This window comes from Leeuwenhoekiella palythoae (genome assembly GCF_900130045.1).
Classification (GTDB): Bacteria; Bacteroidota; Bacteroidia; order Flavobacteriales; family Flavobacteriaceae; genus Leeuwenhoekiella; species Leeuwenhoekiella palythoae.
In genome coordinates, this window is record NZ_FQXT01000004.1 from 115,343 (window position 1) to 173,013 (window position 57,671).

The window sequence follows — 57,671 nt, forward strand, 5'->3', positions numbered from 1 at the left end:
TCAGCAAAAAAGCATAGCTGTCGATTCGTTAATGCAACGTGCCATTTTAGCGGCAGAACAAAATAATCCTCAAGAGGCGCTGCCGCATTACAGCTATACCACTTACGAGAAAACCATCATCACAGACTCCTTAGAACGTGAAACGAACGCCCATTCTTTTTTTACCGAAAAGGTTTCAAAAAATGAGTTTGATGCATATTCGGGTTTTAAAGAAGAAGTGCTGGGCCTCAATATGGCCGGTTTTAAAGAACCGCGTTATGAAGTGCTTGGGATCACCTTGCAGTCGCGCTCCTTTTATGATGAAGATTTTGTGATCTTTAATTACCGTTACGCCGGACCACTTTCTTCTCGCGGACTCAAGAATTATGATTATCAATTTGTTGCTGATACCACCATTTTAGAACGTACCAGTTATGCGGTGGCTTTTCAGCCAAAAAGGCCACAAACTATTCCCGGGCTAGAAGGGATTTTATATCTAGATCAAGAATCTTTAGCCATTCAGCGGGTGCATATCGCGATTAATGATGAGCTTGTGGCTCGTATTGAGCAGCATTACACGTATCTTGAGGATAAGGCTGTTTACCTCCCCAAGTCAAGTAAACTTTATATTGAAAAGGGCGAAACCTCAAAGCGATTGTCGCTTTTTAGAGGAAAAGTTTCCGTAGGAACCATCGAGCGCAACCCGGTTAAAGAGGCGATAGAAGGCAGGTACTTGCTTTCTACTTCGTACAATGCCAATTTTAACCTTTCTGAAGACGAGGAGATCGAACATCCCAATCTTGCGGTTGAAGTGATGGAAGGCGCAGAAAGTAAACCCGAATCCTTCTGGAAAAAATACCGCTCACAAGCGTTGACGCAGCGAGACCTTAATAGTTTTGACTACCTCAATAACATCGTAGAAACTCAAAATATTGAGCGTCGTTTAGCAGTCATCAACAACTTTGGGATTGGCTATTACACGGTTGATTTTTTTGATTTTGATTTGACCTATCCCGTAAAGTATAACAATTACGAAGGTTTGCGACTGGGCTTGGGCGGAGTGACCAATGCTTCGTTTTCGCAAAAGTTCAGGTTAGAAGGCTACACAGCTTATGGATTCAAAGATAAGGCCTTAAAATACGGCATTGGGGGTGGGATAATGCTCAATGAATCTCACGGTGCCTGGTTAAGTTTAACTTATAACGATGACTTGCAGGAAGTAGGTAGCTTTAACTATTTAACAGATCGCCGGGTATACTCTTTATTTGAGCCGCGTTTGGTGAATATCACGCAGTTTTTTGATTATAAAACACTCCGACTGAACCAAGAGTATCAAATCACGCCAAAGATTTTATCAGAATTACAATTTGCCAAAACCAATATCATTCAAACCCAAGACTACACCTTTGTATTGGGCGATCAGTCGTATAGGGAATATGATATCACCGAAGCCACTTTTGGAGTTCGATGGAGTCCGTCGAGTAAGTTTATGCGTTCTGAGAAAGGAACGGTAGAGATCTACGATGGCTATCCTAAAGTTACAGCGCAAGTTTCTAAAGGAATTTCAGGCTTGTTTGATGGAGATTTTGATTTTACCAGAGTAGGAGCAAAATTTTACTATCAAGTAGAACGCCTCAATAAATCAACCACCGAATTTTTGATTGAAGGAAAGATGGCATTTGGCGAAGTGCCGTTGACGCATTTATTTCACGCGTATCCCAATGCACCTACTAAAGAAACCATTATGCAGCGTTTTTCGGTGGCGGGTGTAAATAGTTTTGAAACCATGTATTTTGGGGAATTCTTTTCAGATCGTATTGCGACGCTGCAAGTAAAACATCATTTGCGGCCGTTTAATTTAGGCGAAAAATTCAAGCCCGAAATGGTATTCATCACCCGTTATGCCATCGGCGATATCTCAAACATAGAGCGCCATCAGGATGTGAGTTTTGGAACTCTTGATAAAGGCTATACGGAAACCGGCTTTGAAATCAACAAGATTCTTTTTGGCTTCGGTACGAGTTTAACCTACCGTTACGGGGCGTATAGTCTGCCTAGTTTTGCAGATAACATTGCGTTCAAGTTTACGTTTAACCTTCAGTTATAAATAGATTTTCAAATTAGGATTCCGTAGGGATCTTCAGTTCAAAGCCTGCGCTTTTCTGCGGATTTTGTTTTTGATTTATGGCAAAGGCTATTCGTTCTTAAATGAGTATCTTTGCGCCTCTTAAATTAGGACGATGACCAAGCTATTGGGTTACGGATTTTGGAACGGTGTCGCACGCCTTATCTTACGCAACAGACTCTTTATTCTTTTTCTGGTTGCTGCATTTACTGTGTTTTTAGGCACACAGTGGAAGTACATGCGATTTACCTACACCGAGGCCAACTTACTGCCGGATGATCACGAAGTCAATCTGGAATACAACAAATTTCTTGATCAATTTGGAGAAGAAGGAAATCTTATCGTATTCGGAATAAAAGATTCTACGCTTTTTACTCCTGAAACGCTTAACAAATGGAACGCGCTTTCTGATACCATTAATGATTTTAATGAAGTCGCGCTTTCGGTATCTCTTAAAGATTTAAAACTGCTTCAGAAGCAAGAGGAGCCCAAGCGTTTTGAAATGATTCCTTTTGTAGACGGTTCTGTAAATACTAAAGTGCAAGCAGAGGCGCTAAAGAAAAAGCTTTTTAAAGACTTGCCTTTTTATGAAGGACTGATCTATAATAAAGAGACCGGTACGGTACGCAGTGCGGTGTATCTTAAAAAGGATATCGTAAATACCGCAGCGCGGAAAGACTTTATCGTAGATGACCTCATTCCGTTGATTGATCAGTTTGAAGAAGAGACCGGGATCACAGTGCATACTAGCGGGATGCCGTACATACGCACGCTAAACAGTGCAACGATCATCAGTGAAATCGGTTGGTTTGTAGGTGGAGCACTATTAGTAACCTCGCTTATCTTTTTCTTCTTTTTCAGATCCTACCGAGCTACTTTTATTTCGATGATCACTGTGGTGATCGGGGTGATGTGGGCATTTGGATTCCTAGGTTTGTTAGGTTATGAAATTACCGTTCTTACCGCGTTAATTCCGCCGTTGATTATTGTGATCGGGATTCCTAACTGTATCTTTTTGATCAATAAATACCAGCAGGAATATAAAAACCACGGAAATAAAATCAAGGCGCTTCAGCGTGTGATCACAAAAGTTGGTAACGCAACCTTGATGACCAACATCACGACCGCTTCGGGTTTTGCAACATTTATTTTGACGCAGAGTTCGCTGTTGAAGGAATTTGGTATTGTGGCTTCAATCAATATTCTGGCGATATTTTTATTGAGCTTGCTCATCATTCCTATCATTTATAGCTATATGTCGCCGCCAAAAGAGCGTCATTTAAAACATTTGGGAAAAACCTGGATCGAAGGTTTTGTAAACTGGATTGAACGTATGGTGCGCGATCGCCGCATCACGATCTACATCAGTACCGTGATCTTACTTATTGTAAGTATGATAGGTATTTATCAAATAAAGGTTTCGGGCAGTTTGATTGAAGATATGCCCAAGAACACGACGTTTTACAAAGACATCAAGTTCTTTGAAAGCGAGTTTGACGGGATAATGCCGCTTGAAGTGTTGATCGATACCAAGCGTCCTAAAGGCGTGATGAAGTTGCCAACGCTAAAACGTATGGACGAGCTGGCAACGACCATCTCAGAAACTCCAGAGCTTTCTAAGCCTATTTCTATTGTGAATTTAGTAAAGTATGGAAAGCAGGCTTTTTACAATGGGGATCCGCAGTATTATCAATTGCCTACTTCAAACGAGCGCAACTTTATTTTGCCTTATGCGCAAAGCTTTTCTAGTGAAGCTGGACTGCTGGACAGTTATGTAGACTCTACCGGTCAATATGCACGTATGACGACCTTTATGCAAGATATTGGTACTGATCGTATGGAGATTGTAGAAGACAATCTGTACAACAAAATAAGTATTCTTTTTCCTGAAGATAAGTTTGATGTGACGCTAACCGGTAAGGCTTTGGTGTTTCAAAAAGGAACCAATTATTTAATCAATAACCTGATCATCAGTTTGTCGCTGGCCATTTTATTGATCTCCATATTTATGGCGTTTATGTTCCGGTCGTTTAAAATGATCTTGGTTTCTTTGATCCCAAATTTACTACCCTTATTGATCACCGCCGGATTGATGGGCTTTCTGGGCGTGCCTATAAAACCTTCAACCATTTTAGTGTTCAGTATTGCGTTTGGAATATCGGTAGATGACACCATTCACTTTTTGGCCAAATACCGTCAGGAATTAAAAAGCAGCGGTTGGAAGATCAAGCGTTCGGTGTATGCTTCGGTAAAAGAAGCTGGCGTAAGTATGTTTTATACTTCTATCGTCTTGTTCTTTGGATTTTCGGTATTTATGATCAGTAGCTTCGGTGGTACAGTTGCGCTAGGAGGTTTGGTTTCGGTAACCTTGATCTTTGCGATGTTATCTAACCTATTATTGCTTCCGTCGTTGTTGCTTTCGCTAGAGCGAAATATCGCCAACAAAGAAGATTTTAAAAAACCTGCGATCCACATTCTGGACGAAGTAGAAGATGAAGAAGTGCTTGAAGAATTAGAAAAAGAATAATTCCGTTTAAATTTTCAGCCAGTTTTGCGGCAATCTGATGTAAAATTTATCTTTGTCGCGTATCAAACTTGAATTACAGAACTAAGCCAATCACGTCTTAAGACGTTTTGATTCTATAACTATGAGAAAAACCATTGTACACATTTTAAAAGAAGAGCCCAAAGGGCACGAACTTACCGTAAAAGGATGGGTGAGATCGTTTAGAGCCAATCGCTTTATTGCGCTAAATGACGGTTCTACGCTTAATAATTTACAGTGTGTCGTTGATTTTGAAAATACAGATCCAGAGCTTTTAAAACGTATTACCGTAGGAGCTGCAATCGCCGTTACCGGTAATCTTATCGAAAGTCAGGGCGGTGGTCAGGCTGTTGAAGTTGAAGCTAAAGAAATTAAAATTCTTGGCGATGCAGATCCTGAAGAGGTAAAGAAAACCATCTTGTCGCCTAAGCGTCATACGCTAGAGAAATTGCGCGAGCAAGCCCATTTACGTGTGCGTACCAATACTTTTGGTGCAGTGATGCGTTTGCGTTCGCAATTGAGCTTTGCGGTGCATCAATACTTTCAGAAAGAAGGTTTTTACTATGTAAATACGCCTATTGTAACGGGTAGTGATGCAGAAGGCGCGGGCGAAATGTTTAAAGTGACTGCTTTAGATATGAAAAATCCGCCGAAGGATGAGAATGGAAACATTGATTATAAAAAGGATTTCTTCGGAAAGGAAACTAATTTGACGGTTTCTGGTCAGTTAGAAGGAGAAACTTATGCGTTGGGTCTGGGACAGATTTACACCTTTGGGCCAACCTTTAGAGCTGAAAATTCAAATACGAGCCGTCACTTGGCAGAATTCTGGATGATCGAGCCGGAAGTTGCTTTTTGCGACTTGGATATGAATATGGATCTGGCGGAAGACTTTATCAAATATGTGATTCAGTTTGTTATGGATAACTGCCAGGATGATCTGGAGTTTTTAGAAAACCGATTGATCCAGGAAGATAAAAGCAAACCCGAAGCAGAGCGTGCGCCAATGCCGTTGCGTGAGAAATTAAAGTTTGTATTGGAGAACAACTTTAAGCGCGTAAGCTATACCGAAGCGATCGAGATCCTCAAAAACTCGAAGCCAAACAAAAAGAAAAAGTTCAAGTATCCTATTGAAACTTGGGGAGCCGACTTGCAAAGTGAGCACGAGCGTTTTCTTGTAGAGAAGCACTTCAAGTGCCCGGTGATCTTATTTGATTATCCCGCAAATATCAAAGCGTTTTATATGCGCTTAAATGAAGACGGCAAAACCGTACGCGCGATGGATATTCTCTTCCCGGGAATTGGTGAGATCGTAGGAGGTTCGCAGCGAGAAGAGCGTTTAGAAGTGTTGCAAGAAAAAATGGCAGCGCTAGACATCCCCGAAGAAGAACTGTGGTGGTATCTAGATACCCGCCGTTTTGGTAGCTGTGTGCATAGTGGTTTTGGTCTTGGTTTTGAGCGTTTAGTACTATTCGCAACCGGAATGACCAATATTAGAGACGTGATTCCTTATCCACGTTTTCCGCAAAACGCTGAGTTTTAAACAGAGCAATAAATTAAAAAAAAGCCCGATTTAAATTTTTAAATCGGGCTTTTTTTTGGGATTAAAAATGCTACGGGGAAAAACCCCCTTTTTAAAAGTGTTTTTTCCTAGTGAAAAAAAAGATGTCTATTTTACACCTGACTATTTTAAAATCCAACAGATGAAAAAAACTACCCTAATTGCAGCGGTGCTTACTGCTGCATTTTTGATTACTTCTTGCGAAAAACCTTGCGAGTGCGAGGAGGCGGAAACGCCAATTCTAGGTGCTCCGGCTAATATTATTCCCTTAGCCCAGGCAGATTCGCTGTATAAAAATTACGGTAACAGTCGTGTTGAGCTTATCGAGCTCGCTGAAAACATCACCGAAGAAGGCGATACCATTCCTAAAGAGGACGCTAATTATAAACAGGCCACCCGTCTAGTTAGTTTCTCATTTGCTGAAATGAAAAAATATATGGCATACATCGAGGAGCAGGCAGATTCTGCCGGTGTAGAGGTTTTGGAACTACGGGTGTATTTTGGTAAATATGGTAAAAAACCTATTAAAAAAACTAAAGCAAATAAGGGGACAGTGTTTTTTAATCCCGCAGCTGAATTTGTTTTTGCAGATGGAACAAAAGATACTGTAAGTTTTGCTATTCTTAATAATGCTGATGGTTCTAAGAGTGCAGTGACTGTTGGATCTGTGTTGAATGGATCTGCTTTGACTTCAGGTTTGGGAGCAGAGGACGTTAACTCTCTTGCCGAGAATTTTGGCCAAGAAATGCCACCACCACCAATAAGTGATGAAGATTTTTAATCAACATCTAAGCTAGATTAAGGGTGACGATTGAATCACTAATAATTTCAGATTGGCAAGAGCGCATTGCGTATTTCGTTACAAATCCAGGAATAATGATTTCTGATTTTGCCGAATTGCTGAGTTTCGTTTTCGGATTGATTTATTGGAATAATTTTAAACAAACGCCTATAAGGTGGTTTATTCTATTTCTAGGATATAATTTCTTTAACGAAATGGCTGCTTTAGCCTATTACGTTAGTGGCTTGAGTAATAACAATACTATTTTTTATAATGTGCATCAAGTCATTTACTTTAGTGTTCATTTTTACATTTTTTATAAATACCTATTACGAAAAAGGCTGAAACTTGCCGTTGTTCTCTTTTATAGTGTTTGGTTGATAAGCTTTACGTATCAGCTTTTTACCAAAAATCTAGTTTTAGAATATGCATTGTTCTCAACGGTTCTCGGTGATTTTCTTAAGATGATCAGTGTTTTATTTGTTTTTATAGAAGTCATTAATGCTTCAACTATTTCAAAGCTGCAAGACAACATGATTATTTATCTAGGCTTAGGGCTTTTGGTTTATTTGGTAATTAGTATTCCAACTTCAGTCACTTCATTTGTGAGGTGGGAGAAAATTGGAAAGGATACGGGGCCAAGAATGGAGTTTTATCAGATTTTAAGAAATGTGGGCACTTTTGCTGGGGCTTTAATGTATTTCATTTTTGCTTATGGTTTTTATAGAGCAAAAGCACCAAGTATGAGTTTAACGCGGTAGGCCAAATAATTAATTTAGGATTTAAAAATTAGAGAAGATTGGATTTAGAAATATCACAGGAACGTTTAGAGTTCATTTTGAGCAATCCATCCACGATGACCATGACTGCGCTCGAGCTGCTTTCGTTTATAGTTGGCTTATGCTATTGGAAAAAGTTCTCTAAAACACCAATCGTCATTTTTATTCTTTTTTTAGGATATAACTTCTTGAATGAGGTAGCAGCTGCTTTTGTTGTGGTTGCTAATCTTGCCGATAGAAATACCGCATTTTACAATCTAAGATACTTGATTTATTTTTCAGCACTCTTTTGGATGTATTTCAAATACTTAAATAAACGTTCATTCAAAAATACAGTGGTCGCTTTTTATGCTCTATGGCTTTTGACGTATATCTATTTTGTAGCAACAAGTTATTTTCTTTATCAAAAACCGCTATTTTCAGCAGTAACCGGTGATATGCTTCTGCTTGTGGTTGTTCTTTTATATTTGGTTGAAACAATAAATAGTGCAGATTTGAGCAAAATACAAGACCTTGTTTTGATTTATATAAGTATTGGTCTTGTGATAAGTACAGTCATTCAACTTCCTGTTTCTGTAGCCATATATGTAGGGTGGTATAAAATAACAGATGCTTCAGACAGTCTTAATGCATTTTATAATATCATTAGAGATGCTAGCTTTTGGGCTTATTGTGTTTCATATTTAATTTTTGTTTATGGTTTTTATAGAGCTAAAGCACCAAGAACTAGTAATCTAAACTAAATAAGCCATTGCAAACCTCAATAATCACGTTTGAGTTTTCTTATGAACGTCTGGGATATTTGACTGGGAATCCCTCTTTGGTAATAATGTACTTTTTTGAGTTGGCTGCGTTTGTTACTGGTCTATATTATTGGAAAAAGTTTGAAAGTACCTCTATAATATGGTTCATTCTTTTTTTAGGGTATAATTTTTTAAATGAGGTCACAGCATCTACAATTTATATTTTTGGTTGGGCAGATCACACGAGCATATTCTATAATGTGCGTTACCCTATATATTTTGGAGTGTACTTTTATTTATTTTATCAATATGCCGTAAGCGATCGTTTCAGACAGATTATTTTGATGATGTTTGGTCTCTGGTGTTTGAGCTATTTATACTTTGTATTTACTCATGGTATTGTAGAGGGGGTCGCTTTGTTTTCAAGAGTTTTTGGTGGTTTTTTATTGCTCATAGTGATTCTCTTTTTTCTGATCGAAGTGATAAATAATAATTTAACCACCACCTTAAAAGATGTTTTTTTAGTTTATATAAGTATAGCACTGATTCTAAATCTTGTGGTACAGTTACCTGTACTTACAATGACTTATGTAGGTTGGCCAAGAGTTATGGAGCTGAATGATGAGAGACGACAGTTTTTTAATATAATTCGTAACGCAAGCTTTTGGGTGGCGAGTGCTATGTATCTAATTTTTATTTATGGTTTTTATAGAGCTAAATCTTCAAACTATTTAATGCAATAACTATGGATCAGGATACGCAGCTTTTAGTCATATTGGTTGTTTTGCTGGTATTATTCCTGCTGGCGGTGATCATTTTTGTCCTGTTTTCAGTATTTATGAAACGTAAAAACAGTTTGCTGCGCGAGCAAATAGAAGCCGAAAAACGCTACGAACGCGCTATTGCAGAAACCCAAATAGAGATACGCGAAGAAACTTTACGTAACATCAGTTGGGAATTGCACGATAATATTGGCCAGTTGCTCACCTTAGCCAAGATTAAAGCGCAAAATATAGAAGATGGTGAAGATATGCTCGAAGTCGCAGAAACGATAGGAACGGGCTTAAATGAGCTCAGGGCGTTGTCAAAATCGATCAACCCAGAAGCGATTAACGGTCAGTCGCTTCTAAAGTCCTTAGAAAACGAAGTGGCCCGCTTTAACCGCTTAAAATTTCTTTCGGCAACCTATGATTTGATCGGTGATCCTGTGCAACTTAATCCTAAAGCGGAAATAATTTTGTTTCGGATAGTACAAGAGTTTATGAGTAACACGATGAAGCATTCTAAGGCGTCCAAACTGCAGATACGTGTTCAGTTTAAAGCTGATGCATTAGAGATCACTGCACTAGATGATGGGGTAGGTTTTGACGCAGAGAAACTATTAGAGCGCGGTATAGGTTTAAGTAACATAGATAAACGTGCCCAATTGATAGGAGCGCAGGCACGTATAAGTTCTATTCCCGGGGCTGGGACTCAATTAAAATTATATTATCCTTTAGATTAGAAATTAGAATATGTATAAAGTTGCTTTAGTAGATGATCACACCTTGCTGTCAGAGGCCATTGCGGGATTAGTAAGACGTTTTGAGAATTTTGAAGTTGTCAACGTTTCGGTTAACGGAAGAGAGTTGGTAGACTTTATCGAGGCCAATCCTCACATGCAACCAGATGTTGTGCTTATGGATGTAAAAATGCCCGTGATGGGCGGGGTCGAAACTACGCAGTATTTAACAAAGTACTATCCTGAGATCAAGGTGCTGGCGCTTTCGGTAGAGGAAGAAGAGGGCGTGGTTATGCAAATGATTCGCGCTGGAGCTAAGGGGTATTTATTAAAAGACACACGCAAATCTATTTTAGAGCAAGCCTTAAATGAAGTGCTTGAGCACGGATATTATTATACCAATACGGTTGAGCGTATCGTCAAGAAAACGGAGCGTTTAAAAGATCAAGAAATCGTCTTAAAAGAACGAGAAATTGAATTTATCAAACACGCCTGCACCGAAATGACCTATAAAGAGATCGCTGAAAAAATGTTTTTAAGTCCTAAAACTATTGAAGGTTATCGAGAATCGGTTTTTCAAAAACTAGGTTTAAAAAACCGCACGGGATTGGTGATCTATGCTATTAAGAATAATATTTTCGTCCCCTAGTTTTTCAATTATGTTGTCTTTTGAGAACTCGATCAAAAGCTAGCATTTTAGTTGGTTCTTGTCGCCAAAGGGGTTGCCCAATTAAGGTTTACGCTATAGCTGAAATTTTTAATCCGGTGTTCTCTTAAGGGCGCAAGCAGCGTAAAATTAATTTTTGGCGTATTTTTTGTTAACAAAACATTCTGATGCATCGGTTGATGCATTTTTTTATTTTTGTAAGAACAGATTCTTAAAAGTATATGCTCAAACAACAACTCAAATTTAAACTTTCGCAAAAGCTTTCACCGCAACAAATTCAGTTGATGAAGCTTATTCAGTTGCCTACGCAGGCTTTTGAGCAGCGCGTAAAGCAAGAGCTTGAAGAAAATCCGGCGCTTGATAGTGGCAAGGAAGATGCGAGAGATGAGTATGAAGAATTTGATAACAGCGCAGATGAGGAATACGATTCTGAAAAGATCGAAACCGAAATCGATGTTGATGATTACCTTTCTGATGACGAGATCCCCAGTTATCGCTTAAATAGTAATAACTACAGTGCTGATGATGAAGAACGCCAGGTGCCTTACGCATCAGGAACTTCATTTACGCAGCATTTAATGGGGCAATTGCACACGTATAGACTCAGCGATGAGCAAATGGAAATTGCAGAATTTCTCATAGGTAGCGTGGATGAAAGCGGTTATTTGCGTAGAGAGTTGGTTGATCTGATGGATGATCTGGCCTTCACGCAAAACATTTATACTTCGGAAGACGAACTCGAGAAAATTTTAAGAATTGTCCAAAACTTGGATCCGGCAGGAGTAGGGGCGCGTAGTCTTGAAGAATGTTTGTTGATTCAGCTGAAACGTAAAGAAGAAACCGAAGCGGTTGCCTTAGCTATAGCCATTTTAACCGATGCTTTTGATCACTTTAGTAAAAAGCATTATTCGCGTTTGCTTTCAAAATTTGATATTACTGAAGATCAGTTGAGAGATGCTATTGACGAGATTGAGCATCTGAACCCAAAGCCGGGTGGATCCTATTCCGGCAATACCAAAGTCGTAGAACATGTGATTCCAGATTTTACTATCAATATTAGAGATGGAGAATTGGAGTTGACTTTAAACGGCCGTAACGCTCCGGAAATGCACGTTTCTCGGGAGTATACAAATATGCTTAAGGGTTATAAAGCGGCTAAAGAAAAGAGCAAGTCGCAAAAAGATGCGGTACTGTTTATCAAGCAGAAGTTAGATGCTGCAAAATGGTTTATTGAAGCGATAAAGCAACGTCAGCAAACATTATTTGTAACCATGAGCGCCATTATGGAATATCAAAAGGAATATTTTTTGACCGGTGATGAGCGTAACTTGCGCCCAATGATCCTTAAGGATATTGCAGATGAGATCGAGATGGATGTTTCCACAGTGTCTCGAGTGGCCAATAGTAAATATGTGGATACCCCATACGGAACTAAGCTTATCAAAGAGTTTTTCAGTGAAAGTATGACCAATGATCAAGGGGAAGAAGTTTCTACACGGGAGATCAAAAAAATATTAGAGATCACAATTCAGGAGGAAGATAAGCGTAAACCGCTAACCGATGATAAATTGGCCAAGATCCTGAAAGAAAAAGGTTATCCTATTGCAAGAAGAACAGTTGCTAAGTATCGCGAGCAGTTAGATGTACCCGTAGCCAGACTTCGAAAAGAAATTTAATGAAGTATTTTTTACGTTTTTTTTCGGTGCTGATGCACCCGCTATTTATGCCGCTTCTTGGTGTAGGTATTTACTTTTCGGTTACGCCTAAATTTGTTCCGCAGAGTTTTATGTATGCTAAATTGTTTGCGGTGAGCATACTTACCATTGTCGTACCGGTGTTGTTTTACTTTTTATTAGAAAGTGTAAAACTGGTTTCCTCAGTACACTTACGAGAAGTTAAAGAGCGTAGAATACCACTTTTAGTTCAAGTAGGTCTCATTCTTCTGATTATTCGAATTATTATTAATGGTTACGAATTTCCTGAGCTTTATATTTTCTTCTTGGGAATTTTAATCACAGCAGCAACTTCATTTATCCTTAGTCTGCTGAACTTTAAGACCAGCCTGCATATGGTAGGTGTAAGCGGCGTTTTGTGCTTTGTGATCGCCTTGAGTATGATCTATAATGCCAATTATCTTGTAATCATTGGGTTACTTATTCTAGGTTTAGGATTTACTGCTGCAAGCAGACTAGAATTAAAAGCACACACCATGACCGAATTACTTGTGGGGCTTTTTGTAGGCGGTATCCCGCAATTTTTGATGTTCTACTTTTATAAAATGTAAAACATTAAGCCGAGTTTAAGACTGTTGAGCTCGATAGGACTTCCATCAATTTGCGCCGAATCTTTAAATATAGGATTCAGGTTGTAATAAAAGTAAAAGTTAAAAGTATCATACCCGAAAGTGAACGTCAGCCCCATACGGTAGCGATCAAACTCGGGAACATCGGTTTGCGTTACCGCGTTGCCCTGTTGTTCAAAATAGAATTTATAAGCGTAGACGTAGCCTAACTGCAATCCGGTATAGATACGCCAGAATTTGTAATCGGTCGCTGTAGAGGTTCTCCAACGTAGTTGTATGGGTGCTTCAACCAGATAGGTAGTAAACCAATTCTTGTTGTAGTCAGTTTGATCATCGATAATCTGAAAAATACTCTCTTCTGAAGTGGTTTCCCCAACAAAAAGATTTTGATTATAGGTATTCATGGAAATACCGGCTCCAACGCCAATAGCCCAATTACGCTGTTTGTTTATGGGCATATCCCGTATAAAACCAAACTGCAAGCCACCGCTAAAGCCATTTTGCTCCATTGCTTCTGGCTTATTGGTAAGCAGGTTAAAAGTAAGGCCTAGATAAAATTGATCTTCTCTATATTTCTGGTAAACGCTGGCGGTATCAATAGTGGTTACAAGAGAATCTTGTGCAAAGTTTATTGCAGTAAAACTTAAAAATATTAGTAGAGAAAGACGTTTCATTCAGTCAATTAAATACGGTTTAAAGAAACAAAAAAACGCCCTGAAATGATCAGGACGTTTTCTTAAATTTTAAGAGATATGCAATTAACTCTAAGAGTATATTAATCGTTGGCTTCAACGGCGTCACCAGATTTGGTAACATAATTAATTTTTAGAGCGTTTGCTTTACGCAGTTCTTGCTTGATATCTGAGATAAGACCCATATTACTGTCTCCATCTACTTTAAGGGCAGTAGTTAAGAAAGGAACAAGTTCCTCACGTTTACTTGCGCGCTCTTCATAAATGAAATCTTGAATTTGTGAAACATCTGAAATTTTATCATTCAATTGAATTTTTGCAGATGAACCATAAACACCTTTAAAGCGATCAACAGGCTCCCCGGCATAGATATACATTACAAGATCTTTCTTGTCAAGTTTCTCAATTTGGTTTGCTGTAGGTAAATCATTTTTTACCATTAGCGTATTTTCTCGCATTACGGTAGCAACCATAAAAAAGAAAAGTAACATGAAAACTATATCCGGCAGCGATGCCGTAGAAATAGCTGGTAAATCACCACTTTTTTTCTTATTAAATTTAGACATAGATTTTAATGTTAAATGTTTTTAACTCTTTTTAGGTTCTGCTTCAGAGAGTTTTTCTGGATAAAGCTCACGAATCAATTCAAGTTTCGGCTTTAATTTATCCTTATTCGCATCTGAAGTACGAGGGTCGTTGTAACGAGCTTCCATAGCTATGAAAGACTCACCGTAGCGTTCTTGAGCAACGCGATCACGTAACTGGTTGTATGCAGCCACAAGTTCGTTCTGAACTGCGATATAGCGTTTGTAAGAAGTTCCTCTGTTGTTTACTAGCGAAATAATCGCTTTTGTAGGGTTTACAGAAGAGTTAGGATCTTTAGCACCTTGACAATAAGAACAGTCCTCTGCACCATTGTCTAAAAACTCAACAGCAGCTGCTCTTAGGTCCTTAAGCTCCATAACTTTATCTTCAACAAGTAGCTCGTCATTACTGTTAACGATTACTGTAAATAAGTTACGTTCTTTAATTACCGGTGGAGGTGGCATATTTTCATCCAACTCGGGTGGTAATTTACGGCTAATACCGCTATCAGTCTCAATTGTTGTAGTTACCAGGAAGAAAATGAGGAGTAAGAAGGCAATATCTGCCATCGAACCTGCATTAACTTCTGGAGCTGATCTTTTTGCCATAATACTTTTTTATTTAGCTAATTTCTTTACACCTGAAAATACCATTGCGCCAATTGCAACAATCGCTAAGATATAGAAGGCATAGATACCTGCTTCTACCCAACGCGATGCACTAGCTGATAGTACTTCTCCATCACGAAGCTGAACTTCTTCTCCTGAAGCCAAAACGTATGATATCACAACTACTGCAAGAAACGCGCCAAGACCAATTAAGGTACTCTTTAAAGAAGATCCGCTGCTGAACAAGTTCTTAAGAACGAAGACCAAAACGAATACAATGGCAATTGCAATGGTTGCATATGCGATCAAGATAAATGGGGTAACCAAGCTATCTTGTAAGTCTGCTGAATCTGTTATTGCAGTGTCACCCGCAAGAATGATTCTTACCAGCCAGATGGCTCCAAGAACAGACAAGATGAGTGCAATAATTTTTAATATTTTATGTAACATAATCTGTTTATGTATTTAAGAGGGATTATTACTTCTTGTAACGTACAAGCATATCTATCAAAGTGATAGAAGCATCTTCCATATCATTAACGATACTATCGATTTTAGCGATGATATAGTTATAGAAGATTTGAAGAATAATCGCAACAATAAGACCGAATACAGTTGTTAAAAGTGCTACTTTAATACCACCTGCAACAAGAGAAGGTTGCATATCACCTGCAGCTTCAATCTTATCAAACGCCTGGATCATACCAATTACCGTACCCATGAAACCAAGCATCGGTGCTAGTGCGATAAATAATGATACCCAAGAAACGTTTTTCTCTAATAGTCCCATTTGAACACCACCGTAAGCTACAACAGCTTTTTCAGCAGCATCAACTCCTTCGTCTACACGGTCAAGACCTTGGTAGTAAATAGAAGCAACAGGACCTCTGGTGTTACGGCAAACTTCTTTAGCAGCCTCAATACCACCACTGTTTAGAGCATCTTCTACATCTTGTGCTAATTTAGAAGTGTTTGTAGTCGCAAGGTTTAGGTAAATGATACGCTCAATTGCAATTGCAAGACCTAAAATAAGACATAAAAGAACGATCCCCATAAAGCCAGGGCCACCTTCTATAAAACGCTTTTTTAACTCTTGTGTAAAGGATAAAGACTCAGTCTCATCGGCTGCTGCCTCGTCTGCGGCTTCATCTTGAACTGCTGCCACGATAGCTGTTGTATTAACAGTCATAAGAGGTGCAGTATTTGCTTGAGCTGTAAGATTGCCTAACGCGATTACAGCTGTGATAACTAGAATAGAAAATACTCTTTTCATTGCTTTTGATCTTAAAAATTTAGTTAGTAAAGGGATAAAGATATAAAATTAATTATTCAATTATTAAAAATTAGCAGAGAGGAAGGGATTCGAACCCTCGATACGCTTTTGACGTATACACACTTTCCAGGCGTGCGCCTTCGACCACTCGGCCACCTCTCTATTCAGGCCGAAGCCTTTTCTCAAAAGGTTGCCAATTAACAAAAAAAATATCGATTTCCAAAAGGTTTGTTTGGTATAAGAAATTGTTCTCATTAACTCATTTCTCCTCTTAGAGATGTTTCAAATATAGTCTTAAAGACCTTTGGAGACAAATTTTGACTATTGAGATACATCATTTTTGTAATGGCAGCTTCTATTGTTAGATCTTTGCCAGAAATAACGCCTATGTTTTTAAGGCCTGTACTGGTCTCATAACTACCCATTTGAACACTACCCCAAGTGCACTGGGTTATATTCACAATAGGAATGTTTTTGTGAATAATTTTTTTAAGCAATTGGGTAAACCAAAGGGATGTTGTGCTATTTCCTGAGCCAAATGTTAACAGAATAACCCCGCTAAACGTTGCATTTTCAAAAATTGAAGTCAGCAATTTTTGGTCAATTCCGGGGTAGAGGTGTACTACTAAAATGTCTCGCGCTAGACTGCGATGTACTAAAAGCTTCTTTCTGGAATAAGGTAAAAGCTTCTCATCTTCTATATTTAAATGAACTCCTGAGGTCGCCAAAGGTGGATAATTAGGCGATTTGAAGGCTTCAAAATGCTCAGCACTGATCTTTGAACTCCGGTTTCCGCGGTATAATTTATACTCAAAATACAGTCCGACTTCTGTAATATAAGGCCGATTTCTCTTGCGTAAAGCTGCAATTTGAATCGCGGTTATCAAATTTTCTTTAGCATCGGTGCGTAAATCACCAATGGGTAATTGTGATCCTGTAAAAATGACCGGCTTCGCCAGATTTTCAAGCATAAAACTCAACGCCGAAGCAGTATAGCTCATCGTGTCGCTTCCGTGGAGAATCACAAAGCCATCACAAGTGTCGTAATGCGTTTCAATAATGTCACACAGCTCAATCCATAAATCAGGATTCATATTAGAACTGTCAATAGGTGTGGCGAACCCCGTGGTTTCTATCTCACAATCTAATAAGCGTAATTCTGGGATTTTTTCTAAAAGGTCTTTAAAGTCAAAAGCTTTAAGTGCTCCTGTTTCAAAATCCTTGATCATACCTATAGTACCACCGGTGTAGATGAGTAGTATTTTAGGTTGTTTGCTCAATGCTTTTAAGTTTATTAATTACAGGATTTGCATACATAAGTAAGAAACTCTCGCGCGCAATTTCGCTTGAAGGATCAACGCGGCGTTCAAAACGGCGTTCAAAACTGCGCTTATCACGCTCAGTGTAAGTATGCGCAAAACGATCTGTTTGATAGTATAAATCATAAGCCACATAATTAGAAGGCCATAATTTATAGATGCGATAGATCTCTCTGTCTATGCGTTTAGCAAGTTCCTGTAATTTATCGTTTTCAGATAAATCTAGCGCTTCGATCTCATCAAAGGTGGTTGCCGAAAGTTTTCCTGCGGCAATATGAATGCGCTTTTTTGAACCTAAAGCTCCTCTGAGAATACTATTAAAATCCTCATTATTGCTTTTTACATAAGTCGTGTCTTCACTTTTAGCAATCAGCTCAGGGACCTTTAGAATATCTGTTGGATCAAATTCATACGAAATAGCCACCGGGCGAATATTCAGACTCTTTAAATAGTTGAGTGCGGTTTGCTCACCGCGAGCCATCGCTGCCATCTTGAGCACGCCTTGTTGAGTTTTGTCGCTTCCGTCTTTAGTGCGTCCTTCTCGTTGTGCCATCCAGATCGATTGATTCTCACTAAGTAAAAACTGAAGGTATTCTGAAAGTTTTTTTGAACTTAACAGCATTTCACGCGGAGTCAAGCTACGTTCTACCAGAAAACTTCGGTTGAGTTTGGCCAATGCCATTAAAAAAGATTTCTTAACAAGATTATCACCAATAGCCGAAGCGGTCATGATCAACTCATGATCGTAAAGCGCGACATTAATAAACGAGGTGTCTAATATAATGTCACGGTGGTTAGAAAGGTAGAAGTAGGGTTGATTGCGCTCCAGATCATCAAAACCAGAAGTCGAAAAGCCGTCTGTGCTTTTCTCCATGATTTTGTGAACCGATTTATAAATTACTTTGCTTTGGAAATCAAAGATAGAATGACACTCGTCTATTGTTGCTTTAATTTCCTCTGATGATTTTTCAGGAAAAGTAAACTGCAATAACGCTTGAATCATGGGGTGCCGGTGAAACGATTGCAATACCTCGTGTACTTCAGAATCGTGATACGGTCTTATAGAGTCAAATTTTGACACACTTTCAAATTTTGTTGAAGCGTAAAGAACGAAATATTTTAAAGATCAATCAAGTTTAAATAGCTTTTTAGCATTTTCTGTAGTGATTTCTTCAATTTTTGATAACGGCACTTGATAGATATCTGCTAGTTTTTCGGCGATATGAATCAAGTAACTGCTTTCGTTGCGTTTTCCTCTAAAAGGTTTCGGTGCCAAGTAAGGTGCGTCGGTTTCTAAAACGATATGCTCCAGATCAATTTCCTTTAAAAACTGATCGATTTTTCCATTTTTAAATGTTGCAACCCCGCCAATACCTAATTTTAAATTGAAAGCAATCGCCTGCTTGGCGTGGTCAAGGTTTCCTGTAAAACAATGAAAAACGCCTCTTAATTTGTCATTGTTCTCTTGCTCTAGAACTTCAAAAACTTCATCAAAGGCATCGCGGCAATGTATCGCGATAGGTAAATCGTATTCTTTTGCCCAGCGAATTTGTTGAGCAAAAGCTTTTTGTTGCAAATCTTTTGTTGAAGAATCCCAGTACAAGTCTACCCCGATCTCACCAATGGCGCATACATTTTCTTGCTCTAGCTGCTGCTTTACGTGATCAAGCTCTTCAGAAACACTCAGCGGGTCTACGTGAGTAGGGTGCAACCCGGCCATAATATGCATTAGATTTGGGTGCTGCTCTTTTAAATCCCACATAGCTTTAGTGTATGTAGAATCTATGGCTGGTAATACAAATTGATTAATTGACTGGTCGAGAGCGCGTTTGATAACTTCGTCACGATCTTCTTTAAAAGACTCACTATATAAGTGGGTGTGTGTATCTATAAACATGGCTCACAAAGTTAAAATAGGCGTTTGGCTATGCCAAACTTTAGAGAATATTTAAAGTCCTCCAATTTTAATTACAGTAAGTTTGAACACATAAAATGGACTATGGCTTCACTACGGCAACATCTCACAAGAAAAGGCTACAAACGCATCAAACTAACACCGGTGGGTACCGGGCATTTAAAGTTTGCGGCTACCATCAACGGGGTTCTAGGTGAATTCATTTTAGATACCGGAGCTTCCAATACGTGTATTGGTTTTGAAGATCTGGAGCGTTTTAAGCTGTTTGCTGAAGATAGTGAGGTTAAAGCAGCCGGCGCAGGAGCGATAGATATGCTTACCCAAATATCTCAGGATAATTTGATCGAAATCGAAACGTGGTCTACTAGAAGTGTTTCAATCGTGCTTTTTGATCTTTCTCATGTTAACCAAGCTTTGATTAATCACGAAGCTAGTCCCGTAAGCGGAATCATAGGTGCCGATATTTTAAAGAAAGGAAAGGCCGTTATAGATTATCAGTACGACTGTCTTTATCTTAAGTAAGTAATAGGATAGTTATTAAAGCTAAAACGCTTTACTTCGGGTTTGTTTGTGAATAGTAAAGAATGAATATACGTTAACCCTTGTTCATTACCCCTTAGCTTTTGGAAGCAGTTGGAAATAAAAAAGAAAGCCAATAAAGTTGATTTATTGAAACGCTTCACTTCGGGTTTGTAAGTGATTGGTGAAGAACGAATACACGTTTACCCTCGTTCACCACCCCTTAGCTTTTGGTAGTAGTTAGGAGCAAAAAAAGAAAGCTAATAAAGTTGATAAATTGAAACGCTTCACTTCGGGTTTGTATGTGATTGGTAAAGAATGAATATACGTCGACCCTTGTTCAGCACCCCTTAGCTTTTAGAAGCATTTTATTAAATAAAGAAAGGCAGTACAGTTATAAAAATTAAAACGCTTCACTTCGGGTTTGTATGTGATTGGTAAAGAATAAATACACGTTTACCCTCGTTCACCACCCCCTTAAGTTTTTGGAAGCAGTTAGGGGCAAAAAAAGAAAGCCAGCTACAAGAGCTGGCTTTCACCCCAAATCATAATTGATTATTACAAGTCAATTACAACAGTCTTCAATATTTTTCGCTTTTCAGCACAAAACAAAGCTAAAGCATTTTTTCGGTTTAGAAAACCTGAGAAGTTAAAATACTTCTAAAAACTTTAAGCGTATTTAACTTATTTTAAGTGACTTCCGGATACTACAGGCATATTTTTTCCGTTGGCGTACTTCATCATTTTAAAACCGGGATGAATACAATAACATCCTGTTTCTCCTTGTTTATTGATGGCGATATAAGCAACCTGAAAATTGGTGTGGTTGGGATTAGTAGTAACAATTCGTCTAACGGCTTCTTCGCAAGCTTCTTGCGGCGACATACCATTTCTCATAAGTTCAACAATGAGAAAACTTCCTACGGTTTTGATCACTTCTTCTCCCATGCCGGTGGCTGCTGCACCGCCAATAGCATTGTCTATAAATAAACCACTACCTATCACAGGACTGTCGCCCACGCGACCTTTCATCTTATAGGCCAAGCCAGATGTTGTGCACGCTCCAGATATGTTACCGTTTTTATCTAAACCGAGCATCCCAATAGTATCGTGATTTTCGATGTTGATGATGGGTTTATATTTTGAGGTTTTTAACCATTCTTTATAGGCTTTTTCACTTTCCTCGGTAAGTAAATTTTCTGCAGTAAATCCATTTTTAACAGCAAATTCTTCGGCGCCTTTTCCGGCGAGGATAACGTGAGGCGTGTCCTCCATTACTTTCTTTGCAAGGGCTGCAACATTGGTGATATTCTCAACACACATAACAGAACCACAGTTACCTGTGTGATCCATAACACAAGCGTCAAGTGTTACGTTACCTTCGCGGTCGGGTGAGCCGCCTTTACCAACAGTGGTATTTTTAATATTTTCTTCTTCAACTGCTACGCCCTTAATTACTGCGTCAAGTGCAGGAATTCCTTGGTCAAGAAGCGCGCCAGCAGTGGCATTGGCTTCGGTAAATTGCCAAGTACAGATGGCAACAGGAGTAGTTGCGGTTGTATTCTTTTTTTTCAACTTTTCAGCAGAATTCTTAGCCGTGCCGGCTTGGGCAAGACTGTGAATTCCTAAACCAAAAGCAAGCGTATTGATGCTCGTTTTGGTGATAAAATTTCGACGTTTCATTTGTGTTTGTGTTAAGATGGAAAGTTACTAAAGCCCCTATGATTATTGAGACGATATTATTCAAAAAAATAGGAATATATTAAAGAAATCCGCAAGGAGCTTTAGTAATATTGCTTTTCTTAAAATTTAGCGATGCGTTGGTTTCTTTTTATCCTGTTCTATATTCTTATTGATATTTACGCTTTTCAAGCGTTCAGAACCTTTTCAAAATCTGTTTGGTTAAATAGCAGTTACATTCTTGTATCTCTTGGGGTCCTTGCTTTTTTAGTTTATACGCTGAGTACACTTGATCGCTCAAAAGGAATTACCACTGATGAAATGTATGTTTTTGGTTGGTTCTTGGTCTTTTTTGTGCCGAAACTTCTACTTGTGCTTTTTATGTTTGGAGAAGATCTAATTCGCTTGATTGTCGGGGCGTTTACAGCTTTATCCGGTAAAGAATCTTTTCATATGCCTTCCAGAAGAAAATTTGTAAGTGCAATTGCTCTAGGGGTAGCGGCGATTCCGTTTGCATCTTTGATCTACGGAATGTATAAGGGTAAATACAGGTACAGAGTGTTGTCGTACCAACTCGAATTTGATGATCTTCCTGAGGCATTTGATGGGTATACGATTACTCAAATCAGCGATGTGCACAGCGGTAGTTTTGATAATGCTGACAAGATCGCATACGGCATTGACCTGATCAATAAGCAAGAAAGTGATGTGATCTTATTCACGGGAGATCTGGTCAATAATTTTGCCAGCGAGATGAAAAACTGGACCCAACATTTCTCTAAGCTCAAGGCTAAAGACGGGGTGTATTCCGTGCTTGGAAATCATGATTATGGAGATTACGCTGATTGGGAAACACAGCAGGCAAAAGCTCAAAATCTTGAAGATTTAAAAACTTTACAAGCACAAATGGGCTGGAAGTTGTTGCTTAACGAACACCGCTGGTTAGAAAAAGATGGTGAACGTATTGCGCTTGTAGGTGTTGAGAACTGGGGCGCCGGATTTAAACAAGCGGGTGATATTGATAAAGCTGCAGCCGGGTTGAGCGCCAATGATTTTAAAGTGCTTATGAGTCACGACCCTTCTTATTGGTCAGAGCGTTTAAAAACTGATCCTAAGCATTTTCAGTTAACCTTAAGCGGGCATACGCACGGAATGCAGTTTGGAATCGAAATTCCCGGTTTTATACGCTGGAGTCCGGTGCAGTATCGATATGAGAATTGGGCAGGAATTTACAAGGAAGGAAACCGTGTGCTAAACGTGAATAGAGGTTTTGGGTATTTAGGTTACCCGGGGCGCGTAGGTATCTGGCCTGAAGTCACTGTTATTGAGTTGAAACGGAAGAAGTTAGGCTAAATCGATTAACGTAAGTTATTACTTACTTGTTAAAAATATTCAATACGTTAAACATCGTTTAAAAGTATATTTTCATAGATTAAATAGTTTAAATTCAGAATTCGGTTAAATAATTCTGTCTTTATGCTCGTTAAAAAATTACTTTACTTTGTGGTACTTTTTGCAAGCTTGACATTAAGTGCTCAGGTTGGGATTGGTACCACAAATCCAGACACTTCCTCTCTTTTTGAAGTACAATCTACCACAAAAGGATTGCTTACTCCTAGAATGACTACTGCACAACGCACAGCGATAAGTAGTCCTGCTAATGGTTTACTGGTTTACGATACAGATGAATCTGCTTTTTATTATTATGAGTCGGCTGCTTGGTCCAGACTTAAAGGTGCGGAAAAACGAGATAATTATGTTTTGGTTAAAAGTCAGGCTGACTTACCTGCACCTTCAGGAAGTGTGATTACTTTGGATGAAAACACTTTTTATGAGATTAATGGGACTATTGCACTTACAGCTTCGATAAATCTGAATGGGGCATATGTTTCAGGATTAGATGCTACTGAAGATGTTTTGAGTTATACAGGAGGAACAGTATTTAGTGGTTCTACAGGTGGTAGTATTCGTAATATTACTATTACAGGGGCTCGGGCATTTAACATTAGCGCAAGCGTTTCAGAATCATTGCTGGTGCAGAATACAATAGTTGCTAACACTACTACAAGCGTAGGTACTATCGCTAATTTAGGACTGTTCTTTGGAAATATTGTTCAGTTTTTAAATAATGCTGATGGAGTCACATACACTAATATTGGTAATCTTTTATTGAATAATCAAGCTTGGCTGAGCTCAAATAGTGGTACCTATGAGAGGCTTTCCGGGACTTTTGGCCTAGTCCAAAAAGTAAGTGGCTTTAGTACAGTTAGTGGTTCTGCTAGAGCCTTTGATGTTAGTTCAAATCCAACCGTTGGTAATGGAGTGCTTTTAAGTACCGTTTTTTCGGGTACTTCTTCTAATCCTTATATTAATAGATATACTGCTGGATCGTACACCGGTTATAATTTCACAAATAATTGGACTGTAAACTGCCCTGGAATTCCTGTAGAGTCTGATAATGTTGCAACCGGAAATATTTATTTCAATGGTACCATAACAACAGGATTTCTACAAACGGTACCAAATCAAAATGCTCTAAACCTGCAAGGAAATTCAAATTCAAATAATACATCTGCGGTTAATCTTTTTAGGATGTCCTCTCCTCAGAACAATAGGCTAACTTATTTAGGAAATAAAACGCGGACATTTCAAGTAAACGCGGCTTTATCAGTTCGAGGTAATGATAATACAGGAAGCTTTTATGCATTCTTCATAAGGAAAAATGGAACTATTACTTTAACCGAAACAAACACTATTATGCGCGTGAATAATACTTCTGATGTGGTGAGTAATTCTATAATGGGGACTGTTGAATTAGCGCCAAACGATTATATTGAAATATGGGTTCAACGGTTAGTCACAGGAACTGGAAATGCATCTACAAACACTAACATTGTAGTTTTTTCATTAAATGTAAATATCAAATAGACTCAAAATTCTCATCGCTTTTCACATTATATGCTTTTAAACCTTATATTTAGAGATGTAAAGTGCATTTCTTATGTCAAAATTTGGAGCTCTTATCGATTTAGAAATCCCGGTGTTGATCGATTTTTTTTCTGAAAAAGATCAAGCCTCTGTAGCGATGAATCCTGTGTTGCGTGAAGTGGCGGCTGCCCTTGGCGACCAAATTAAAGTCATTAAAATAGACATAGAGAAAAATCAAGATCTCGCCGAAGCGCTACGCATAAAAGGTTTACCTACCTTAGTGATCTACAAATCAGGCGAGATGAAATGGCGCCAAAGTGGTGCGCAAACTACAAACGCACTTACGTCTGTACTTCAAAAATTCATTTAAAGCGGTTTAAACGTATAGCCGGCTTCGGTGAAATGTTGTAATACCATTGGTAAGGCAATTTTCATATTCTTCTCGGCTTTTAAGCTGTCGTGAAATACTACAATACTTCCGGGTTGAGCATTGTTAATAATGTAATCTGCACATGTTTTTCCATCGAGTTTTTGATCCCAATCATAGGCGATGGCGTCATACATTATAATATGGTAACCGCGCTTTTTTAACGCTTTTGCTTGGCTACGTTTGATCTTTCCGTAAGGTGGTCTGAAGAGGTTTTGAGGTGTTGTGAACCTTGAGATGATCTCTTCGGTTTTAAAAGCGTTTGCTAGGTAAGTTTCGGTTGTTGTTTTCCAGCCCTTAAGGTGGTTGTAGGTGTGGTTGCCTATACTGTGCGAACTGCTAACCAACTGCTGAAAGATTTCCGGATTTTTTGAAATGTTGTTTCCGATGCAGAAAAATGTTGCCTCGGCATTATAAGCTTTTAAAAGCTCTAAAACCCACGGGGTAACATCAGGAATTGGTCCGTCATCAAAGGTGAGATAAAGTGTTTTTTCGGTTGCTGAAGTTGCATATTTATCCCAAACATACCCAGAGTAAAGACGCTTAAGTAACTTAGGCGTCTTTACGGGTAGGTCAAATTTTAACTTCATCTATTCTAAAGTGTCTGCCGGAATTGCAATTGAGCTATCCTGCGTCGGCTCGGTAGGTAACACAGTTTCTGGTTCGGTTTCATCTTCGCCATAAAACTGATTGAATTTACGCAGGTACGAATTGAATTCGCGAGCTTTCTCAGGAATAATTTCTTGGTCTTGATTGATGATCAATAGGTCAACCAGACTTCGGTAACGCTCTATATCTGTAATGATGTCTTGAGCATAATTGTATTGCTGCTCAAGATTAAGGCTGCTCCAGTAATCAAGCTTTTCTTGATATTTTTTAGCTACTTGTTCCCAGAGTTCGCGCGCCTTTTCTTGCTCGCCTACTTGGTAATAACCGCTGATGTAGGGCTCTAAAAGCGTGTAATATTCAAAAATATCAACAGGCATTTTTTCCATGGCTAGATCTAGGATATTTTTAGCCTTATCAAATTTCTCTTCTTGGATCAATTTTTCGGTTAAACGGGCCAAATTACCACGATAAGTGATCCCGTTACGACGCGTTTCGGTATCGTGATAAATATCTGGATCACCACTATTGCCCCAATACCAATTGGTAGCAATGTCGTAGAATTTATCAGAATCAATACGTCCCATGTCATAAGGAGCCTGAGGATCTATTGGTGTTTTAATAGGTACAAGCTTATAGCAAACACCATCAAGCTGCAGATAATCTTTCATCCACAAATAATCATCATCACCAAAACTTCCGCCGGTAAAATAAATAGGACGTTCCCAATTGTTATTTGCAATAACATCCAGCATCAGAAGTCGGTTTTTATAAATTACAGACTCTTTAATGTTTACCACAATTTCAGAAACTACTTCATCTGCGTCTTTTTGAGCCACAGTGCCATTCGCAAGCACGGTTTGCTTATCTACCGGAATGCTCACGTGTTGGGTAGGGAAGGAGTGCACCATTGTGCCACTTTGTAATTCTTCCATCGTACGTGGATCATCGCTTGCGATCCAGTTCATCCAGGTTTTAATATCTAAAGTGTCATCAGGACGTAATTCATTATAAAAAATAGCATCGCGATTTCCGGCAACGTATTTGTCATGCGAAAGCTGAGAAGGTATAGGATCGCTCTCATAAGCCTTACGTTTCATATCGTCAATATACCATGCGGTTTGAAACAAACTGGTATTTACGATGCGCACATCTCTACGGTAGCCTTCGATCTCTTGTGCGTACCATAATGCAAACGTATCGTTATCACCAATGGTGAATAGAATAGCGTTTTCATCACAACTGTCAAGATACATTTTAGCCATCGCTAAGGCAGTCTTTCTGCCAGAACGGTCGTGATCATCCCAGTTTTGTGCTGCTAAAATTACCGGAGCGGCAAGTAGACAGACAACTGTAACTACGGGTAGCACGACTTTAGCGCTAATCTTTTCTTTAAGTAAGTCATAAAGGGCGTAGACGCCAAAACCGATCCACATTGCAAAAACGTAGAAGGATCCAACTAATGCATAATCACGCTCACGGGGTTCAAAAGCACGCTCATTCAAATAAATCTTTAAAGCGATACCTGTAAATAGGAAAAGTACTAAAAGCACCCAGAAGCTTTTTTTGTCTCGACTTGCTTGAAAGACCAGCCCAAGTAATCCTAGAATTAAGGGTAAGAAGAAATAGGTATTACGCGCTTTATTTTTTAAAGCATCACTAGGTAGATTGTCTTGAGGGCCTAATCTTGCTTCATCAATAAATGAAATCCCACTGAGCCAATTGCCGTGGATATTGTCGTATTTACCTTGAATGTCGTCTTGACGCCCGGTGAAATTCCACATAAAATAACGCCAATACATATAGCCAAATTGAAAATCAAACATGTAGGCAAGATTGTCTGCAAATGACGGCGGATTGACATCAATATATTGTCTCAGACGCATTAGGGTAGACTGAAAGCCTTCGTTATCCATACGCCCTTGAGCATAGTCAGATTTGAACTGTGCTACGGCTTGTTGCAACTCTTGATTGTCTGCATACTCCGGCTTTACCTGAAATTCTAAAGGACCGGTAAATTGCATATAGTTTGCAATATGGTCTGTGCTCCACATACGCGGAAGAAACACCTTATGACGGTCTTCTGAGTTTTGAACGGAATTCTTCCATTCGTTAACGATCACATACTTGCCGCTTTCTTCGTCTTTCTCGTAATTGGGTTTTCCGTCCACGTATGGATTTTGAGCGTCGAGTCCGCCAAAAATTTCAGTAAACTGCGGTCCGTAAAATAAATGCGTTTCAGGATACTGTTCTCTGTTGTAATACGCAAGAAGTTCTCGTGCGTTGTTAGGGTTGTTCTCGTTAATGGTTGTCCCGGCGTTAGCGCGAATAGGAAGCATCAACCAACTTGAAAATCCAATAAAAATAAATAAGATCGAAAGCGCAAGTGTGTTGAGTTGGTAATATGATTTTTTTCGGGTGTAGCTTAAAATGTAATAGAAGATTGCGATAAACACTAAGCCTGCGATAATTGTTCCGCTATTAAACGGTAAGCCAAAGGTGTTTACGAAAAATACTTCGGCGTAGCCAAAGAAACTCAACGTGTATGGTAGTAAAAATTTAAAAATGAACATCAATACCGCAACTACAATGATGTTTGCGACGATGAAGTTTTTGACCGTTATGGTCTTGTAGTTTTTAAAGAAATATAAAAACCCAATTGCCGGAATGGTGAGCAGCGCCATGAAATGCACCCCAAAAGACAATCCGATAATGAAGCAAATGAGCATGAGCCATCTGTTTCCTCGAGGTTTAAACATGTCACGTTCCCAAAGCAGTGCTACATAAAATAAAGACGAAAGCATAAACATGGCCATCGCATACACTTCGGCTTCCACGGCGTTAAACCAAAAACTATCAGTAAAAGCAAAAGCGGTTGAGCCAATAAACGAAGCAGCCAGAACTGCTATTTGGTCTGAAGATGTCAATTCAGTTTTGTTGCGTTTAAGCAATTTGCGCAACAGCAAAGACAGTGACCAGCACATAAAAAGAATAGTAAATGCTGATGCCAGGCAGGACATAAAATTTACACAGAGTGCCACATAGCTACTGTCTGGAGCAAAAATTGAGAAAAAGGCGCCTAGCATTTGATACAATGGTGCTCCCGGCGGGTGACCAATTTCTAACTTAGAAGAGGTTGAGATATATTCTCCCGCGTCCCAGAAACTCGCGGTAGGTTCTACCGTAAGGCTGTAGGTTATTAATGCAATGGCAAAAGCGAGCCATCCTACTATTTTGTTATACTTCGGGAAGTTGAAGTTTGTCATGGTCATAAGGCAAAATTAGCAAGCAGCGAATTTAAGAATTAATACGGTAATCCATTCGGTTTTGATCGCAATGGAATAAAAGAAACTCGCATAGCTAAATTCTTAAATAAATTACGATAGTTGCTTAGGAGTAACGTAGTTGAACCTAAAAATATTCTTTGGTTTAAATTTTTCCTCAAAAAATATTTGGTGAACAAAAAGTTTGTTTTAAATTTGCAGCCGCATTCGCAAGTCAGGTGAATGTTTTCTTTTTAAGAAAGGTACTGGCCTATGGTGTAACTGGCAACACGTCTGGTTTTGGTCCAGAAGAGTCTAGGTTCGAGCCCTAGTAGGCCAACTGCAATAAAAAACCCGCAAATTTTTGCGGGTTTTTTTTGTTTTTCAGTGGTGCTGCTGTATGAGTGTCTCTAAAAGTTGCGACTTTTTCTATTTAGGCAATAGTATTGGTAATAAAATAACGCATCATATTGGTATAAAATACTTTGCTTCCTGAATCATTTTTGATGCAATTCTGAAGAAATGTCGAAAAACGTGCCTTGGGAATCTCAAGATTTATTTCCGCGGAACGCGCATCAGAAAGAAGCGGGCTCATAGTAATGTGAACCTCGCGCTCGGTTTGTCTAATTACAACATCTGAAGCTTTAAAGAATTTCTTCAAGATCGCTTTTTGTAATTGTTCTGCGCGCGCTGAATGTTGCGCGAGCTGGCATTCTTCATCTATAAGGCGATAAAGTGCGTGAATTGATGTTTGACTTTCGGTTTGCATAGCATTTGAATTTTAGTCCCAAGCTACCTTTTTGAGCGCGATAAAATTTCTAAAAAAGTGTTATTTAGAGATTTATTAACCTTTAGATCTTAAAAGTCAAGACCGGTCTTTTGGCGTGATTAACCAAACCTTCGCTCAAGGAGCCGTTAAAGAAATGTGCGAGTCCTTTTCGGCCGTGTGTGCCAATGGCGATAAGGTCTGCTTTTTGACTTTTGGCGTAATTCATAATGCCACGTTCAACCTTGAGATCATTAAAAATTTCAAAGTGCGGAGTTTCGATCTGTAGTTTTTGAACAAACTCCTTAAACAAAGCCTGAATTTTTTCTGTGGTCTCAAATCGGTCAGGAGTATTCACATAAACCATTTTAAATTCAGCTTTTTGTGTTTGTGCAAATTCTAATGCCTGTATTACAGGTTTTAGATTGTCATTCTCAAGATCTGTCGCAAAAATCAGACTGTTGATTTTGAAGTTGACGTGTCTTTTTTTGATGACAAAAACTGGTATTTTAGAGTGTCTAACAATTTTCTCAGTGTTAGAGCCGATGAAAAGTTCCTCAAATCCGCTGGAGCCATGAGATCCCATGATTATGATATCGATTTCGTGTTCTTCAGCATAGTCTAGAATCCCACTTTGAATACTGTTGAATTTTACGTGTTCAAAGAGCTCAATGTCACTTGCATATTTTTCAGCACGCAGCTTTTCAAAATTCTGTTGTGCTAGCTTCATAAAGAAAAGCGCTTCGGGCAGCTGTGCGTTGTGATTGCCGTCAATAACATCAATTAACGAGTAAGGTAATTCAACCATATGAATTAGGTGTAGCTGCGCGTCATACTGTTTTGCGAGTTGGCAAGCGACTTCAAATGCGTAGGTTGCCTGTTCAGAAAAATCTGTAGGCAGTAGTAATTTTTTGATCATAATGTACTGACTTTAAAAGTTATATAGATTTTAATGGGCTGTATTAAAGTTAAGCATTTAATAGTGAGCTTGTTCTATTTTATATCTTGATAAATATTATTATATTTGCAGTGTTGAATTAAGAAAATTAATCGAGGGGACACATTGAGTCCCCTCTTTTTATAGGAACATGTTGAAGGAAAAAGTTACAGCCCTTTTACAAGAGGCGTTTGAGGAGTATGAGAATCTCTTTCTTATAGATTTAAAAATTAAAGGCAACAACGAGATTGTAGTTGTGATAGATGGTGATCAAGGAGTAACGGTGCAAGACTGTATCAATGTAAGCCGTAAAGTAGAACATAATTTAGACAGGGAAGAAGAGGATTTTTCTTTAGAAGTTATGTCTGCGGGAGCTACCGAGCCTTTGATTAATATAAGGCAGTATAAAAAGAATGAAGGCCGTGATCTTGAAGTAGTACTTCAAGATGGTTCAAAAATAACAGGTAATCTTATTCAAGTGCATGATGAGGGTATTGTGTTGTTCTGGAAAGAGCGCGTGCCTAAAGAGGTGGGTAAAGGTAAGATGACTGTAGAGAAGGAAGAGGTGATAGCCTTTGAAGCTATCAAGCAAGCAAAAGTTAAGATTAAATTTTAAGTACACAGCATGGAAAATATTGCGTTAATCGAATCATTTTCTGAGTTTAAAGATGATAAGCTCATAGATAGAGTAATGCTTATGGCAATACTCGAAGAAGTTTTTAGAAGTACGTTAAAAAAACGTTTTGGAAGCGATGATAATTTTGATATCATTATAAATCCAGATAAAGGAGATTTAGAGATTTGGCGTAACCGTGTTGTTGTAGCTGACGGTGAAGTAGAAGATGAGAATTCAGAAATTAGTTTAACTGAAGCACGTAGAATTGAGCCTGACTTTGAGGTGGGTGAAGATGTTTCTGAAGAAGTAAAGCTTATAGACTTGGGGCGTAGATCTATTCTTGCTTTGCGTCAAAATCTTATCAGTAAAATTCACGAGCACGATAATACTAATATTTATAAGCAATTTAAAGATCTTGAAGGAGAGCTTTATAATGCTGAGGTGCATCACATAAGACACAGAGCGATCATATTGCTTGATGATGAAGGTAATGAGATCATATTGCCAAAAGACAAGCAGATACCTTCAGATTTCTTCCGTAAAGGAGAAAATGTTAGAGGGGTTATCGAGAGTGTTGAGTTGAAGGGAAATAAGCCGGCGATCATTATGTCGCGTACTTCTCCACTTTTCCTTGAGAAGTTGTTTGAGTCAGAGATTCCTGAAGTGTTTGACGGGTTAATCACTGTTAAAAAAGTAGTGCGTATTCCTGGAGAGAAGGCAAAAGTTGCTGTTGATTCTTACGATGACCGTATTGATCCGGTTGGAGCCTGTGTAGGTATGAAAGGATCGCGTATTCACGGCATAGTTCGTGAGTTAGGTAATGAGAATATTGACGTAATCAATTTTACAAATAACCTGCAATTATATATTACCAGAGCGCTAAGTCCTGCAAAGATTACTTCGATCAAGATCGATGATGAGAATAAATCAGCAGAAGTAATGCTTAAACCAGAAGAGGTTTCTAAAGCAATTGGTCGTGGAGGTCACAATATTAGATTGGCGGGACAACTTACAGGTTATGAGATTGATGTGTACAGAGAAGGAGTTGAAGAAGATGTGGAGCTTACAGAATTCTCTGATGAGATTGAAGATTGGATCATTGCCGAATTTTCAAAAATAGGTTTAGATACCGCAAAAAGTATTTTAGAACAAGACGTAGAAGACCTGGTTAGAAGAACAGACCTTGAAGAAGAAACCATTGCAGATGTAATGAGAATTCTTCGTGAAGAGTTTGAATAAATTTAGGACTGTACAGGTTTTTTAGGTTAATTTTATAGCGAATTAAAGCATTTTATGGCAGAAATAAAGAACATGAGGTTAAATAAAGTATTGCGTGAACTTAATATTTCACTTGATCGTGCTGTTGATTTCCTTAAGGAAAAAGGGCATGAGATAGAGGCACGCCCTACTACAAAAATCTCTGCCGAAATCTACGAGGTATTATCTGATCAATTTCAGACAGACGCGAGTAAAAAAGTTGCGTCTAAAGAAGTAGCGCAAGAGAAGCAGAAAGAAAAAGAAGCTATCAGACAAGCGCGCGAGGAGGAGATCGAAGAGAAACGCCAGGAGCAAGATTCTGATAAGGAGGTGATTCGTGCAAAATCGAACCTTCAAGGGCCTAAGCAAGTAGGTAAGATTGATTTGGATAAATCAGGAAAGCCAAAAGCTGCAGCTCCAGAAAAGCCTAAAGAAGAGCCTAAACCAGTTCAAAAAGAAGAGCCGGTTATTGAGCAAAAGGTAGAAGCGCCTAAGGTAGAAGAGAAGAAAGTGGAGGCTGAAAAGCCTAAAGAGGAAGAAAAGCCAAAGGTTGAGTCGAAGCCTGTTGAGAAAGAGGTGGCTAAGCCTAAAGCTGAAGCGCCTAAAAAAGCCGAGACGAAAACCGAAGAGCCTAAGCTTGGAGATGATGTCTTAAAGACAGATTATAAGAAATTAGACGGGCCAAACTTTACAGGTCAAAAAATTGACCTTTCTCAGTTTAAAAAACCGGAGAAAAAGAAGAAGCCAGCGGCCAATAAGGATGATAAAAAACGTAAGCGTAAGCGTATAAGTAAAGCTACGGGTGCGAATCCTAATAGTGGTGGTAATAACAACAATAGAGGTCGTAATCAAAGAGGTGGTGGACGACGCAATGCGCCTGTTGTAAAAGAAGAGCCTTCAGAAGAAGAAGTGCAAAAGCAGGTTAGAGAAACCTTAGAAAAACTTCAAGGCAAATCTAACAAAGGTAAGGGTGCTAAATATCGTAGAGATAAGAGAGATCAGCACCGTCAGAAATCTGAAAGCGAACAAGCGCAGCAGGAAGCAGAAAACAAGGTGTTGAAAGTAACTGAATTTGTTACGGTTAGTGAAGTGGCTACTATGATGGATGTTTCGGTAACTCAGATTATTTCAGCGTGTATGTCATTGGGAATGATGGTGACGATGAACCAGCGTCTGGATGCAGAAACCTTATCTATTGTTGCTGACGAATTTGGTTACGAGGTGGATTTTGTAAATGCAGATATTGAAGAGTCTGTTGCTGTTGAGGTAGATGCTGAAGAAGATCTTAAGCCTCGTGCTCCAATTGTTACAGTAATGGGTCACGTTGACCACGGTAAGACTTCGCTTCTTGATTATATACGTGAAGAAAATGTGATCGCAGGAGAAAGCGGTGGAATCACGCAGCACATTGGTGCATACGGAGTAACCCTAAAAGACGGTCAAAAAATTGCCTTCTTAGATACACCGGGGCACGAAGCCTTTACGGCGATGCGTGCGCGTGGTGCTCAGGTTACTGATATTGCGATTATCGTAATTGCTGCTGATGATGATGTAATGCCGCAAACTAAAGAAGCGATCTCTCACGCACAAGCTGCTGGGGTGCCTATTGTTTTTGCGATCAATAAGGTAGATAAGCCAACAGCAAATCCTGATAAGATTAAAGAACAGCTGGCAAATATGAATTTGCTTGTTGAAGATTGGGGTGGAAAAATTCAATCCCACGATATTTCGGCTAAAACCGGGGTTGGTGTAGCTGAGCTATTGGAGAAAGTTTTATTAGAAGCTGAAATTCTAGAGCTGAAGGCCAATCCTGATAAACGTGCTAACGGTACCGTTGTGGAGGCATTTCTTGATAAAGGTCGAGGTTATGTTTCAACTGTATTGGTTGAAGGAGGTACGCTTAAAATTGGAGATTACGTTCTTGCCGGTACTAACAGTGGTAAGGTAAAAGCGATGCACGATGAGCGTGGTAAAGAGATCAAGGAGGCAGGGCCTTCTACGCCGGTTTCTATTTTAGGTCTTGATGGAGCCCCTCAAGCGGGTGATAAGTTTAATGTGATGGAAGATGAGCGTGAAGCCAAAGACATTGCAAATAAACGTACGCAGTTGCAGCGTGAGCAGTCAGTGAGAACTCAGAAACATATTACACTTGATGAAATTGGAAGACGTATTGCTTTAGGAGATTTTAAGGAGCTTAATATTATTCTTAAAGGTGATGTGGATGGTTCTGTTGAAGCACTTACAGATAGCTTCGGTAAATTGTCTACAGAAGAGATTGTTGTAAATATTATTCATAAAGGAGTTGGTGCAATTACTGAAAGTGATGTATTGCTTGCTTCGGCTTCAGATGCGATCATTATCGGATTTAATGTTAGACCTGCCGGAAATGCTCGTCAGGTAGCTGATAAGGAAGAAATCGACATCAGAACATACTCCATCATTTACGACGCGATCAACGATCTGAAAGATGCGATGGAAGGCATGCTTTCTCCAGTAATGAAGGAAGAGGTTACCGGTAATGCTGAGATCAGAGAAACCTTTAAGATTTCTAAGATTGGTACTATTGCGGGTTGTATGGTTACCTCAGGTAAGATCTATCGTAACTCTGGGGTGCGTTTAATACGCGACGGAGTTGTGGTTTACACTGGGGAGCTTGCTTCGTTAAAACGCTTTAAAGATGATGTTAAGGAAGTGAGTAAAGGTTACGATTGTGGTATGCAGATTAAGAACTACAATGATATCAAAGAAGGTGATATTGTTGAAGCATATCAGGAAGTAGCTGTTAAGAAGAAATTGAAATAAAATCAATTAAGAATAAAAAAAAACCGCTGAATATCAGCGGTTTTTTTATGCGTTAGTATTTCGTTTAGCGTTCTGGTTTCATTACAAACGCGCTAGGAAATTTTTCTTTGATTTTGAGTAGCGCGCGATCTGCGTCTAGACGATCCCTAAAATTTCCAACCCAGACTTTATAATTTGGGCTTTCATAAACGATCTTAGGTTCCCATTCGCTAAAGCTTGAGTTGTAATCTTTCTGTACTTTATTGGCTTCTGTGATTTGGCCGTAAAATAATTGAATTTTATAACGATCTGCCAGTTCGTTATTCACAGTCATTTCTGACTTCAACTTTAGAAGTTCGGGTAACTTATTATCTTGAATGACATTACTTTTAGCGGTTTGCGCATAGGTAGCGGTGCTGAAAATGCCGCTAAAAATTAAATATAATAGCGGTTTTTTTAGGTTTCTTTTCATAAGAAAAATTGTTTAAGCAAATGTAAAAGTAATAACTCAAAACTTGTGATAATTATTATTTAGAACAGGTATAAATTACCTTTTAACGCTTTAGTAACACTTCAAAAATCCACTTCTAAGTCTTACTTTTGCCATCAAATTTGTCGGCACTATATTTAGTTAGTTGATGCTTAAATATCTAGAATTAGTGCCGCATTACTATGACAATTCTATCATACTATGAAACAGGGTAACTACCTTAATTCAGCTTCTCGATTTTCTATAATCACTTTAGCATTATTGCTTTCTTTTTCTTCGTTTGTGTTTGCTCAGGATGCTGAGCCTGCTGAAGGGGCTGCGCAGTCTGAAACTACTCCTGCTGTGCAAGGGGGTGACGCTGCTGCAGGTAAAGCATTGTTTAATGCGAATTGTGCTGCGTGTCATAAGTTGTACAGTCGTGCTACGGGCCCGGCTTTGTATAATGTTACTGAGCGTCGCGATAGAGAGTGGTTGTATCAGTGGATTAAAAATAACCGTGCGTTGATCGATTCTGGGGATCCAGAGGCGATTGCGATTTACGAAGAGTACAATCAAACAGCGATGAATCTTTTTCCGCAATTAAGCAATGCGGATATTGATGATATTTTAGCGTATACAGATACTCCAAAGCCAGAACCTAAAGCTCCGGCTGCTGCGGCAGGTGCTGCTGGTCAAGGTGGAGGTGGTGTTTCGAGCACTGTGATCTTAGCTATTCTTGCTGTTGTGCTTGTGATGCTTGTTGCTGTTTTATTCTTAGTAAATAATACGCTTAGAAAATTTGCAGTTGCTCAAGGTGTTGCTTTGCCGGTTAAAGAAGCGCGTAAGCCAATTTGGAAATCATTTGTAGAAAATCAATTCTTGGTTCTTGTTTCTGTAATTGTGTTGCTTTTAGGTGGAGCGTATTTTGCATACGGATGGATGATGCAGGTGGGTGTTGATCAAGGGTATCAGCCAATTCAGCCTATACATTACTCGCATAGAATTCACGCTGGTGACAACCAGATTGAATGTAAATACTGTCACTCTTCAGCACGTACGAGTAAAACTTCAGGGATTCCTTCTTTGAATGTGTGTATGAACTGTCACAAAAGTATTAGTGAGGTTGCTGATGAAACATCGGAGTTTAGTTCAGTGACTGAAGATTACTCAAAAGAATTTTACGATAAAGAAATTCAGAAGCTATATAAAGCTACTGGATGGGATCCTGCCACGCAGTCTTATACCGGGGAGACTCAGGCTGTAGAGTGGGTGCGCATTCACAACTTGCCAGACTTTGCCTATTTTAATCACTCGCAGCACGTTTCAGTGGCAGGAGTGCAGTGTCAGACTTGTCATGGTCCTGTTGAGGAGATGGAGATTATGTATCAAAACGCTCCATTAACGATGGGGTGGTGTATTAACTGTCACCGTGAGACTAATGTGAAGATGGATGGGAATCCGTATTACGAAAAAATTCACGAAGAGCTTTCTAAGAAGTATGGTGTTGAGCAGTTAACTGCGGCACAAATGGGAGGTCTCGAGTGTGGTAAATGCCATTATTAATAAGTTAAGATTGCGTGTAGTCTAACTCGCGTTTCAAAATAAATAACAATAGATTTTATGTCATCAAACAAGAAATACTGGAAAAGTGTTGAGGAGCTAAATGAGAATAGCTCTATTGTTGAGGCGCTTAAACAGAATGAATTTGCGCAAGAGATTCCTATGGATGAGTTTCTTGGGGACAAAGATTCGTTAGATGCTTCGTCAACTACGCGTCGTGATTTCTTAAAGTATGTAGGTTTTTCTACTGCGGCTGCAACACTTGCGGCTTGTGAAGGGCCTGTGAACAAGTCCATTCCTTACGTAGTGGCTCCAGAGCGCATTACCGCAGGAAAGGCAGACTACTACGCTACAACCATGGCAGATGGTTTTGACTTTGCTAGTGTTTTGGTTAAGACACGCGAAGGAAGGCCTATTAAAATTGAAAATAATAAACTGGCAGCTTCTTTAGGAGGTAATAATGCCAGAGTGCACGCTTCTGTATTGTCTATGTATGATACCAAGCGTTTGCAAGGTCCTAAAATTGACGGTGCAGATGTTTCTTGGTCTGAATTAGACGGTCAGCTGGGTGATAAATTAAAGAATTTAGGAGGAAAAAGTATTGTGTTGTTGACGCAGACTTTTGCTTCTCCTTCAACTTCAAAACTTATTTCAGAGTTTAGTGCGGCTTACCCAAATGTTAAGCATGTGACTTACGATGCAATAGGTGAGCAGGCTGCATTAGATGCTTTTGAAAGCAAATATGGTGAGCGTGCTTTAGCGGATTATGATTTTTCGGAAGCGGAAGTGATTATTTCTGTAGGTGCTGATATTTTAGGTGATTGGCAAGGTGGCGGCTTCGGTCCAACTTATGCTAAAAGTCGCGTTCCTAAAAATGGAAAAATGTCACGTCACGTGCAGTTTGAGGCGAATATGACTTTATCTGGTGCAAATGCTGATAAGCGTGTGCCAATGACTCCTGCTCAGCAGAAAAAAGCAGTTGCCGCTATTCAATCAATTGTTTCTGGTGGAAGTGCCAATACAGGATTGCCGGCAGAACTAGATGAAGCTGTTAAAAGTGCAGCAGCTCAATTGCGTAAAGCGGGAAGTAAAGGAGTGTTTGTAACTGGTGTTCAGGATGCAAATGCACAGATGGTGGCGTTGTCTATCAACGAGACCTTAGGAAGTAGAATTATTGATGTTCAGGCTCCAAAAATGACCCGTCAGGGTAATGCTGAAGAAGTTCAGCAATTGATTGCTGATATGAATTCTGGTGCTGTAGGCGCGCTTCTTGTAGCGGGTGTAAATCCTGCTTACAGTTTGCCTAATGCTGATGAGTTTGTTGCTGGTTTAGAGAATGTTGATGTGAAGGTTTCTTTCAATATGAAAGAAGATGAAACCGGACTTCTTTGTAATTACTTAGCTCCAGCGCCACATTATTTAGAATCTTGGGGTGATGTTGAAATTAAGAAAGGTCAAATTTGTCTAACGCAGCCAACTATTCGTCCTTTATTCAATACAAGACAATTTCAAGACTCATTATTGGCTTGGACAGGTCAAGGGGTTACCTATTACGAGTATCTGAAAAATAACTGGAGTAACGCTTCTACGAGCTGGAATCAAGCATTACATGATGGTTTTGTAGCGGGTTCTATTCCTGCTGCTGAAGAGACTACAGAAATGTCAAGCGCAACTTCAAATGGTGCTATCACACTTTCAAGCGCTGTTGCGGCTCTTGCTCAAGAGGAGGCTTCAACTTCTGGTTATGAGTTGACGCTTTATTCAAGTACTGGTATTGGTAACGGTGAGCAGGCTAACAACCCTTGGTTGCAAGAATTCCCTGATCCGATCACAAGAACTTCTTGGGATAACTACCTGACCATGTCTAAAGCAGATGCAGACAAGTTAGGGATTGAAAATGAAATTACTTCTAAGGGAGCTTTAAACGGTAATTATGTAAACATCACTCTTGATGGTAAAACTATTGAGAATGTTCCTGTTTATGTGCAACCAGGTCAAGCTCCGGGATCAGTAGGTTTAGCTTTAGGTTATGGTAAAAAAGCTGCTGTTCAAGAAGAAATGCAAGTAGGTGTTAATGCTTACCCATTATATAAAGATTTTAGCGCCACACAATCTGTTCAGATTGAAAAAGTAGGTGGTGTGCACGAATTTGCTTGTGTTCAAATGCAGAACACGATGGCTGGGCGCGCAGACGATATCATACGTGAGACCACTTTAGAGATTTTTAATACTAAAGATGTTCACGCTTGGAATCCTGTAGGAGAGGTTGATTATAACCACTCTGAAATTTCGGTAAGAGATAAGAATGCAGATATCTGGGAATCTTTTGATGATACCATGGGTCCTCATTTTAATCTTTCGATTGATCTTAATGCGTGTACCGGTTGTGGTGCGTGTGTTATCGCTTGTCACTCAGAAAACAATGTTCCTGTAGTAGGTAAGCAAGAGGTGAGAAACTTCAGAGATATGCACTGGTTGCGTATTGACCGTTACTATTCATCTGCAGATACATTTGAAGAGGAAACTAAAACCCTTGAGGAGCTTCCTGCTTTTGATAGTTATTCAGTAGTAGAGAAGCAGTCTTATGACAATCCAGAGGTTGCATTCCAGCCTGTGATGTGTCAGCACTGTAATCACGCTCCTTGTGAGACTGTATGTCCTGTAGCTGCGATTGGTCACGGTCGACAAGGTCAAAACCAGATGACTTATAACCGTTGTGTAGGTACACGTTACTGTGCTAACAACTGTCCGTACAAAGTGCGTCGTTTCAACTGGTTCCTATATGCAGAGAACGATGAGTTTGATTACAATATGAACAATGATCTTGGTCGTATGGTGCTTAATCCAGACGTTACAGTACGTTCTCGTGGGGTTATGGAAAAATGTTCTTTCTGTATTCAGATGACACAAAAAACAATTCTAGATGCGAAACGTGAAGGTAGAGCAGTAGAGGATGGCGAGTTTGCAACCGCTTGTAGTAATGCTTGTGATAACGGCGCTATCAAGTTTGGTGATGTGAATATGCCAGATTCGGAGATCGTAGAATTGAAAAATGATAAACGTAAGTATTATTTACTTGAGGACATTGGTGTGAAGCCTAATGTATTCTATCAGGTAAAAGTTAAGAATACTGCAGAAGCTTAATTTAGTATAAAATAAATATCAATATATTAATATGTCGTCACATTACGAAGCACCCATAAGAGAGCCTTTGATTCTTGGAGAGAAATCTTATCACGACATCAGTGTAGATGTAGGTGCTCCTATTCTTGGTAAAGCCAATAAGTCTTGGTGGATTTGTTTTTCTATCGCGCTTATTGCGTTCTTGTGGGGTCTTGGCTGTATTGTATATACAGTGTCTACAGGTATTGGAGTTTGGGGTCTTAACAAAACCATTGGTTGGGCTTGGGATATTACAAACTTTGTATGGTGGGTAGGTATTGGTCACGCTGGTACTCTTATTTCTGCTGTATTATTACTTTTCCGTCAAAAATGGCGTATGGCGATTAACCGTTCTGCAGAAGCGATGACGATTTTCGCGGTTGTGCAGGCAGGTTTGTTCCCGATCATCCACATGGGACGTCCTTGGTTAGCATATTGGGTTGTACCTATTCCAAACCAATTTGGATCATTGTGGGTTAACTTCAACTCACCACTTCTTTGGGACGTATTTGCAATTTCTACCTATTTATCGGTTTCATTAGTATTCTGGTGGACGGGTCTTTTACCTGACTTTGCGATGATTCGTGACCGTACTAAGAGTCCGTTTCAGCAAAAAATATATGGTATCTTAAGTTTTGGATGGAGTGGCCGTGCTAAAGACTGGCAGCGTTTTGAAGAGGTGTCTCTTGTTCTTGCAGGTCTTGCAACTCCGCTAGTGCTTTCGGTACACACGATTGTATCTTTTGACTTTGCTACTTCAGTTGTACCAGGATGGCACAGTACGATTTTCCCTCCTTATTTTGTAGCAGGAGCGATTTTCTCTGGATTTGCAATGGTGCAAACACTTCTTTTGGTAATGCGAAAAGTGGTTAACCTTGAAAACTATATTACCATTGTTCATATTGAATTTATGAATAAGGTAATCTTGCTTACCGGCGGTATCGTAACAGTTGCTTATTTAACTGAATATTTCATCGGATGGTACTCTGGGGTGCCTTACGAAAACTATACATATTTATCATTTGGTGCTGCAACAGGACCATATTGGTGGGCATTCTGGGCGCTGATTATTTGTAATCTTATCGTGCCGCTTACGCTTTGGGTTAAGAAATGGAGAAGAAACATTCTTTGGACATTTATCGTAGCTCTTGTGATTAACATCGGTATGTGGTTTGAGCGTTTTGATATTATTGTAATCTGTTTGAGTAAAGACCGTTTGGCTTCTACTTGGACTATGTTCTCACCTACATTTGTTGATATAGGAGTTTTTGTAGGTACAATTGGATTCTTCTTTGTGTTGTTCTTATTGTATGCTCGTACATTCCCGGTTATTGCACAAGCAGAGGTTAAGAGTATCCTTAAATCTTCAGGAGAACGCTATAAGAGAATTAGAGAGTCAGGTGAAGATTTAGCTGGTACAGCAACAGATGAGCGTACCTCTAACTATGCGACTCGACCAGAGAGTTTAGCCGCTGCTTCAAATGCTAAAAGTACGTATCACCAATCTACTGTAAATGCAGATGCATTAGTTGATACTGAAACGAAAAAAGCAGAGATTGATTTGATGCTTGCTAAAATAGGAACTTATGATCCAGCAACACAATCAGCTGATGACCTGCAAAAGATCAGTGGTGTTGGTCCGGTATTGGAGCAAAAGCTACATCAGTTAGGTATTTATACCTATGATCAGGTGAGTAAAATGACTAAAACAGAATATGACCTTTTAGACGAAATTATCGATGCGTTTCCTGGTAGAGCAGAGCGCGATGATTGGGCAGGTCAGGCACAAAATCTTAAACAATAATTATGGCATCAGGAAACGTTTTACACGTGCTTTACAATGATGATGATATCCTTATGAAGGCAGTAAAAGCGCTGCGTTCTAAACATTATCGAATTATTGAGGTATATACGCCATTTCCGGTTCACGGCTTGGATAAGGCTATGGGATTACCTTATACTCGTATCGCTATATGTTCATTTATCTATGGACTAATTGGATTGAGTGTGGCGACCCTTATGATGAATTTCATAATGATTGAAGATTGGCCAAGAAATATTGGTGGTAAGCCAAGTTTTTCTTACCTGCAGAATATGCCTGCTTTTGTGCCAATTATGTTTGAATTAACGGTATTCTTTGCGGCGCACCTTATGGTTATTACTTTTTATATGAGAAGTAAGATTTGGCCTTTCAAAAAAGCTGAGAATCCAGACGTACGTACAACTGATGATCACTTTTTGATCGAAGTTGATGCAGCAAATCACGATCTTGATGAACTTTCTAAATTTCTTTATGATACAGGAGCTACAGAGATAAGTCTAATTCATAACGAAGAACACGCGTAACAAATGAAAAATAATATTCAAATATTAGGTTCATTGGTAATGATGTTGGTTTTTATGGCCTCTTGTCAGGATAAAGATCATCCCAACTATCAATATATGCCTAACATGTATGAAGATGTAGGTTATGAAACCTATGGTAATTATGAGGTTTTTCCTAACGGAATGGAAGCTATGCAACCTGCAGAAGGAACTGTTTCGCGTGGTTGGATGCCTTATGGCTACGAGAATAGCACAGAAGGTTATGAAGCAGCCAAAGCAAGTTTAAAAAACCCTGTACCCTATACCGAAGATAACCTGAATGAAGGTAAAGCATTATATACTATTTATTGTGCAATTTGTCACGGAGATAAAGGGGACGGTAAAGGTACATTAGCGAAGCGCGAAAAAATATTAGGTGTTCCGGCATACAATGATCAGGGACGTGCGATTACTGAAGGAAGTGTTTATCACGTAACCTATTATGGTCTAAACACAATGGGATCTTATGCATCTCAAACAACCGAGCGCGAACTGTGGTTAATTAACCATTATGTGCTTGACCTTAAAGATGCCCTTGACGGAAAGCCTAAAAGAGCATTTATAGACGAGGCTTCTTCTGAAGATGTTGCAAGTGTTGAGGAAACCGCAGGAGAGGAAGAAACTACTGAAGCGCAAACTGAAGAATAATAAAGGCAGGATATTTCAAAATTATGTACACGTTATCAAGTAAATTAAGACTTTTTGCCATAATTAGTATGGTTCTTGGACTTGTCGGTGTGGTTTACGGATTTTTATCTGTACCCGCTACAGTTGAAGAAGCAAGTGAAGTACTTGCCGCTCACGAAGCGCATCATGGTGAAGAAGCTAGTCACGAAGAAGCAAATTTTGTTGACGAGGCGCGTCAGGAACATGGATATTCTGAGAAAGCCATGGCACATGATAAAGATATGGGCCACGAGGCACACGGTCAAGGAGAGCATATGGAGCACGTATTGCATCAGATGCAAACAAAGCCTTGGTCTGCTGTATTTGTCGCTGCTTTTTTCTTTATGATGATCGCATTAGGAACATTGGTTTTTTATGCAATTCAAAATGCAGCTCAAGCAGGATGGTCGCCAGTGCTGTTTAGAGTGATGGAAGGGATTACAAACTATCTTCTGCCTGGATCTGTAATTGTTTTATTGATCGTGATTTTTGCAGGTGAGCATTTCTTCCCTTGGCAAAATCACGAGTTGGTAGCTGAAGATACTATCCTTCAAGAGAAATCGGTATACTTAAACTTTCCATTCTGGTTGATTAGAGGTATCATCTATGTTATTGGTTGGAATTTATACAGGCATTTTGCTAGAAAGAACTCTCTTGCAATGGATGATGCTGAAGGAGATAGACCATACAAGAACTTGTTTAAGTATTCGGTTTATTTCTTGGCCTTCTTTATTGTAACGGAATCTACAATGGCTTGGGACTGGTTTATGTCAATGACACCACACTGGTACAGTACGCTTTTTGCTTGGTATATTTTTGCAAGTATGATTGTTTCAGCTGTAACTGTTATTGCAATTGTTACCGTATCACTTAAAACGATTGGTAAACTAGAATTTGTAAATGATAGTCACTTGCATGACTTGGCTAAGTTTATGTTTGGTTTCAGTGTATTCTGGACGTACTTATGGTTTGGTCAATTTATGTTGATCTGGTATGCAAACATCCCAGAAGAGGTGACCTATTTTATCTTAAGAATACAAGAGTATAATCCTATTTTCTTCGGAATGATTATCATCAACTTTGTATTCCCAATTGTAATATTGATGAATAGTGATTTTAAACGCGTTTCTTGGTTCGTAGTAATTGCTGGTGTTTTCATTTTGGTAGGACACTATATAGATATTTTCCTATTGGTTATGCCATCTACGGTTGGACCGCATTGGTCTTTTGGAATTACAGAATTCGCTGCGTTACTATTCTTCTTAGGCCTGTTTATTTTAATGGTAGGTTTAGGATTAGCTAAAGTATCGTTGAGACCTAAGAATAATCCATTCTTAGTAGAAAGCGAGCATTTTCACTATTAATATCAACGAACAGAAAAAACACAACAATGACCGTTTTTTTAGTACTTATTGTAATCATTCTTTTTGCTGTAGCAATATGGCAAATGAGTAAAATATATGCGCTTTCTAAAGGGAGTTCTGCAGAAGATACCCAAGATGTCGCAAATGGAAAGGATAACCGTATCAATGCCAAGTTGATGGTGATGTTTATGGTGTTTCTTTACTTCTTAATGTTCTATTGCTTCTGGCATTACTCTAAATTCTATTTGCCTGAAGCTTCTTCCGCTCACGGTGGTAAGTACGATAACTTGATGTTTATCTCTATCGCCCTTATTATGGTGGTGCAGGTAATCACACAATTTCTATTACACTTTTTTGCTTATAAGTATAAAGGTGAAAAAGGAAAGCGAGCATTATTCTATGCAGATAATGATAAGTTAGAATTCATATGGACCATTATTCCGGTGATTGTTTTGGCTGGTTTAATTATCTACGGATTATTTACGTGGTCAGATATTATGAATTTTGAGGAAGACGAAGATGCACTTGTAGTTGAATTGTATGCACAACGCTTTAACTGGAAAGCGCGTTATGCTGGTGAAGACAACATTTTAGGAGATGCCAATGTTCGTTTTATCGAAGGTGTGAATCAATTGGGAATAGATCCTAGTGATGCTGATGGTAAAGACGATGTTGTGACTCAAGAACTGCATTTACCGGTAGGTCGTCAGGTGATTTTCAAACTTAGATCACAAGACGTTCTGCATTCTGCATATATGCCGCATTTTAGAGCGCAGATGAACGTTGTTCCCGGTATGATCACTCAGTTTTCATTCACTCCTACGGTGACTACCGAAGAGATCAGAGAGACTGAGTATATGCAGGATAAAATGCGTACTATTCAAGAGATACGTAAAGAAAAAAGTAAAGAATTAGTTGCTGCCGGAGAGCCTGCACTTGACTCTTATGATGAATTTGACTATTATTTACTTTGTAATAAGATTTGTGGAGCTAGCCACTATAATATGCAGATGAAGATTATAGTTGAATCTCAAGAAGATTATGAAGCTTGGTTAGAAACCCAGAAAACTTTTGAAGCGAGCATAGCTCAGCAGTAAAATTGATTTTTAAAAGAAACTAGATATGTCAGCAAACGCAACAGCTTTTGAACATGCTCACGATGATCACGCACATCACGACGATCATGCGCACCACGATCATCACCAGACTTTTATAAGTAAATATATTTTTAGTACCGATCATAAAATGATCTCAAAGCAGTATTTAATTACTGGTTTGTTTATGGGGATCATCGGTATAGCAATGTCTATTCTTTTTAGAATTCAGCTTGCTTGGCCAGAGGAAAGTTTTACCATTTTTGAAATTTTCCTTGGAAAATGGGCTCCAGAAGGAGTTATGGATTCTAGTATCTACCTTTCATTAGTTACCATTCACGGTACTATAATGGTATTCTTTGTACTTACCGCTGGCTTAAGTGGTACGTTCAGTAACCTTTTAATACCATTGCAAATTGGGGCACGGGATATGGCTTCCGGTTTCTTGAATATGGTTTCTTATTGGTTATTCTTTTTGTCTGCTGTTATTATGTGCTCGTCTTTGTTTGTTGAGGCTGGCCCTGCTGCTGCAGGTTGGACGATTTATCCTCCATTGAGTGCTTTGCCTGAGTCTATATCTGCTGCAGGTACGGGTATGACCTTATGGCTAGTTTCAATGGCAGTTTTCATTGCTTCATCTTTATTAGGTTCTTTGAATTACGTAGTTACTGTAATTAATATGAGAACTAAGGGGATGTCAATGACCAGACTACCGCTTACAATCTGGGCATTTTTTGTGACCGCTATCATTGGTATTATATCTTTCCCGGTTTTATTATCGGCTGCGCTATTATTAATAATGGATAGAAGTTTTGGTACTTCTTTCTTCTTATCCGATATCTATATTGGTGGGGAAGTATTGCATAACTCAGGAGGTTCTCCCGTATTGTTTGAACACTTGTTCTGGTTCTTAGGTCACCCTGAAGTTTATATTGTATTACTTCCTGCATTGGGAATTTCGTCAGAAGTTATTGCTACAAATGCTCGTAAACCTATTTTTGGTTATCGCGCGATGATCGCATCGATTCTTGCAATTGCTTTCTTATCTACAATTGTTTGGGGTCACCATATGTTTGTATCCGGAATGAACCCGTTCTTAGGTTCTGTATTTACCTTTACTACCTTATTGATCGCGATTCCTTCCGCAGTAAAAGCCTTTAACTATATTACTACGTTGTGGAAGGGTAATTTGCAGATGAACCCTGCTATGTTGTTCTCCATTGGTTTGGTGTCTACTTTTATCACCGGTGGTTTAACAGGTATTATTCTTGGAGATTCTACACTTGATATCAATGTTCACGATACGTATTTTGTTGTGGCTCACTTCCACTTGGTAATGGGTATTTCTGCACTGTACGGTCTTTTTGCCGGAGTATATCACTGGTTCCCTAAAATGTTTGAAGGGCGTATGCTGAACAAGAATTTAGGTTACGTGCACTTTTGGGTTACAGCTATAGGTTCTTACGCTGTATTCTTCCCGATGCATTTCATTGGGATGGCAGGTTTACCAAGACGTTACTATTCAAACACAGCATTCCCGTACTTTGACGATCTTGCTGACGTAAACGTAATGATTACTATTGCTGCAATTGTAACCGCATCGGTTCAGCTAGTGTTCTTATATAACTTCTTCTCTTCTATTTTCTATGGAAAGAAAGGTCCTAAGAACCCTTGGAAATCTAACACGCTAGAGTGGACTACAGAGTTGAAGCACATTCACGGAAACTGGGAAGGTGAGATTCCATCTGTTTACCGTTGGTCTTATGATTATAGTAAGTTGAACGAAGATGAGACTGATTATGTAATTCCTGGTCAGGATTTCGTTCCTCAGAATGTACCCCTTCAGCCAAATGAAGAAGAAATGAATCACTAAATGATTCTTTATAAATATTCAAAAGCCCGCAATTTGCGGGCTTTTTTATTAGAGGAGCCTGAAGTAATCTGTGCACTCCTATTTAGTATCTTTACCTTATGAATGAGCATTTAGATCCCACCGGAGAAGGGTTTTCTCACGAAGAATACGATATAGAGCGTGCGTTGAGACCGCTTAGTTTTGATGACTTTACGGGTCAAGAACAGGTTATTGAAAACCTTGAAGTCTTTGTGCAGGCAGCTAATGGTAGAGGAGAAGCCCTAGATCATACTTTATTTCACGGGCCTCCGGGTTTAGGAAAAACCACTTTGGCTAACATTCTAGCCAACGAATTGGGGGTGAATATTAAAGTTACTTCGGGGCCGGTTTTAGATAAGCCGGGCGATTTAGCCGGATTATTGACCAACCTTGAAGAACGCGATGTTTTATTTATAGATGAAATACACCGCTTAAGTCCGATTGTTGAAGAGTATTTATATTCCGCAATGGAAGACTTCAAGATCGATATTATGATCGAAAGCGGACCCAATGCGCGTACGGTCCAAATCACTTTAAATCCATTTACGCTCATTGGCGCAACCACACGTTCCGGGTTGTTGACAGCTCCTATGCGAGCCCGTTTTGGGATCTCTTCAAGACTACAATATTATAACACCGAATTACTGACTACCATCGTTCAGCGTAGTGCCGAAATTTTAAGAGTACCCATTGATATGGAAGCTGCAATTGAGATTGCAGGTAGAAGTAGAGGTACGCCACGTATAGCGAATGCATTACTGAGAAGGGTGCGGGATTTTGCTCAAATAAAAGGTAACGGAACTATTGACATCGAGATCGCTCGTTTTGGCTTAAAGGCACTTAACGTAGATGCGCACGGTTTGGATGAAATGGATAATAAAATCCTGGCTACCATCATTGATAAATTTAAAGGAGGACCGGTTGGGATCACTACCCTTGCAACCGCAGTTTCTGAAAGTGCAGAAACTATTGAAGAGGTGTATGAACCTTTTTTAATTCAGCAAGGTTTTATTGTAAGAACACCACGTGGTAGAGAAGTTACTGAAGCGGCCTATACGCATTTGAATAGGGTAAAAGGTCCTATTCAGGGCGGGTTGTTTTAATATCGGAAGTTATGGCTAAGCCTTTTCCTAAAGTTTCCATGATTCAGTTTTTAAGATCGGCTTTGTCCATTTTGAAAAACCCGTTACCTTTTCATAAACGGAATTTTGAGGCCAAAGGCGATACGTTTCGGTTGAAGATCGGTTTTTCCAGAAGCGTTCTTTTTTCAAGGGATGCCCGTTTTGCTCAGCACGCGCTTCAGAAAAATCAAAAAAACTATCAGAAGTCTCCTATTCAAACGAAAGATCTTGCAAAATATGTGGGTCGTGGATTATTAACTGCAAATGGAGAGCATTGGGCAAAACAGCGCAAACTCATTCAGCCGGCATTTCATAAAAAAACGATACACGGTTTACTTCATAAAATAGATGAAGTTATTCAGAAGGAACTTAGTAAAATAGAGTCGGATAAAACCTTTGATATTTTTCCGATATTTAATGATCTGGCGTTTAACACGGTTGTACAGGCGTTATTTAGCAATGTGATTGATCAGCAAGACATTAACAGATTGCAAAATATTACAGAACGCAATCAGCGTATGATGGTCAAAGAATTGCGACAGCCGTATTTAAACTGGTGGTTTCAACTTTCAGGAGCCTTAAAAAAAGCACTAAATGAATCCCTAGAAGCACGGCAAATCTTAAGTAAACTTATCGATGCGCGTATTGCGAGCGAAACCCGTCACGATGATTTACTTGATATGCTGCTCGATGCACGATATGAGGATGACACGCCTATGAGTCGGGAGCAACTTATAGATGAGATTTTAATACTTTTCATTGCGGGGCACGAGACTACTTCAAACGCCTTGACTTTTACGGCGGCTCTTTTAGCCCGAGATCCTAAAATACAAGAAAAGCTTTATGTCGAAGCACTCCAAGCTCAACAAGAATCTGATCTCTTAGACAAAATCAAAAAGTTGACCTATACTAATCAAGTGATCAACGAAGCCATGCGGTTGTATCCGCCGGCCTATTTTATTGATCGCATAAGTATTGAAAATGATCAATTTGAAGAATTTGAGATTGAAGCAGGGACCAATATTTTATTTTCCATTTTTGAAATTCATAGGCACACCGATTTTTGGGAGCGGCCTGACACATTCAACCCGGATCGTTTTGCTGACGATAGCTTAAAATATTCTCCATATTACTATCCATTTGGGGCTGGGCCACGTATGTGTATCGGTAATCATTTCGCGATGTATGAGATGGTTTTGACGGTAAGTCAGTTAATGTGCAAGTTCAAGATTCAAGAAGAAGCATCTCCAATCGCTATAAATCCGTTGATCACATTAAAACCCAAAGACGTTTTGCTCACCTTTATACCTAGAGATCGTGAATAACACCAAAGCTAAACATACCGCCTGGATCAAAGCTAAAGCTAAGGAGTTGGGCTTTATGAGTTGTGGTGTTTCTAAGGCTGGCTTTCTTGAGCAAGAAGCGCCACGTCTTGAAGATTGGTTGAATAAAAATCGAAATGGCGAAATGCACTATATGGAAAACCATTTTGATAAACGCTTAGACCCTACGTTGCTAGTTCCCGGAGCGAAGAGTGTGGTTTCGTTACTACTGAATTATTATCCTGAAGAAACCCAGCGAGAAGATTCGTATAAGATATCTAAGTATGCTTACGGAACAGATTATCACTTTGTGATCAAGGATAAGCTGAAGGAATTCCTTGAAGCGATCAGAGCGCATATTGGAGAGGTAGATGGTAGAGCTTTTGTAGATTCGGCTCCTGTAATGGATAAAGCCTGGGCGGCAAAAAGTGGTCTGGGATGGGTAGGAAAAAACAGTAACCTATTGACCAAACAAGTGGGTTCGTTCTTTTTTATTGCCGAATTGATTATTGATCTCGAGTTAGAATACGATACTCCGGTTACTGATCATTGCGGTTCTTGTACAGCTTGTATTGATGCGTGTCCTACACAAGCGATTGTAGATCCTTATGTGGTTGATGGCAGTAAATGCATCAGCTATTTTACGATCGAATTAAAAAATGAGATTCCTGATTATGCTAAAGGTAAGATGGACGACTGGATGTTTGGGTGTGATGTATGTCAGGATGTATGCCCGTGGAACCGGTTTTCAAAACCCCATAACGAACCCTTATTTAATCCCAAACCCGAGTTGCTTCAGTATTCTAAAAAGGAATGGAAAGAACTAACCCAAGAGGTTTTTTCAGAAATTTTCAAAAAGTCTCCGGTCAAGCGTACAAAGTTTAGCGGCTTAAAGCGGAATATTGATTTCTTAGAGGACATCAAAGATCCTGAGTGAGATTTATTTTCTACAGTGCTTACTAAGTTATTTTTGTATTTTATATCGTAATATTATTAATTGCTAATCGAAAACGTTTGAAATTTGTGCTATTATGAATAAAGTATTGTATACCCTAAAAAAGCCTAATCTTTCTTTTTGGCAAATATGGAATATGAATGTTGGGTTTTTTGGTATTCAATTCAGTTTTGGACTGCAACAAACTGCTATAAATCCTATATTTTCCTTTTTAGGAGCAGATCACGCAGATTTGCCGCTGCTTAATCTTGCGGGGCCTGTTACCGGTTTGTTGATTCAGCCTATCATTGGGGCGATTTCAGACAAAACCTGGTTGCCTAAATGGGGAGGTCGCAGAAAGCCGTTTTTTCTCATAGGGGCTATTTTGGGAAGCTTATGTCTGTTTGCCTTTCCGTATAGTCCAGAGTTGTGGTTTGCTGTTGGTTTATTATGGATTCTTGATGTTGGGAATAACACCGCGATGGAGCCTTATAGGGCTTTTGTAGGAGATAAGCTTAATGATGACCAGTTAACCTTTGGTTATCAAATGCAGAGCCTTTTTGTTGGTGCAGGGATCACGATCGCTAATTTCTCGCTTTTTCTGTTTCAAGATTGGTTTGGCTCGTCTGCAGAGCAAAGTGCTGCATTGTGCTCTACAGCGACAGAAACCGTTTCTAATATTCCTACTTGGGTGTACTACAGCTTTTTTCTTGGTGCAATAGCTTCGGTGTTAACGATTAGCTGGTCGGTCTGGAAAACTACTGAAATTCCTCCGTCAGATGAAGCTTTAGCTGCTTTAAAAAAGGAAAAAAGAGATTCAACCTTTTTACAGCGTATTCAAGAACCTTTTGCTGAGATCATCGGGGCTATTGGTAATATGCCTTCGATGCTAAAAAAACTAGCTGCCGTTTATTTCTTTCAGTGGTATGCGCTATTTGTGTACTGGCAATTTGTAACGCCTATGCTACGCAATAGTATTTATGGCTTGACCAATGAAGATAATCAGCGTTTTGAGGCAATTATGGAAGCTTGTAAGTCGGGCGGAACCGTAGGTACAGGGGATACTGCTTTCGCTCAAAATTTTCAGATGGTCTCAGAGCAAGCCTTAGCACAGACCGGTTTAATGAACGGAACCTACAATTTTGTGACGATGATCGTGGCGCTGGCTCTAGTTCCTTTTGCTAAAAAATACGGTTCTCGTAATGTTTATGTATTGAGTTTAGTCTTTACCGGAATTGCCTTATTAAGTATGCCGTTCATCACAAATGAATATGCACTTCTTATCCCAATGGTCCTTTTTGGTATTGGTTGGGCTGCAATGATGGGTATTCCTTATGCGATGGTTTCTAAAGTGATTCCTGAAGAAAAACGAGGAGTGTATATGGGAATCGTAAATATGATGATCGTGATTCCTATGTTGATACAAACGGTTACGTTTGGTCCTATTATTAAAAATCTTCTTGGTGATAATGCGGTAAACGCGATCCTTTTTGGTGGTGTGTTTTTTATCATTGCGGCGCTTTTAGCACTGCGTCTCAAAAAGAGCTATTCGTCTGATGAGATCAAATTGCGCTAAGCGTTAAAATTTTGATACTGTCAAAATTGCGGCAAGGAAACCTTGATATTTCTTAGGGTGATTCAATAATAGGCTTACTTTTGTACTACTAGCAAACACTTAAATTATGAGTAAAGAAAGTAAGCGCCGTGAGGCTTTAGTATACCATGCCAAACCAAAGCCAGGTAAAATTGCGGTTGTACCTACTAAAAAATATTCTTCACAAAGAGATTTGTCGTTAGCCTATTCTCCTGGGGTTGCAGAGCCTTGTCTGGAGATCGAAAAAGACAAAGAGAACGCATATAAATATACAGCCAAAGGAAATCTAGTTGCTGTGATTTCTAACGGAACAGCCGTTTTAGGTTTGGGCGATATTGGTCCTGAAGCTTCAAAACCGGTGATGGAAGGGAAAGGTCTTCTGTTTAAAATTTTTGCAGGAATTGACGTTTTTGATATAGAAGTTGATACTAAAGATGTAGATGCTTTTATTGAAACCGTAAAAAATATTGCACCAACCTTTGGTGGAATTAACTTAGAAGATATCAAAGCTCCTGAAGCTTTTGAAATCGAACGTCGTTTAAAAGAAGAGCTTGATATTCCGGTAATGCATGATGATCAGCACGGTACCGCCATCATTTCTGCGGCAGCGTTATTAAATGCGGTCGAACTTACTAATAGAAAGATGGAAGACATTCGCATTGTGGTAAGTGGTGCGGGTGCTGCAGCGGTTTCTTGTACGCGGCTTTATAAAGCATTTGGAGCAAAAGCAGAAAATATAGTGATGCTTGACAGTAAAGGGGTGATACGTAGCGATCGTGCAAACCTTACGGTGGAAAAAGCTGAGTTTGCGTCTGATCGTAAAATTGATACACTCTCAGAAGCTATGGTTGATGCAGATGTGTTTATCGGGTTATCCATTGCAGATATTGTTTCGCCAGAAATGCTTCAATCTATGGCGCCTAATGCGATCGTATTTGCCATGGCAAATCCAAATCCGGAGATCGATTATAACCTTGCTATGGACACCCGCGACGATATCATAATGGCAACAGGAAGATCTGACCATCCTAACCAAGTGAATAATGTACTTGGTTTCCCATTTATTTTTAGAGGAGCGCTTGACGTACGGGCAACAAAGATCAATGAAGAAATGAAAATGGCCGCGGTAAAAGCCTTAGCCGAACTCGCTAAAGAATCGGTGCCTGAACAGGTGAATATAGCCTATGGCGAAACCCGATTGAATTTTGGTAGTGATTATATTATACCAAAGCCTTTTGACCCAAGATTGATTGCAAAGGTTCCGCCGGCGGTTGCAAAAGCCGCGATGGATAGTGGCGTAGCCCGTGAACCTATTACGGATTGGGTGAAATATGAAGACGAACTGCACGAGCGTATGGGCTCAGATAATAAAATTGTACGTCTTATACTCAACCGTGCGAAAACAGAGCCTAAGCGTATTGTATATGCTGAAGCAGATCAACTAGATGTTCTAAAAGCAGCACAAATCATTCACGATGAAGGTATAGGTGTGCCGGTATTGTTAGGAAATCGCGAGACCATTATTGAGCTTATGGAAGAGCTTGATTTTGATGCAGATGTGCAAATCATAGATCCTAAAACTCCTGAAGAAAAACCGAAGCTTAACGAGTATGCTCAGATTTACTGGCAAGAGCGCAAGCGCAAAGGGGTTACACTCTATGATGCGCAGCGTTTATTGAGGCAGCGTAATTATTATGCATCTATGATGGTGAAGCAAGGGGATGTTGATGCGATGATCACAGGATACAGCAGTAGTTATCCTTCGGCGGTAAAGCCGGTTCTTGAAGTAATTGGTTCGGCGCCTAATGTTCAGAAAGTAGCTGCGGCCAACTTGATGAACACCAGTCGTGGGCCTTTATTCTTAGCAGATACTTCCATCAATATTGAACCCACCGCGAAAGAATTGGCAAAAATCGCATTGATGACAGCGCGTACGGTGCGTCTCTTTGGGATGGAGCCGGTAATTGCTATGATCTCGTATTCTAACTTTGGATCTTCAAAAAATCCGCAGGCAGATAAGGTGCGCGAAGCGGTTTCCTACTTACATAAATATTACCCTGATCTCGCAGTTGATGGTGAGGTGCAAGCAGATTTCGCTCTTAATGCAGAAATGTTGAAGAGTAAATTTCCATTCTCAAAACTAGCAGGGAAAAAGGTGAACACTTTTGTTTTCTCCAATATCGATTCAGCCAACATTATGTACAAAATGGTTAAAGAATTGAACAATGCTGATAATATTGGGCCTATTATGATGGGGATGAACAAACCGGTTCACGTATTGCAACTGGGAGCCAGTGTAGATGAGATCGTCAATATGTCTGCTGTTGCCGTAATTGACGCGCAGCAGAAAGGAAAAAAGCTTCAGGAAGAATTATTAGGAGAAGCAAATAAAGCATAAAACCAAGATAGAACAGGCTTTAGGTGTGTTGATTAATTTTAATACATTTGAAGCCTTAACCTTTTATTAGCAGATGATTACTTTTTTAAGAGGCAAGTTGGTCGAAAAAAACCATACTGATGTCGTTATAGAATGTAACGGTATTGGCTACTTTGTAAATATTTCGCTACATACATTTTCGTTGTTGCCAGACGGGGAGAGCATTATGCTTTATACCTATTTACACATCAAAGAAGATGCACATACACTTTATGGTTTTGCTCATAAATCTGAACGTGAGATCTTTAAATTGTTGATTTCTGTGAGTGGAGTGGGCACGAGCATTGCGCGCACGATGCTTTCTTCTCTTGAACCTAGTCAAGTGAAACAGGCGATCGCGACCGGCGATGTTAAAACCATTCAGGGGGTAAAAGGTATTGGGGCTAAAACCGCACAACGCGTCATTTTAGATCTAAAAGATAAAATTCTTAAAGTTTATGATATTAATGAAGTTTCTCCTATAGCAGACAATACCAATAAAGAAGAAGCGTTATCAGCTTTAGAGACCTTAGGTTTTGCGCGTAAGCAGGCTGAGAAAGTTTGTACGGCGATCGTGCGCGATGAGCCGCAAGCTTCGGTAGAGACGATCATTAAATTAGCACTAAAAAAACTGTAATAGACATTGGGTACAAAACTACGCTGGTTTTCCTTACAAATGCTATTTATCTCTGGGACACTTTTGTGTTCTATGCCCGTATTTGCACAGGAAGAAGAGCAAGATTCTACCCAAACAGGAGTGAGTTTAGGCAAACTGAGCCTTAAAAACCCTAACTCTATTGTTGCCAAATATACCTACGATCCACTTACAGACAAGTATATTTATACCGAGACTTTAGGGCAATACAACATCAATTATCCGCGTATTCTTACACCAGATGAATTTAAAGAGCTGGTGAAAAAAGAGCGCATGAAAACCTATTTTCAGCAGAAAATAGCAGCGGTTGATGGCCGTACCGAAGAAGGAAAAGAAAGTCAAAACGGCTTACTGCCTATTTACTATGTAGAATCTGACTTTTTTGAATCTATTTTCGGTGGAAATACCATAGAATTCACTCCGCAAGGTTCGGTGGAAATGGACATTGGTGGATTGTTTACAAAACAAGATAACCCTAGTTTTTCTCCACGTAACCGAAGCAATTTCAGTTTTGATTTTGATCAGCGTATCAGTTTGAGCTTGCTGGGAAAAGTAGGATCACGACTGCAAGTGAATGCGGTTTATGATACTGAGTCGACCTTCAATTTTCAAAATCAGATCAAATTAGAATACACGCCTAATGAGGATGACATAGTTCAGAAGATTGAAGTAGGTAATGTGAGTATGCCGCTCAATAGTGCGCTTATTCAAGGTTCGCAAAGTCTGTTTGGGGTAAAAACACAGCTTCAGTTTGGAAAAACAACCATTACCGGTGTGTTCTCTGAGCAGCAATCCCAAACCAATCAAGTAGTTGCTCAAGGCGATGGAACAATTCAGGATTTTGATATTTATGCGTTAGAATATGATGAGAACCGGCATTATTTCTTGGCGCAGTATTTTAGAGATAATTACGATAGGGCATTAGCAAATTATCCTTTTATCAATTCTAATGTGCAAATCACGCGTATTGAGGTTTGGGTTACAAACCGTACGCAGCGATTTGAAAACACTCGAAACATTGTTGCAATTCAGGATATAGGGGAGTCAGACCCTGCTAAAATAGGTTTGCCTACTATTCCGGGAGGCTTTGTTAATCTTCCGGCAGGAGCCTATCCGCGCAACAGTAGTAATGATTTTAATCCGTTTGGTATTGACGGTACCGGCCAGTCTGTGCTTACTTCTGCCATTCGTGATGTGGCTACAGTGCAACAAGGATTTGGCGGAGTGCAAGTTGCTGACGGATCTGACTATGTTTCTTTAGAAAATGCGCGTCAACTCACCGCTGCAGAATATACGCTCAATACTCAATTAGGATATATCTCCTTAAATCAACGACTCAATAACGACGAGGTCCTGGCGGTAGCCTTTCAATATACGGTAAATGGAGAAGTGTATCAGGTAGGGGAGTTTGCTAATGATGGCGTTGACGCTACCAGTGGCGCTTATGCAGATGCAGATGGTGATGGAGTGCCTGATATTGTAGATGTAGATCCTGACGGCGATGGCGTTAACAATAACGGTCAGGATACTGATGGTGACCAGATTGCTGATGCTGCTGATGCTGATCAGACTAACGGTAGCGATATCAATAACGACGGGATTTTAGACAGTTTTATAACACCCGGTCAGGGAGGGACTTCTCAGGCGTTAGTGGTAAAATTGCTTAAGAGTAATATCACAGATGTTGAAGAGCCCATTTGGGATCTGATGATGAAAAACATCTATGGACTCGGGGTAGGGCAGTTAGAGGCAGATGGGTTTAGGATGAATATCGTTTACAACGCTCCGTCTCCTATCAACTACATAACTGCTGCCGAAGGTGGCCCGGCGCTACCTGATGATGTTGCTAACACGCCCTTACTTAATGTTTTTAACCTTGACCGACTCACACAATACGGTGACCC

Annotated in this window: 47 protein-coding genes and 2 tRNA genes (1 of these 49 cut by a window edge); 34 read left to right on the plus strand and 15 right to left on the minus strand. The window is 39.4% G+C overall.

Going from position 1 to position 57,671, the window contains the following annotated elements:
* Positions 1-31: 31 nt before the first annotated feature.
* The 11 genes from BUA96_RS10895 to BUA96_RS10945 all read left to right on the plus strand — a co-directional run bounded on the left by BUA96_RS10895 (position 32) and on the right by BUA96_RS10945 (position 12,965).
* Positions 32-2,086: a DUF5686 family protein gene (locus tag BUA96_RS10895; protein WP_233430638.1), complete on the plus strand. Its 2,055-nt coding sequence runs from the start codon at positions 32-34 to the stop codon at positions 2,084-2,086.
* A gap of 133 nt (positions 2,087-2,219) precedes the next feature.
* Complete coding sequence (locus tag BUA96_RS10900; protein ID WP_072983050.1) at positions 2,220-4,631, plus strand: efflux RND transporter permease subunit; 2,412 nt, start codon at positions 2,220-2,222, stop codon at positions 4,629-4,631.
* Positions 4,632-4,752: 121 nt separating this feature from the next.
* On the plus strand, positions 4,753-6,192 hold the full coding sequence (asnS, locus tag BUA96_RS10905) for an asparagine--tRNA ligase (protein WP_072983051.1): 1,440 nt from the start codon (positions 4,753-4,755) through the stop codon (positions 6,190-6,192).
* A gap of 160 nt (positions 6,193-6,352) precedes the next feature.
* Positions 6,353-6,991, plus strand: a complete 639-nt coding sequence (locus tag BUA96_RS10910; protein ID WP_128755692.1) for a hypothetical protein — start codon at positions 6,353-6,355, stop codon at positions 6,989-6,991.
* A gap of 23 nt (positions 6,992-7,014) precedes the next feature.
* Complete coding sequence (locus BUA96_RS10915) at positions 7,015-7,752, plus strand: hypothetical protein (RefSeq protein WP_072983055.1); 738 nt, start codon at positions 7,015-7,017, stop codon at positions 7,750-7,752.
* A gap of 38 nt (positions 7,753-7,790) precedes the next feature.
* Positions 7,791-8,513, plus strand: coding sequence for a hypothetical protein (locus BUA96_RS10920; RefSeq protein WP_072983056.1), 723 nt, complete (start codon positions 7,791-7,793; stop codon positions 8,511-8,513).
* 8 nt (positions 8,514-8,521) lie between these two features.
* Entirely contained in the window at positions 8,522-9,256 is a 735-nt protein-coding gene (locus tag BUA96_RS10925; protein ID WP_072983058.1) for a hypothetical protein, read from the plus strand.
* A 2-nt stretch (positions 9,257-9,258) separates the two neighbouring features.
* Complete coding sequence (locus BUA96_RS10930; RefSeq protein ID WP_072983060.1) at positions 9,259-10,017, plus strand: sensor histidine kinase; 759 nt, start codon at positions 9,259-9,261, stop codon at positions 10,015-10,017.
* A gap of 10 nt (positions 10,018-10,027) precedes the next feature.
* On the plus strand, positions 10,028-10,663 hold the full coding sequence (locus tag BUA96_RS10935; RefSeq protein ID WP_072983062.1) for a response regulator transcription factor: 636 nt from the start codon (positions 10,028-10,030) through the stop codon (positions 10,661-10,663).
* A 239-nt stretch (positions 10,664-10,902) separates the two neighbouring features.
* The gene (rpoN, locus tag BUA96_RS10940) at positions 10,903-12,357 is read left to right on the plus strand and encodes an RNA polymerase factor sigma-54 (protein WP_072983063.1); all 1,455 of its coding nucleotides are present in this window, start codon (positions 10,903-10,905) and stop codon (positions 12,355-12,357) included.
* Positions 12,357-12,965, plus strand: a complete 609-nt coding sequence (locus BUA96_RS10945) for a hypothetical protein (RefSeq protein WP_072983065.1) — start codon at positions 12,357-12,359, stop codon at positions 12,963-12,965. The genes rpoN and BUA96_RS10945 overlap by 1 nt, the downstream gene beginning before the upstream one ends.
* On the opposite strand, the gene BUA96_RS10950 is transcribed toward BUA96_RS10945, so the two are convergent.
* The 9 genes from BUA96_RS10950 to BUA96_RS10990 form a co-directional block, all read right to left on the minus strand.
* Positions 12,953-13,657 (minus strand): porin family protein, encoded by a 705-nt coding sequence (locus tag BUA96_RS10950; protein ID WP_072983067.1) that lies wholly within the window; start codon positions 13,655-13,657, stop codon positions 12,953-12,955. The genes BUA96_RS10945 and BUA96_RS10950 overlap by 13 nt on opposite strands.
* Before the next feature lie 101 nt (positions 13,658-13,758).
* A complete protein-coding gene (locus BUA96_RS10955) occupies positions 13,759-14,241 on the minus strand; it encodes an ExbD/TolR family protein (RefSeq protein WP_072983068.1) in 483 nt (160 codons plus the stop codon).
* Between the two features lie 21 nt (positions 14,242-14,262).
* On the minus strand, positions 14,263-14,868 hold the full coding sequence (locus BUA96_RS10960; RefSeq protein WP_072983070.1) for an ExbD/TolR family protein: 606 nt from the start codon (positions 14,866-14,868) through the stop codon (positions 14,263-14,265).
* Between the two features lie 9 nt (positions 14,869-14,877).
* Complete coding sequence (locus BUA96_RS10965; protein WP_072983071.1) at positions 14,878-15,318, minus strand: hypothetical protein; 441 nt, start codon at positions 15,316-15,318, stop codon at positions 14,878-14,880.
* A gap of 28 nt (positions 15,319-15,346) precedes the next feature.
* Positions 15,347-16,141, minus strand: coding sequence for a MotA/TolQ/ExbB proton channel family protein (locus BUA96_RS10970; RefSeq protein WP_072983073.1), 795 nt, complete (start codon positions 16,139-16,141; stop codon positions 15,347-15,349).
* Between the two features lie 74 nt (positions 16,142-16,215).
* Positions 16,216-16,303: transfer RNA gene (locus BUA96_RS10975), tRNA-Ser, on the minus strand.
* A gap of 92 nt (positions 16,304-16,395) precedes the next feature.
* Positions 16,396-17,370 carry an asparaginase gene (locus tag BUA96_RS10980; protein WP_233430646.1) on the minus strand — a complete coding sequence of 325 codons (975 nt, stop codon included), beginning with the start codon at positions 17,368-17,370 and terminating at the stop codon, positions 16,396-16,398.
* Between the two features lie 34 nt (positions 17,371-17,404).
* Complete coding sequence (locus BUA96_RS10985) at positions 17,405-18,541, minus strand: 1-acyl-sn-glycerol-3-phosphate acyltransferase (protein WP_072983076.1); 1,137 nt, start codon at positions 18,539-18,541, stop codon at positions 17,405-17,407.
* A 45-nt stretch (positions 18,542-18,586) separates the two neighbouring features.
* Positions 18,587-19,357 carry a TatD family hydrolase gene (locus BUA96_RS10990; protein WP_072983078.1) on the minus strand — a complete coding sequence of 257 codons (771 nt, stop codon included), beginning with the start codon at positions 19,355-19,357 and terminating at the stop codon, positions 18,587-18,589.
* A 102-nt stretch (positions 19,358-19,459) separates the two neighbouring features.
* Between BUA96_RS10990 and BUA96_RS10995 the strand changes: the two genes are divergently transcribed.
* Positions 19,460-19,897: a retropepsin-like aspartic protease gene (locus BUA96_RS10995; RefSeq protein WP_072983079.1), complete on the plus strand. Its 438-nt coding sequence runs from the start codon at positions 19,460-19,462 to the stop codon at positions 19,895-19,897.
* A gap of 681 nt (positions 19,898-20,578) precedes the next feature.
* Here BUA96_RS10995 and BUA96_RS11000 read toward each other — a convergent pair.
* Positions 20,579-21,577: an isoaspartyl peptidase/L-asparaginase family protein gene (locus tag BUA96_RS11000; protein ID WP_072983081.1), complete on the minus strand. Its 999-nt coding sequence runs from the start codon at positions 21,575-21,577 to the stop codon at positions 20,579-20,581.
* Between the two features lie 132 nt (positions 21,578-21,709).
* Here BUA96_RS11000 and BUA96_RS11005 point away from each other — a divergent pair, with 132 nt between their 5' ends.
* From BUA96_RS11005 to BUA96_RS11015, 3 genes are all read left to right on the plus strand, one after another.
* The gene (locus BUA96_RS11005; RefSeq protein WP_072983083.1) at positions 21,710-22,927 is read left to right on the plus strand and encodes a metallophosphoesterase; all 1,218 of its coding nucleotides are present in this window, start codon (positions 21,710-21,712) and stop codon (positions 22,925-22,927) included.
* A gap of 123 nt (positions 22,928-23,050) precedes the next feature.
* On the plus strand, positions 23,051-24,502 hold the full coding sequence (locus BUA96_RS11010; protein ID WP_072983084.1) for an autotransporter outer membrane beta-barrel domain-containing protein: 1,452 nt from the start codon (positions 23,051-23,053) through the stop codon (positions 24,500-24,502).
* A 73-nt stretch (positions 24,503-24,575) separates the two neighbouring features.
* On the plus strand, positions 24,576-24,872 hold the full coding sequence (locus tag BUA96_RS11015; protein ID WP_072983086.1) for a thioredoxin family protein: 297 nt from the start codon (positions 24,576-24,578) through the stop codon (positions 24,870-24,872).
* Here BUA96_RS11015 and BUA96_RS11020 read toward each other — a convergent pair.
* A complete protein-coding gene (locus BUA96_RS11020; RefSeq protein WP_072983088.1) occupies positions 24,869-25,519 on the minus strand; it encodes a polysaccharide deacetylase family protein in 651 nt (216 codons plus the stop codon). The two genes, BUA96_RS11015 and BUA96_RS11020, sit on opposite strands and share 4 nt — an antisense overlap.
* Positions 25,520-28,801 (minus strand): protein O-mannosyl-transferase family, encoded by a 3,282-nt coding sequence (locus BUA96_RS11025; RefSeq protein ID WP_072983830.1) that lies wholly within the window; start codon positions 28,799-28,801, stop codon positions 25,520-25,522.
* Between the two features lie 264 nt (positions 28,802-29,065).
* On the opposite strand from BUA96_RS11025, the gene BUA96_RS11030 reads away from it, so the two are divergent.
* Positions 29,066-29,138: transfer RNA gene (locus BUA96_RS11030), tRNA-Gln, on the plus strand.
* Positions 29,139-29,231: 93 nt separating this feature from the next.
* Here BUA96_RS11030 and BUA96_RS11035 read toward each other — a convergent pair.
* Positions 29,232-29,567, minus strand: coding sequence for a hypothetical protein (locus BUA96_RS11035; protein WP_072983090.1), 336 nt, complete (start codon positions 29,565-29,567; stop codon positions 29,232-29,234).
* 82 nt (positions 29,568-29,649) lie between these two features.
* Positions 29,650-30,483, minus strand: coding sequence for a universal stress protein (locus BUA96_RS11040; protein ID WP_084673136.1), 834 nt, complete (start codon positions 30,481-30,483; stop codon positions 29,650-29,652).
* 169 nt (positions 30,484-30,652) lie between these two features.
* Here BUA96_RS11040 and rimP point away from each other — a divergent pair, with 169 nt between their 5' ends.
* The 3 genes from rimP to infB are packed head-to-tail and all read left to right on the plus strand — an operon-like array spanning position 30,653 to position 35,176.
* The gene (rimP, locus tag BUA96_RS11045) at positions 30,653-31,117 is read left to right on the plus strand and encodes a ribosome assembly cofactor RimP (RefSeq protein WP_072983092.1); all 465 of its coding nucleotides are present in this window, start codon (positions 30,653-30,655) and stop codon (positions 31,115-31,117) included.
* 9 nt (positions 31,118-31,126) lie between these two features.
* Positions 31,127-32,356 (plus strand): transcription termination factor NusA, encoded by a 1,230-nt coding sequence (nusA, locus tag BUA96_RS11050; protein WP_072983093.1) that lies wholly within the window; start codon positions 31,127-31,129, stop codon positions 32,354-32,356.
* A gap of 54 nt (positions 32,357-32,410) precedes the next feature.
* Positions 32,411-35,176: a translation initiation factor IF-2 gene (gene infB, locus BUA96_RS11055; protein ID WP_072983095.1), complete on the plus strand. Its 2,766-nt coding sequence runs from the start codon at positions 32,411-32,413 to the stop codon at positions 35,174-35,176.
* 64 nt (positions 35,177-35,240) lie between these two features.
* Here infB and BUA96_RS11060 read toward each other — a convergent pair whose 3' ends face one another.
* Positions 35,241-35,627, minus strand: a complete 387-nt coding sequence (locus tag BUA96_RS11060) for an SPOR domain-containing protein (protein WP_072983097.1) — start codon at positions 35,625-35,627, stop codon at positions 35,241-35,243.
* Between the two features lie 219 nt (positions 35,628-35,846).
* Between BUA96_RS11060 and BUA96_RS11065 the strand changes: the two genes are divergently transcribed.
* From BUA96_RS11065 to sov, 15 genes are all read left to right on the plus strand, one after another.
* Entirely contained in the window at positions 35,847-37,187 is a 1,341-nt protein-coding gene (locus tag BUA96_RS11065; protein ID WP_072983098.1) for a c-type cytochrome, read from the plus strand.
* Between the two features lie 57 nt (positions 37,188-37,244).
* Positions 37,245-40,328 carry a TAT-variant-translocated molybdopterin oxidoreductase gene (locus BUA96_RS11070; protein WP_072983100.1) on the plus strand — a complete coding sequence of 1,028 codons (3,084 nt, stop codon included), beginning with the start codon at positions 37,245-37,247 and terminating at the stop codon, positions 40,326-40,328.
* A gap of 31 nt (positions 40,329-40,359) precedes the next feature.
* Positions 40,360-42,150, plus strand: coding sequence for an NrfD/PsrC family molybdoenzyme membrane anchor subunit (gene nrfD / locus BUA96_RS11075; RefSeq protein ID WP_072983102.1), 1,791 nt, complete (start codon positions 40,360-40,362; stop codon positions 42,148-42,150).
* A 2-nt stretch (positions 42,151-42,152) separates the two neighbouring features.
* Positions 42,153-42,692 (plus strand): DUF3341 domain-containing protein, encoded by a 540-nt coding sequence (locus tag BUA96_RS11080; RefSeq protein ID WP_072983103.1) that lies wholly within the window; start codon positions 42,153-42,155, stop codon positions 42,690-42,692.
* Positions 42,693-42,695: 3 nt separating this feature from the next.
* Positions 42,696-43,358, plus strand: coding sequence for a c-type cytochrome (locus BUA96_RS11085; protein WP_072983105.1), 663 nt, complete (start codon positions 42,696-42,698; stop codon positions 43,356-43,358).
* 23 nt (positions 43,359-43,381) lie between these two features.
* Entirely contained in the window at positions 43,382-44,740 is a 1,359-nt protein-coding gene (locus BUA96_RS11090; protein WP_072983107.1) for a quinol:cytochrome C oxidoreductase, read from the plus strand.
* A gap of 26 nt (positions 44,741-44,766) precedes the next feature.
* Positions 44,767-45,837: a cytochrome c oxidase subunit II gene (locus BUA96_RS11095; protein WP_072983109.1), complete on the plus strand. Its 1,071-nt coding sequence runs from the start codon at positions 44,767-44,769 to the stop codon at positions 45,835-45,837.
* A 25-nt stretch (positions 45,838-45,862) separates the two neighbouring features.
* A complete protein-coding gene (locus tag BUA96_RS11100) occupies positions 45,863-47,707 on the plus strand; it encodes a cytochrome c oxidase subunit I (protein WP_072983110.1) in 1,845 nt (614 codons plus the stop codon).
* A gap of 98 nt (positions 47,708-47,805) precedes the next feature.
* Positions 47,806-48,828 (plus strand): Holliday junction branch migration DNA helicase RuvB, encoded by a 1,023-nt coding sequence (gene ruvB / locus BUA96_RS11105; RefSeq protein ID WP_072983112.1) that lies wholly within the window; start codon positions 47,806-47,808, stop codon positions 48,826-48,828.
* An 11-nt stretch (positions 48,829-48,839) separates the two neighbouring features.
* Complete coding sequence (locus BUA96_RS11110) at positions 48,840-50,171, plus strand: cytochrome P450 (protein ID WP_072983113.1); 1,332 nt, start codon at positions 48,840-48,842, stop codon at positions 50,169-50,171.
* Positions 50,164-51,105, plus strand: coding sequence for a tRNA epoxyqueuosine(34) reductase QueG (gene queG / locus BUA96_RS11115; protein ID WP_394365244.1), 942 nt, complete (start codon positions 50,164-50,166; stop codon positions 51,103-51,105). The genes BUA96_RS11110 and queG overlap by 8 nt, the downstream gene beginning before the upstream one ends.
* A 94-nt stretch (positions 51,106-51,199) precedes the next feature.
* On the plus strand, positions 51,200-52,678 hold the full coding sequence (locus BUA96_RS11120) for an MFS transporter (RefSeq protein WP_072983117.1): 1,479 nt from the start codon (positions 51,200-51,202) through the stop codon (positions 52,676-52,678).
* Positions 52,679-52,784: 106 nt separating this feature from the next.
* The gene (locus BUA96_RS11125; RefSeq protein ID WP_072983118.1) at positions 52,785-55,094 is read left to right on the plus strand and encodes an NADP-dependent malic enzyme; all 2,310 of its coding nucleotides are present in this window, start codon (positions 52,785-52,787) and stop codon (positions 55,092-55,094) included.
* A gap of 73 nt (positions 55,095-55,167) precedes the next feature.
* A complete protein-coding gene (ruvA, locus tag BUA96_RS11130) occupies positions 55,168-55,749 on the plus strand; it encodes a Holliday junction branch migration protein RuvA (RefSeq protein WP_072983120.1) in 582 nt (193 codons plus the stop codon).
* A gap of 72 nt (positions 55,750-55,821) precedes the next feature.
* On the plus strand, positions 55,822-57,671 hold the beginning of the coding sequence (gene sov, locus BUA96_RS11135) for a T9SS outer membrane translocon Sov/SprA (RefSeq protein WP_233430639.1). Its footprint extends 5,392 nt past the window's final position; only the first 1,850 of its 7,242 coding nucleotides appear in the window; the start codon lies at positions 55,822-55,824; its stop codon lies off the right edge, out of view.

What these genes read in the sequence shown, in the direction of transcription:
- BUA96_RS11065 (WP_072983098.1), top strand. Translation starts at nt 35,847, where the DNA reads ATGAAACAGGGTAACTACCTTAATTCAGCTTCTCGATTTTCTATAATC.
- infB (WP_072983095.1), top strand. Translation starts at nt 32,411, where the DNA reads ATGGCAGAAATAAAGAACATGAGGTTAAATAAAGTATTGCGTGAACTT.
- BUA96_RS11005 (WP_072983083.1), top strand. Translation starts at nt 21,710, where the DNA reads ATGCGTTGGTTTCTTTTTATCCTGTTCTATATTCTTATTGATATTTAC.
- BUA96_RS11020 (WP_072983088.1), bottom strand. Translation starts at nt 25,519, where the DNA reads ATGAAGTTAAAATTTGACCTACCCGTAAAGACGCCTAAGTTACTTAAG.
- BUA96_RS10990 (WP_072983078.1), bottom strand. Translation starts at nt 19,357, where the DNA reads ATGTTTATAGATACACACACCCACTTATATAGTGAGTCTTTTAAAGAA.
- BUA96_RS11080 (WP_072983103.1), top strand. Translation starts at nt 42,153, where the DNA reads ATGGCATCAGGAAACGTTTTACACGTGCTTTACAATGATGATGATATC.
- BUA96_RS10895 (WP_233430638.1), top strand. Translation starts at nt 32, where the DNA reads ATGCAACGTGCCATTTTAGCGGCAGAACAAAATAATCCTCAAGAGGCG.
- BUA96_RS11110 (WP_072983113.1), top strand. Translation starts at nt 48,840, where the DNA reads ATGGCTAAGCCTTTTCCTAAAGTTTCCATGATTCAGTTTTTAAGATCG.
- BUA96_RS10955 (WP_072983068.1), bottom strand. Translation starts at nt 14,241, where the DNA reads ATGTCTAAATTTAATAAGAAAAAAAGTGGTGATTTACCAGCTATTTCT.
- BUA96_RS10930 (WP_072983060.1), top strand. Translation starts at nt 9,259, where the DNA reads ATGGATCAGGATACGCAGCTTTTAGTCATATTGGTTGTTTTGCTGGTA.
- nusA (WP_072983093.1), top strand. Translation starts at nt 31,127, where the DNA reads ATGGAAAATATTGCGTTAATCGAATCATTTTCTGAGTTTAAAGATGAT.
- ruvA (WP_072983120.1), top strand. Translation starts at nt 55,168, where the DNA reads ATGATTACTTTTTTAAGAGGCAAGTTGGTCGAAAAAAACCATACTGAT.
- BUA96_RS11060 (WP_072983097.1), bottom strand. Translation starts at nt 35,627, where the DNA reads ATGAAAAGAAACCTAAAAAAACCGCTATTATATTTAATTTTTAGCGGC.
- asnS (WP_072983051.1), top strand. Translation starts at nt 4,753, where the DNA reads ATGAGAAAAACCATTGTACACATTTTAAAAGAAGAGCCCAAAGGGCAC.
- BUA96_RS11120 (WP_072983117.1), top strand. Translation starts at nt 51,200, where the DNA reads ATGAATAAAGTATTGTATACCCTAAAAAAGCCTAATCTTTCTTTTTGG.
- nrfD (WP_072983102.1), top strand. Translation starts at nt 40,360, where the DNA reads ATGTCGTCACATTACGAAGCACCCATAAGAGAGCCTTTGATTCTTGGA.
- BUA96_RS11095 (WP_072983109.1), top strand. Translation starts at nt 44,767, where the DNA reads ATGACCGTTTTTTTAGTACTTATTGTAATCATTCTTTTTGCTGTAGCA.
- BUA96_RS11035 (WP_072983090.1), bottom strand. Translation starts at nt 29,567, where the DNA reads ATGCAAACCGAAAGTCAAACATCAATTCACGCACTTTATCGCCTTATA.
- BUA96_RS11040 (WP_084673136.1), bottom strand. Translation starts at nt 30,483, where the DNA reads ATGATCAAAAAATTACTACTGCCTACAGATTTTTCTGAACAGGCAACC.
- BUA96_RS11085 (WP_072983105.1), top strand. Translation starts at nt 42,696, where the DNA reads ATGAAAAATAATATTCAAATATTAGGTTCATTGGTAATGATGTTGGTT.
- BUA96_RS10970 (WP_072983073.1), bottom strand. Translation starts at nt 16,141, where the DNA reads ATGAAAAGAGTATTTTCTATTCTAGTTATCACAGCTGTAATCGCGTTA.
- BUA96_RS11010 (WP_072983084.1), top strand. Translation starts at nt 23,051, where the DNA reads ATGCTCGTTAAAAAATTACTTTACTTTGTGGTACTTTTTGCAAGCTTG.
- BUA96_RS10995 (WP_072983079.1), top strand. Translation starts at nt 19,460, where the DNA reads ATGGCTTCACTACGGCAACATCTCACAAGAAAAGGCTACAAACGCATC.
- BUA96_RS11125 (WP_072983118.1), top strand. Translation starts at nt 52,785, where the DNA reads ATGAGTAAAGAAAGTAAGCGCCGTGAGGCTTTAGTATACCATGCCAAA.
- BUA96_RS11100 (WP_072983110.1), top strand. Translation starts at nt 45,863, where the DNA reads ATGTCAGCAAACGCAACAGCTTTTGAACATGCTCACGATGATCACGCA.
- rimP (WP_072983092.1), top strand. Translation starts at nt 30,653, where the DNA reads ATGTTGAAGGAAAAAGTTACAGCCCTTTTACAAGAGGCGTTTGAGGAG.
- rpoN (WP_072983063.1), top strand. Translation starts at nt 10,903, where the DNA reads ATGCTCAAACAACAACTCAAATTTAAACTTTCGCAAAAGCTTTCACCG.
- BUA96_RS10900 (WP_072983050.1), top strand. Translation starts at nt 2,220, where the DNA reads ATGACCAAGCTATTGGGTTACGGATTTTGGAACGGTGTCGCACGCCTT.
- BUA96_RS11015 (WP_072983086.1), top strand. Translation starts at nt 24,576, where the DNA reads ATGTCAAAATTTGGAGCTCTTATCGATTTAGAAATCCCGGTGTTGATC.
- BUA96_RS11090 (WP_072983107.1), top strand. Translation starts at nt 43,382, where the DNA reads ATGTACACGTTATCAAGTAAATTAAGACTTTTTGCCATAATTAGTATG.
- BUA96_RS10935 (WP_072983062.1), top strand. Translation starts at nt 10,028, where the DNA reads ATGTATAAAGTTGCTTTAGTAGATGATCACACCTTGCTGTCAGAGGCC.
- BUA96_RS10945 (WP_072983065.1), top strand. Translation starts at nt 12,357, where the DNA reads ATGAAGTATTTTTTACGTTTTTTTTCGGTGCTGATGCACCCGCTATTT.
- BUA96_RS10965 (WP_072983071.1), bottom strand. Translation starts at nt 15,318, where the DNA reads ATGTTACATAAAATATTAAAAATTATTGCACTCATCTTGTCTGTTCTT.
- BUA96_RS10910 (WP_128755692.1), top strand. Translation starts at nt 6,353, where the DNA reads ATGAAAAAAACTACCCTAATTGCAGCGGTGCTTACTGCTGCATTTTTG.
- BUA96_RS11025 (WP_072983830.1), bottom strand. Translation starts at nt 28,801, where the DNA reads ATGACAAACTTCAACTTCCCGAAGTATAACAAAATAGTAGGATGGCTC.
- BUA96_RS10980 (WP_233430646.1), bottom strand. Translation starts at nt 17,370, where the DNA reads ATGATCAAGGATTTTGAAACAGGAGCACTTAAAGCTTTTGACTTTAAA.
- BUA96_RS11070 (WP_072983100.1), top strand. Translation starts at nt 37,245, where the DNA reads ATGTCATCAAACAAGAAATACTGGAAAAGTGTTGAGGAGCTAAATGAG.
- BUA96_RS10960 (WP_072983070.1), bottom strand. Translation starts at nt 14,868, where the DNA reads ATGGCAAAAAGATCAGCTCCAGAAGTTAATGCAGGTTCGATGGCAGAT.
- ruvB (WP_072983112.1), top strand. Translation starts at nt 47,806, where the DNA reads ATGAATGAGCATTTAGATCCCACCGGAGAAGGGTTTTCTCACGAAGAA.
- BUA96_RS10950 (WP_072983067.1), bottom strand. Translation starts at nt 13,657, where the DNA reads ATGAAACGTCTTTCTCTACTAATATTTTTAAGTTTTACTGCAATAAAC.
- BUA96_RS11000 (WP_072983081.1), bottom strand. Translation starts at nt 21,577, where the DNA reads ATGAAACGTCGAAATTTTATCACCAAAACGAGCATCAATACGCTTGCT.